This window comes from Tumidithrix helvetica PCC 7403 (assembly GCF_965232925.1).
Taxonomy (GTDB): Bacteria; Cyanobacteriota; Cyanobacteriia; order Pseudanabaenales; family Pseudanabaenaceae; genus Tumidithrix; species Tumidithrix helvetica.
In genome coordinates this window covers 1-57,671 of the sequence record NZ_CBDDRA010000002.1, presented here as the reverse complement: position 1 = coordinate 57,671, position 57,671 = coordinate 1, and the positions used below count along the sequence as shown (strand labels likewise).

Genomic DNA, 57,671 nt, shown 5'->3' with positions numbered 1-57,671 from the left:
ATCGCTTAATTCGTACGCTGGAAGATTTACAGAATGCTTTAGAAGCGACTAGACCGATCGCGATCGCGCGGGAATTGACCAAACTACACGAAGAATTTTGGCGAGGAACGCTGGCAGATGCGATCGCTTATTTCACCGAACGCCCACCCAAGGGCGAATTTACACTGGTCTTGGCAGGTTCGCCCCCACCAACAACTCCGATCTGGACAGAGGAAAAATTATTGTCGGAGTTACAGAGTTTATTAGATGAGGGAATATCGCGATCGGAAGCCAGCCGTCAACTAGCAGCTCTAACAAACCTTCCCCGCCGCCAAATTTATCAGCTAGCTTTGACGATTTGAATCGACCTCTTCCCCAGCATTTTTGGGAAGAATTTTCTTTGACAATCGCTAAACTATTTCGGATTCTTTTAAGATTGTCGCGATCGGCATCGATTTAGAAGCGAGTAATTTCGATCGTCCGTCGCGATCGCTGAAAACAGACATCAAATTCCTGAAAGAAGTTCGTTTGCCCAAGAATTAAGGGCACCTGAGAGATTTGTGCCCAAGCAAATGCTAAACGAACTGGCTCCAGACTTCCAATTTGAACACGCACAAATAAACCCCGCGCTTCAACTCTTGCAAGATTTCCAGCCAATGGCAAGCGGACAGTTTGTTCCTCCCAAATTGCACCCAATTGCACCCCGATTTCATGAGGTAATAAATTGACTGTAGAACCAGTATCTATCAGTGCAATCGCGGAGATAGAAAAGTCTGCATAACTCAGAGTGATGGGAATTTTGGGTAATGCTTCATCGTCAGAAAAGGGGAACTCGACTGTACTAGGCACGAGTGGATGCCTTTTGTTCATTCTGAATCATCTGCATCAGAATATTTGCAGCTTCCGTTGCGTCGTAGGGTGACCAAACTGGATACTCTGATGCAGAAAAGATAGCTTGTAGTTCAGCATCTGGGAGTTGTACGGCTAGGAGTTTGAAGAGTGACAATTTGTCTGGCTGACTCAGATTGTTTACTAAAGGAATTAACTCAGAGAGAGGCATAATTTAAACTCCCAGTCACGCGAGGATACATGTATTATAAGCGATCGGTGAGGCACGGTCTAACATCCTATTGGAGCGGACAATTTAGTAGGCTATCACTTGCCGCTCAATTCAACCGTTATGCGCCTAGATCGCCAGAGTGTAGTTGCTTCAGATAGACAACTTCTGGAGCGCAACGGTTCGGCATCGTGTTAGCCCTTCATGCGTTTAGGAATGGCTTGGGTGAAGGCTTCCGTGATTTCAGCTAAAGACAACTCAATCGCAGGTGTAATCCCGTCAATTTGAATTGAAATAGGCTCGTCGAAATTGCCCACCTGTCCAATTTTTTGCCAATTGCTGCCGAGTTCAGCCGCGAGATAGGCTTCCCATGCCTCGCGATCGCTGGCTCGAACCGATACGACAATACGGCTTGCACCTTCGCCAAACAAAAGCGCGATCGGTTGAATATCAGGAATATTCGCAAGTTGGATTTGGGCGGAGCGATTTCCCGCGATACAGGACTCCGCGATCGCTACTGCTAAACCACCTTCAGCACAGTCATGGGCAGAGCGAATCCATCCCTTGGCAATGCCTTCGCGACAGACCGACTGCACTTTCCGTTCCAAATCGTAATTTAGGGCAAGCGGTCTACCCATTACTTCACCCACAACCACCGCCAAATATTCGGAAGCGGCGAGACTGACTTGACTGGAACCAATCAGATAGATGAAATCGCCAGTGCCCAGCCAACCCTGACCGCAAACCTTACGCACATCTGAGACAATCCCGACCATTCCAATCACGGGTGTGGGATAAATCGGTTGGGAGTTCCCCTCCGCATCAATGGTTTCGTTATAGAGCGAGACATTTCCACCTGTAACAGGCGTACCGAGTTCGCGACATGCCTCGGCGATACCGCGACAGGCTTCATGGAGTTGCCAGTAACCCACACTATGTTCGGGGCTACCAAAGTTGAGATTGTCGGTCACAGCGATCGGTTCGGCTCCCACACAGGAGAGATTTCGCGCCGCCTCGGCTACAGCCAGTTTAGATCCTTCAAAGGGATCGAGATAGACATAGCGGGCATTACAATCTACGGTAGCAGCTACACCTTCCATGCCATCTTGAGGATTCCCCATTGAGAGGGGTGGAACTTCGCCCACGCCAAAATCTAAGCTTCTAATCCGAATCACGGCAGCATCGCCCTGATTGGGAAACATCACCGTATTGTTTTGCACCTGCTGATCGTATTGGCGATAGACCCATGCTTTGGAAGCGATCGCAGGACTATCCAAAAGTTTTAAGAGAATCTCGTTGAGGTTGCTGGTTTCTGCCAATTGAGCAGCGATCGCTGACTCTTGCCATTGCCATGCCTTGAGCGCATAGGTTGGCGTATCGGCAAGCTGACGATGATAGATCGGCGTGTTATCGGCGAGTGCCGTGGCGGGAATTTCGGCAGCAATCTCACCGCGCCACAGAATTCGCACGATCGGTTCTGCCAAAACTTCTCCTGCGACCACGGCATGTAAGCCCCAACGATGGAAGATCGCGATCAGTTCGGCTTCCCTTCCCTTACTGGCGACGAATAGCATCCGTTCTTGAGATTCAGATAGGAGGTACTCATAGGCACTCATGCCTGTTTCTCTCGCAGGAATTTTGTCTAAATCCAACTCAATACCCAAGCCCCCTTTGGCTGCCATCTCTGAGGTGGAACAGGTCAGCCCTGCGGCTCCCATATCTTGAGCGGCGACGACCGCACCCGTTTTAAAGGCTTCCAAACAGGCTTCGATCAGGGATTTTTCTAAAAAGGGATCGCCGACTTGGACGGCGGGACGGTCTTTCTGAGATTCATCTGATAATTCGGCACTGGCAAAGCTGGCTCCTTTCATGCCATCTCGTCCTGTGGTCGAGCCGACATAAAGCACGGGGTTGCCCACGCCTGATGCCCCAGACTTAACAATTTCTTTGGTTTCCATCAAGCCGATCGCCATCGCATTCACCAAGGGATTGCGATTGTAAGCGGCATCAAAATAGACCTCTCCCCCAATCGTCGGCACGCCCACACAGTTTCCATAGCCTGCGATCCCGCTGACGATGCCATTCACTCGACTGCGTACCCAAGCATCGGAGAGATCGCCAAATCGCAGGGAATTTAGCACGGCGATCGGTCTGGCGCCCATGGTAAAAATATCGCGCAAAATGCCGCCTACACCCGTGGCAGCGCCTTGAAAGGGTTCTACAGCGGAGGGACGGTTGTGGCTCTCGATCTTAAAACATACGGCTACACCATCTTTGATTTTTACTACCCCTGCGTTTTCGCCCGGACCTACCAAAATGCGATCGCCTGTGGTGGGAAATTGCTTTAACAGGGGGCGGGAATTTTTGTAGCAGCAATGCTCTGACCACATTACGCCAAACATACCTAATTCTGCTTTGTTTGGCTGCCGACCCAGGCGATCGCAGATCATGGCGTACTCATCTGGGGTCAAGCCTTCGGCTTTAATCTCTTGGGGTGAAAAATTATTGATCGTCATAATTGTTAACTATAGCCGATCGCAACAGATCGACGAAAACCTAAATTTTGGGTCTATTGATTTGAAGGTATAGAGCCAGAATGCTAGGTCTTTGAACGCAGAAAACCATACAAATTTATGGGATAATTCAACTCCAACTTTGCCGCACGCGCAACGCCATCACCGTCAATTGCTATAATGGCTCACGAATTTATGTCAATGCAGCGTGATGGTTCCCTTCCAATTTTCTTGATTTCTAGTCGGAGCGAAATTAAGAAAAAAGACCTTCTTCATAGCCAAAATTTATAGCCAAAATGACTACTACTGAACTTCACTCAAATTCCACCCAACAGCCTGCGGTTCATCATCAAATTGTTGTAGTTGGAGGAGGTTCGGCGGGGATCACCGTCACCGCTCAACTGCTGATTCAAGATCGATCGCTAGATATTGCCATTATTGAACCATCGGATCGCCATTATTACCAGCCCGCATGGACGTTAGTAGGGGCAGGCTGTTTCCAGTTTGAGGAAACGGTCAAGCCAGAAGCCGATTGCATTCCCAAGGGATCGACTTGGCTGCGGGATGCGGTTGCCAAATTTGAACCCGATGAAAATTACCTGATCGCTCAGGGTGGTCAAAAAGTTACCTATGACTACCTGATCGTCTGTCCTGGCATTCAGCTCGATTGGGATCGCATTTCAGGGTTAAAAGATGCGATCGGGAAAAATGGGGTCTGTAGTAACTATGTTCCTGGTGGAGCCACCTACACAAAGGAAGCGATCGACAATTTTCGGGGTGGTAATGCCGTGTTTACGTTTCCAGCAACGCCAATTAAATGTGCCGGCGCACCCCAAAAAGTGATGTATCTGGCGGACGATGTCTTCCGCCGCAATGGGGTGCGAGCGAAAACCCAGATTAGCTATTGCGTGGCAACTCCCAAAATTTTTGGCGTGCCCACATTTGTGCCTCCATTGATGCAGGTGGCGGAGCGGAAAGGTATCGATCTGAAGGTCTTACACAATCTCAAAGCTGTTAATGCCGCAGCAAAAGAAGCCATATTTGACGTCACGATCGATGGTTTGGTGAAAGAGGTGACTATACCCTACGATCTGCTCCATGTTGCTCCTCCGATGAGTGCTCCCGATTTCATTAAGTCCAGCAAATTATCAGTGGAAAGCCCATTGGGTTGGGTCGATGTGGATAAATATACGCTCCAGCACAATCGCTATGCTAATGTGTTCAGTTTGGGGGATGCCTCTTCGCTCCCTAATTCCAAAACGGCTGCTGCGATTCGACGACAAGCCCCAGTCCTCGTCCAAAACCTATTGGCACTGCTTAAAAAAGGATCGCTCGATGCCAAGTATAACGGTTATAGCTGTTGTCCGTTGATTACGGGTTATGGCAAAACGATCATGGCGGAGTTTGACTATGATGGCAATCCTTATCCCAGCTTCCCGCTCGATTGCACGCAAGAACGCTACAGCATGTGGTTCCTCAAGCGTAACGTGTTGCCTTGGGTCTATTGGAATCGGATGTTGAAGGGAGCCGACCATGAAGGCAATACCATTCGGAAGATTACAGGAATGGATTCCTAGTGAATGTGCCATCAATTAAAGTTTCAAGGTTGGCTGAGCGGAGTCGAAGCCAACCTTGGAACCTATCGGTATAATATTTTCGAGCAATTCCCTTAAGCAGGCTTGGAGGTTCGATGGCGTTTGAGTTTCCGCAATTCCATGAGCCCATACCCATCAACTCTTCGAGTTCTTGGACTGCCACATTCGATAGTTACGATCAACGCAATGACGATTGCTATTATTTGATAACCGTCCGAGAGGGAGAGCATCAGGTGTCTCAATTCATGACGGCGGTAGGTCTCTGGTGGGCGGATGACGATTGGAGCGATCTGAAATTCACCGATCGCCTGCGCGAAGCGTTAGCCATTGTGGCGGCAACAGGTCAATCGAATACCAACTATCGCGGTTTGCAGGGCAATTGAAATTGGGCATCAAAGCCGGTCGTCTCAAAGGATCGCTATAGTATCTGGGATATCACTCGTTCTTTGTAACTATCCATTGCGTAATGGGAGCAGATGGCTTCCAACTTAAAAAAGAACCGATCGCTTCGGTACGTTGAATCCCAATGCGAATTAATTCTCCACCATGCTGATGATGCCATTGCAACACTTTTTGTTCGCTCTCAAGCGTAACGGCATTGACCACAAGGCGACCGCCAACATGGAGCGCATCCCAACAGGTTTCAAATAGCCCTGCCACTGTTGCGCCGCCCCCAATAAAAATTACATCGGGCTGGGGTAACCCATCCAACGCAGCGGGCGCATCACCAGCCACAATCTTGAGCCCTGAAATCCCTAGCGCTGAGGCATTATCCGCAATATATTGCCGTCGAGTCGTGTTGCGTTCGATCGCGATCGCGCGACAACGGGGATGACTGCGCATCCATTCAATCGCAATCGAGCCGCATCCTGCCCCCACATCCCAGAGTAACTCACCAGGGATAGGCGCAAGACTCGACAGCGTAATCGCTCGGACTTCGCGTTTGGTTAGTTGACCGTCGTGGTGATAGGCGGCATCAGGTAAACCAGAGGTTTTAATCGCGGGTGGTTTAGAAATCAGCGCAGTGTCTGGATCGGGAATGCAGGCGATCGCGATCGTATTCAAATCAGAAACTTCTGTCGTACGCCACATCGCGGTTTTCTCATTGGCAAGACCTTCCATCCAACGCTCCTGCGTACCCCCCATGCGCTCTAGTACGGCAATCTGACTTTGCCCAAATCCTGCTTGGGTGAGAAACTCCGCGACGCGAGCGGGTGTGGTTTTATCTGCACTCAAAACCAAAATTCGAGCATGGGGATAAAGGGCGGAAGCCAAGATGGAGACGGGACGGTGGGTAAGGCTAAAGGTTTCTATATCAGAGAGCGACCATCCCAAACGCGCGCAGGCAAGACTAAAAGCAGACGGAGAGGGAACGATCGTGATCTCTGTAATCGGAATATGTCGCGAGAGCGTCACACCAACACCATGACACATAGGATCGCCGCTGGCGAGGACGCAAATCGCTTTTCCACGAAGGCTGAGAATTCTCTCAATCGTCAGATCTAGAGGTGATGCCCAAGCAATTTGTTCGCGAACATCGTTAGAGGGCAACATTGCGAGATGACGGGTTCCGCCCACCAAAATTTCAGCGGAATCGATCAGGGAGCGCCCGATCGCACTAATTCCCTCTAACCCATCTTCACCAATGCCCACCACTGACAACCATTTGTGCATTCTGCGCGTATCCTCAGTTCTTGTCCCCTCCCCTACGCAATCGCATGATAAACAAAGCGATTTTACGATTGCGTTTTTAACCAAGCAATCGCCAATTCAAGGATGAAATGCAACGCCTAGAGATCTTTGCGTAAAGGGACTCATAAGGATAATCTGATGATAATCACAACAATCAGGAAATCCTCATGAGCTTTGCCCATCTTACCACCCCAGAAAGAAGCAAAAGCGTCTACTTGAAGACGATATCCCCGAAGTAGGCTCATTCCAACTAATAGTCAACACCCAAAGCAATCATATCTTTGCTTGTTACTATGCCTTTGTGAAGTTAGAGTTGTTGCGGGTAAAAACTTGCCTGAATCACTTTGCGATTAAGGAAAAGTTATATTTGAATGCTATCAGAGCCAGTTTTGCTGAGCTTCAGAGACTTTTCGCTCCTTCCACGCAAGGTCAGTAAATAAATCCAGAGATTGACCAAGATAAAGGCAAGATCAACAAATAAGAGTCTAATCGCTGGATGTTTGGCGATCGCGCGTTCGATCTACTGAGAATATGTACAATGAAACAGGTTCTGTAAAATAGGTACAAGCCGTTTTTTGTCATTTCTCAAAGATCGCAATCAAAAAAATCTATGGTAGTCAAGCCCGAATGGTTACGAGTCAAAGCCCCACAATGGCAAAGGGTGGGTAGCGTTACAGAAACCTTGCGGGATCTAGGGCTCAATACAGTTTGCGAAGAGGCATCTTGTCCCAATATTGGCGAATGTTTTAGCATCGGTACGGCTACATTTTTGATCATGGGACCAGCTTGTACGCGGGCCTGCCCCTACTGCGATATTGACTTTGAGAAAAAGCCTCAACCCCTCGACTCGACTGAACCCGATCGCTTAGCGATCGCCGTACAACGGCTTGGGCTTAAACATGTCGTCATTACCTCAGTCAATCGAGACGATCTACCCGATGGTGGTGCATCGCAGTTTGTACGATGCATTGAGCAGATTCGTCAAGTGATGCCACAAACTACGATCGAAGTTCTAATTCCCGATCTGTGCGGTAATTGGTCAGCCTTGGCGGTGATTTTATCGGCACGTCCCGATGTGCTCAATCACAATACCGAAACTGTGCCGCGTCTCTATAAGCGCACGCGCCCTCAAGGGGAATACCAGCGTACTTTAGAATTATTTCGTCAGACCAGAGCGATCGCACCTTGGACCTATACCAAGTCAGGGCTGATGGTGGGCTTGGGTGAAACCAGCGCCGAAATTCTAGAAGTGATGCAGGATTTGCGCCAAGTTGATTGCGATATTCTCACGATCGGACAATATTTACAGCCCACCCAAAAACATTTGGGCGTGCAAGCGTTTATTCATCCCGACCAGTTCGAGCAGTGGCGCATAGAGGGCGAAAACATGGGATTTTTGCAGGTCGTGTCTTCTCCCCTGACGCGCAGTTCCTATCACGCCGAGCAAGTTCGAGAATTAATGGAATGTAATCCGCGATCGCCTCTGACTGCAAATCCTTAATTCTTCCCAAATGCCAAAATTTCACCTACAGTCAGGGCAAACCCAGAAACTACCGTTGATGTGATTTTCGTATCACCTTTATAAATCGTGTCTTCATACTGTCCGTTCACCCATAGACATAGAGTAATTTGATCCATTTCGGGATCGACGATCCAGTATTCGTTAATTCCCCTAGCGGCATACTCTGTGCGCTTGTAGCGGTAGTCGCGTTCGCGCAGCGTCACCTCTGGTGATTCGCGATTTTCTTGCCCTGAAGATACAACTTCAACGACTAAAACAGGCGGTGGCATATCCATTGAAACAAAGCTGCGACTTGCCCCCTGCAAAGCTATGGCTGATTCTTCGCTGAGTATCAGTAGATCTGGAATGCGACAAGTGACACTTTTGCCTAAAACTTCTACCTCGATGTTGTAAGCAATCAGCATGAGTGGAAGATACTTAGCAAACTCTAAAAGCAAAAACTTCGCAATATTCAGATTCCCAAAAGATTCTGTTGGCATTTTTACCAATTCTCCGTTTACAAGCTCATAGCGAGTGTCTGTGCCATCGTCATAGCTAAGATACTCTTCTACGGTCATGAGTTTAGATGGGCTAGCTGTCGCTAAAGTCATGATTGAGACCCTCTAGGTTGCATGGCAAAATTTTAGCATTTCGCAGGTTTTACCCTATAAATCCTAGCAATGTGATATTCCGAAGGCTCTACACTTACCAGTCTCTAAAGTCTCTGTCTCGATCGCGCGAAGAATAGGAAGGTTTGGCATCGGGGTCGCGACCAAAGGCAATCACGAGCGGGAATCTGAGCAAATCTACGGAAATAAATTCCTCAGCTTCATCGATGATAATTAGAGGCATGAGTTCCTCGGTAACGAGGCGATCGCCTTTGAGGGCTAGGGGATCGGGATCTTCAAATAGCACCACGCCTTTTTCGGGACCAAAGTTATCTCGGCTTAAGCCCAAGCAGTCTTGAAAACCGCGCCGCCATTCACCCAAGCGCTCTGGAGCCGTGGCAAGAATCAAAACGCGAATCTTTTCTCCATAGAGCGATCGCAACACAGAGACGGTGGCGGAAGCGACAAGAATATTTTGCAGCCGCGTTCCCATCGTGCGAATTGCGCCTCTACCTGCTTGGGCAAAAAACCAATTGGCAACGCGATCGGCATGGGAAGACTCAAAGGTGCGGCGGAGCTTCCAAGCGGGCCCGTAATAATCAGGCAGGGTACGATAGCGTTCCAGCAACTGTTCGATGCGATGTCTAAATTCACCGAAGCTCTGTTCTGATAGTTTAGGTGGCTCTTGGGGCTTTTTCTCCACAACCACAGCTTCAGGGGTTTTACTCGTAGGGGGAACCAGATCGAGTTTCTCGGCACTGGCGACCAAATCTTGCAAACTGCCCACGAGATAATCTTTAAAGCCCTGTACCCTGACGGCAATATCTTGAGACATGCCTGCATAGGTAGTCTTCATTTCATTTTGCAGGCGTTCTTGCTTTCTCTGTAAGACCGCGATCGAAGCTTGTAACTCCTGTTTGCGTTGCTCTAGCTCGCCTAGACTCTCTTGGCTGATACGGGCGATCGCTTGCTGCAATTCTGTAATCTGCCCTTCGAGAATCTGCTGTTTGGCTGCCTTGAGGCGATCGATTTCGGCATTAAGCGCGGCTGCTTCCTGTTGGAGGGTTTCTAAATGGTTTGACGGCATAACTTCTGAACTGATAACTTCCTGAGCTTCTGGGGTTGCAAGCGAAACATGCTCCGTTTGGACTTCTATTTCTGGAGTCTCTGCTGCTGGGATAAGATTTTCTGGAATTGCTTGATTATTCTCTACGACAAGCTCTGAAGAGGTTTCTGAATTGTGGAGATCGGGGGCATTTTCAGGTTCACCAGAATGCTCTGGGACAACTTCTGTTTTGACATCAGAATTTTCCTCCGTTGTGGGGCGATCGCCATTGGGAGTTGTATTTTCTTCTTGAGGGTTGTGATCGGAATCCATAGGTCAGCAATTATTCAGTCTTCAGTTGTCAGTTAATCGTTGTCAGTTGATAGTCGTCAGTTCCGAAATTAACGGCGAACCTTTCCAGTAAACCCAGAAGCTTTAAATTTGTCTAGCTTAAACGGAGGAACCTGATCGGAGGGCACGCTGAGCATAATTTTAAAGTCACTCTCACCCATGGGGACTTCGGCGATCGAGCCTAATCTACCGCGTTCGGGCATGACATCATTACCATTTGCGTCATAGACGCGCCCAAAAACATCAGCATTAAGCACGAGTTTGCCCGATGTATTCACTGCTTTGCCTGAAATCAAGTAGCAGTCGGCTGCCATGACACCACCACCCAGTACTAGATTTTTGGCTAACTCAGGGGGGCAGAGGTCGTAGGTTAGATCGGTCAGCTTAATTTGAATACCTGCCCAAGCTGGCGTTGCGATCGCAACCGTGAGGCAGCCAATCAGCACGCATAGAGACAGAGCTTTAAAGACTTGTTTGTAAATTTTTTGATATTTGCTTAAAAACATAATTTCAATGAGAATAGCTCTGACGATTGTACGATGATCCCATCGTGCTAAAATTCATCTTAGCTCTTGAAGGAGGTCTGTTTTTAAATGCAACTAGCTTTGCTATTGGCAACTTTGCCCGAAGCATACAGGATTTTCGATCCTTTAGTGGATGTTTTACCTGTTATCCCCATTTTCTTTCTGCTACTCGCTTTCGTTTGGCAAGCAGCGGTTGGATTCAAGTAAACTGGTCTGACGTAAACCTAGATTTAACCCTAGATTTAAAAAACCAAGTTTAAAACCTAAGTTCAAATAAAACCTTCAAATAAAAAATTTAGGGGCAGTTATTTATTTAATTGCCCCTTAAGTTTTGATCGGATATTTTTCGGCTTAAAGTCAGTTCGGGATAAGAAAACCTGAAGCGTCATACATCCCAAGGATCCCCCCCAGCCCCCCTTAAAAAAGGGGGGAGAACCCACTTGTCCCCCTTTTTTAAGGGGGATGCCCGATAGGGCAGGGGGATCAAACCCCTCGGTTCCAGCAAGTCGGCTTGCTTTGTTCCGAAATCCTTAACCCGAATTCACTTCAGCTTAATTTCTGGTCGATCGCTTTTTCAAAAAACGCTCCGTGCGGAAATCCAATCCCCATCTGTCGCAAATTCAACCGAATATGGAAAAAGTTGGCTACTGGCTTAATAAAGCACTGGTTTTTGATTTATTTTTAGTGTTTTTCTTTTTTGCTTGGTTCATGGTTGCCCTGATTGGGAATAGCTTTCATTTCAATTTAGGCTTAGACCTGTGGCAGCAGCTATGGCAGCCTGTAATTCAACCCGTGTTGGGAATTATGATGGCAGGTGCGATCGCTAGTGGCATCATTTCAAAGCTCAAAAGCCTTACCAAAACTGAGAATTAATCTGTAGTCTGCTGGCAGCAATCGTGTTTGACCTAAATTGCATCGCGTCCGCGATCGAACAATTTTCCTAGAAACGGATCGACATCGATCGTATTTCAGAAATTCGGACAGGATCAATTAATCATCTCGTTTAGAAAAGCTTTTCCCAGTGATTTCGGTTTGTTGAACGGCTGATTTACGAGCACTTTAGTGGTCTGAATTACTTTGATAAGTTGGGTGAAGTGCTACTTACAGCGTCAGTGAAAGATAGAGTAGTCGGAATCGGTGGGTTAAATCGAGATCCCTATTTCAGCGATCCTCATGTTGGGTTGCGATTATCATAGGGAAACATCGCCCGAAGTTAATTTATTAGCCCATGAACGATATCAAGTCAAAACAACGTGTCGCCGACCATGGAGAGGTCTTTACCCCGGCATGGATGGTTGAAGCGATGCTCGACTTGGTAAAAGACGAAACGGAGCGCATTGACTCCCGCTTTTTGGAGCCAGCCTGTGGAAGTGGCAATTTCTTGGTAAAGATCTTGCAGCGCAAGCTTGCTGCTGTAGAACTTAAGTATGGCAAGTCTGATTTCGAGCGGCGGCACTATGCGCTGCTGGGGCTAATGTGCATTTACGGTGTCGAGCTGCTGGCGGACAACATTGCTGAGTGTCGCGCCAATGTGCTGGAGATCTTTGCTGATTACCTGAATCTGGATGAGGCGGACGATTGCTACCGGGCGGCATTCTATGTGCTATCGCAGAACCTAATACATGGCGATGCTCTGACGATGCGTACTCAAGACGATCGAGCAATTACTTTTGCAGAGTGGGGCTACTTGGGTAAGGGCCGATTTCAGCGGCGTGACTTTCGCTTTGATAGTCTCACCCTTTCATCGACCTTTAGCGCGGAGGATTCGCTCTTTGCCCATCTAGGTAAGCATGAGATCTTTATGCCGATGAAGACCTACCCGCCGATGACGGTGAGCGATCTGGCTGCTGCTAAGCCGATCGATACCAAAGCAGGAGGGATAAGCCTGTGACAGAGTCCCCGTCGTTGTCGAGTCTGCTTAATGATGTCCGTGCCATTTTGCAAGAGGCGCGAGGGAAAGCCTATGCCGCCGCCAACACTGCTATGGTGGATGCCTACTGGCGCATCGGTCGTCGCATTGTTGAGGAGGAGCAGGGCGGAGCCGCCCGTGCTGAATACGGCAGCCAGCTCATCCACCACCTTGCCCGTGCCCTTGGGGAAGAATTTGGTCAGGGCATGTCTGTCGCCAACCTCAGGAATTTTAGGCAGTTCTACCTGACCTTCGCCGACGCGGGAAAACACTACGCGCTGCGTAGCGAATTGAGTTGGACTCACTGGCGGTTGATTATGCGGGTTGAAGATTCGCAGGCGCGTGACTACTACATTGAAGAAACTGCTCGACAGGGATGGAGTTCGCGGGTTTTGTCTAGAGCTATCGAGACCCGCAGCTACCAGCGACTTCTACAGGCTCCTGAATCTGACATTCCGGCTCACCAGAAGCCCAACCCGCTGCATTTACTCAAAGATCCCTACATTCTGGAATTTCTCGATCTGCCCGATCGCGGCGATTTTAGCGAGCGCCAGCTCGAAGATGCCCTTGTCACTCGCCTGCGTGATTTTCTAATGGAACTGGGCAAGGGGTTTTCCTTTGTCAGTCGCCAGTTTCGGGTCAGTACGGAGACCACCCACTTCTATATCGATCTTGTCTTCTATAATTACCTGCTCAAGTGCTTTGTCCTCATTGACCTGAAGATCAGGAAACTCACCCATGCTGACATCGGCCAGATGGATATGTATGTGAGGATGTTTGACGACCTCAAACGGGGCGAAGATGACAACCCCACGTTGGGTATCATCCTTTGTGCCGACAAGGACGAAACTCTCGTGCGTTACTCCGTTCTTAGCGAGAGTCAGCAGCTCTTCGCCTCGAAATACCGCCTTGTACTGCCCAGTGAGGAGGAGCTTCAGGCTGAATTGGAGCGGCGGCACATTCTCGATTGGTCGCAATCAGAAGGGGGGGAGACGCTATGAATACTCAGGTTGGTTTTGCGCTGCGGGGGCGGAACCCGGATGTGCTGACCTGCATTGCCAATCTCTCAAATGATGAGGTGTTTACGCCGCCGGAGTTTGCGAACCGGATGCTGGATACGGTAGCGGAGGCGTGGGCGGCGAATCATGGCGGTGCTAACCTGTGGGCAGACAAGACGGTGCGGTTTCTGGATCCTTGCACGAAGTCGGGGGTGTTTTTGCGGGAGATTACCAGCCGTCTGACGGAGGGGCTAAGGGCAGAAATTCCAGACCTTCAGGAGCGGGTGAATCACATTGTCACAAAGCAGGTGTTTGGCATTGGCATTACTCAGCTCACCAGTTTTCTGGCGCGGCGGAGTGTGTATTGCAGCAAGCACGCCAATGGGGAGCATTCCGTTGCCAAGGGGTTTGTTAGGGATGAGGGGAACATCTGGTTTGAGCGCACGGAGCATACGTGGAAAAATGGAAAGTGTGTGTATTGTGGGTCGAGTCAGGAGATCCTTGACCGGGGTGAAGGATTGGAAACCTATGCCTATGGGTTCATTCATTCTGACAACATAAAGACTCGGGTAGCCGAGATATTTGGAGACGATATGCAATTTGATGTGATTATTGGCAATCCACCGTATCAACTCAGCGATGGTGGCTTTGGAACCAGTGCAGCGCCCATCTATCAGCACTTTGTAGAGCAGGCTAAGGCGTTGGAGCCACGCTATCTGTTGATGATTATTCCTGCTCGTTGGTTTGCAGGTGGCAAGGGGTTAGATGAGTTCAGAGAATCAATGCTCTCCGATGATCGCCTGCGTTCCATCTATGACTTTCTCAGTGCCTCGGATGTCTTTCCGGGCGTGGGGCTTAAGGGTGGCGTTTGCTATTTTCTTTGGGATCGGAACAATCCTGGACTCTGCGAAGTTTCTACCCATTTCAAAGATTGGCCTGTATCCACAGCTACCCGCCCGCTTCTTGAAGAGGGTGCAGATGTATTTATCCGATTTAATGAGGGGCTATCCATCCTTAAGAAAGTTATGGCGGTCGAGACCGGGAATGCTGACTTGTTGTCGCTGCCTGAAAGCAAGCGTTTTGACCAATTGGTTAGTTCTAGAAAGCCGTTTGGGTTAGATACAACGTTCAAAGGCAAGGTTGCCAAGGGTGATGGTGACGTTTTGGTTTATCAGAACGGCGGTACGGGGTACATTTCCAGAAGCGAAGTATCGACTGGCGTTCACTTCATCGACAAGTGGAAGATTTTCATGGGCTACGCTGCCCCAGGAACAGGCAATAAAGATACCTATCCTCACAGAATCATCAGCACCCCATTTGTTGGAGAGCCGGGCAGTATCTCTTCAGAGACTTATCTTTGCGTTGGTTCGTTCGACTCAAGGAGCGAAGTGGAAAGTGCTTTGTCCTATCTCTCCTGTCGGCTAACTCGACTTCTAATTCTTCTGCACAAACCTTCCCAACACATCACGCGCAAGGTTTATACCTTTGTGCCAACTCAGGATTGGACTAGGAAGTGGACAGACGAGGATCTCTACGCAAAATATGGCATCTCAGCTAGTGAGATCGCCTTTATTGAGAAGGTTGTTCGTCCAATGGATCTCACAGGAGCCTCTGAAGATGACTAAGACGATCGAAGAAATCCTTACACCAAAGCCCGAAGCACGGCTGCGGGTTTATGCCTATTCCATTGACGATGAAGCGCACCAAGGACTTCTGAAGGTGGGGCAAACCACCCGGAATGTACAGCAGCGTGTTGCCGAGCAGCTCAAAACCGCCGCCATCAAAAACTACCGTATCGAACTAGATGAACCTGCCGATCGCACCGATGGCAGCAGTTTCACCGACCACGAAGTACGAGCCGCACTGGTTAAAAAGGGATTCGAGAACCCTGAACTCGAATGGATGCGCTGCACCGTTGCCGATGTGCAGACTGTCCTCACAGAACTGCGCACAGGCCAGCGGTTCACTGGCACCCACCACGCCACCTTTCCCATGCGCCGGGAACAGTCCGAAGCCGTCAACAAAACCCACGCCTACTTCCATGACCTCTGGAACGAGGACAGGCAAGCCGTCCCCCGCTTTTTGTGGAATGCCAAAATGCGCTTCGGCAAAACCTTCACCACCTACCAGCTTGCCAAAAAGCTCGGTGCCAAGCGAGTGCTCGTAGTTACATTCAAGCCTGCCGTCGAAGATGCATGGCAAACTGACCTAGAATCTCACGCAGACTTTGACGGGTGGCAGTACTTGTCCAAATCCTCCGGTGGCGATCCCACCCAGATCGATCGCCGCAATCCCGTCGTCTATTTCGGCTCCTTCCAAGACCTGCTCGGTCGTGATAGTAAGACAGGCAACATCAAGGTTAAAAACGAGTGGATTCATATAATCAACTGGGATCTCGTCGTCTTTGATGAGTACCACTTTGGCGCGTGGCGGGAAACCGCCAAGGAGCTGTTTGAGGGCGAAGAAGAAGCGATTTATCGGGAAGAGGCTCGACTTGATGATGATAAGCGTCTGAAGGAGAGAATCGCCGACTTGCAGGAGCCATTGGAAAATGAGGTAGAGTTTCTCCCCATCACCACCAAAGCCTACCTTTACCTGTCAGGCACACCGTTCCGGGCGCTGTCCACAGGCGAGTTTATCGAAGAGCAGATATTTAACTGGACTTATACCGACGAGCAGCGCGCTAAGGAAAACTTTGCGACCAACCATCCTGACCAGCGGAACCCCTACGCTGCCCTCCCCCAGATGCGACTGCTGACCTACCAGATGCCGGACGAATTGATTGCAATTGCCAGCGCCGGAGAGTTCGACGAGTTTGATCTCAATGCTTTTTTTGAGGCATCTGGGACTGGAAAAGTAGCACAGTTTAAGCACAAAAGCGACGTGCAAAAGTGGTTAGACATCATTCGCGGCGGGTACGCTCCTCAGTCCGTCGAAAATCTAAAGACCGGCACGCGGCCACCTTTTCCCTACTCCGATGTGCGTCTGCTGCCTTACCTACAGCATTCCTTCTGGTTCTTGCCCAATGTGGCTGCCTGCCACGCCATGTCCAACCTGCTAACAGAACGACAAAACACCTTTTGGCACGACTATCGGGCGATCGTTGCCGCTGGCACCTCAGCAGGCATCGGACTAGAGGCATTGCCCCCCGTGCGACAGGCGATCGGCAGCGGCTTCGAGACCAAAACCATTACTCTATCTTGCGGCAAGCTCACCACAGGCGTGACAGTGGCACAATGGTCATCCATTCTGATGCTACGCAACCTAAAATCACCAGAGACCTACTTTCAGGCCGCGTTTCGGGTGCAGTCGCCGTGGTCGATCAAGAACCCTAACGGCGACAACCCAAACGAAGAAGAGATCCTCAAGCCCATCTGTTTCGTGTTCGACTTTGCTCCCACCCGTGCCCTACGACAGCTCTCGGAGTATGGCATCGGCCTTGCGCCCGACGAGCCAAACCCGGAAAACGCGGTCAAAGATCTCGTATCTTTTCTGCCCGTGCTGGCCTATGACGGTGCCAACATGACCCAGATTGACGCGGGCGGCATTCTCGACATTGCGATGGCCGGAACCTCAGCCACCCTGCTAGCCCGCAAATGGGAGAGCGCCCTACTGGTGAACGTGGACAACGACACCCTACGCCGTATTCTGAATAACCCCGAAGCACTGGCCGCCGTAGAGCGCATTGAAGGTTGGCGCGCATTGGGCGACAACATCATTGAGACGATCATCAACAAGAGCGATAAGGTAAAAGGGCTCAAGAACAAGGCTAAGGAAACGGATCTCACGCCCAATGAGAAGAAAGAGCTTAGCGACGAGGAAAAAGAGTACAAGTCCAAGCGCAAGCAAATCCAGGAGAAACTGATCAAGTTCGCCACCCGCATCCCGGCGTTTATGTACCTAACCGACTTCCGGGAAAACACGCTACAGGATGTGATCACCAAGTTAGAGCCAGATTTGTTCCTGACCGTCACGGGCCTGACCGTAAAGGACTTCCATTTACTCGTGCAGCTCAAGGTATTCAATACCGAGCACATGAACCAGGCCGTGTTTGCATTCCGGCGATATGAAGATGCATCACTCCGCTACACGGGTATCGAAAGCCATCCAGAGTTGACCCATTATGGGCTGTACGATACCGTAGTAGCAAAGGAATGAGCATGGTAGAAGAAGCTAGTAATTTGTAAATGCTGGGCGTTTTTTATGGTAAATGTAGCTCTTGATGAGAAGCAGTTCGGGCTTACTCAGTTAGCGTGATGTAGCAACGCAGCCCAACACTGCGTTGGTGCGGACGGAACATAGTTTATTGGTCAGAGTTCAGACTTGTCTACCGTCGCACAACTTCACCGTTAGACCTACTCAGACAATCATCTAGCATAAAGCTCGTTCTTATGCATATAATGTATGCATGGAAGTTGAATGGGATCCGAACAAAGCAGCTACCAATCTGCAAAAGCATGGAGTGCGCTTTTCTGACGCAGAGTCAGTTTTGTTCGATCCGAATGCGCTTTCTTTTGAAGATACGACGGCTCAAGGAGAACAGCGGTTTATTGTGATTGGAATGGATCATCTCTGGCGCTTGCTAGTTGTGGTCTATACGGATCGAGGAAATCGTGTTCGCCTGATTTCAGCCCGTTCAGCGACCCGTTCTGAGAGGCAAAAGTATGAAAGCGGAATATGATTTTAGTCAAGCCAAGCGGGGTGCTGTTATTCCCCAAACAGGCAAAACTCGCATCACAATTTATATTGATGATGATGTGTTAGAAACCTTTCGAGAACGAGGTGATTCTGCTGGCAAAGGGTATCAAACTATGATGAATGAAGCTTTACGGCAGTATCTAGAAAAGGTTAAGCAGCCCCTAGATGAAGACACCCTACGCCGAGTTATTCAAGAGGAACTTCGTGCAGTGATGTGATTGAGTGTTTATTGGTCTTCCTGCATTGTCTAACCAGGGCGTGCAGCGGATGGCCTCAACACTCTAGCAGTGACTCGAAAATACTTGCCGCCGCACAACTTCACCGCTATACCAACAGCGATCGCACCGTTAAAGTTGTCTGTTTCAAGCAAAGATATAGGCAATCAAAAATAGTGGACTTCGTTAGTTGCTACTATTGCTACGTTTTATAGCTACAGTCATTAGGGTTAAGGGGCTTAAGCCCCTTGTTATTTCTAAGCTTTATTATGTCCTAACGATTAGGACTTACTTAATAACGCTACAGCAAACTCTCAAGCTAAGATATAGATTACTATTGGCTCCATTTGAGAGGTATAGCTATGGATCTATCCACAACCCTATTACAAGTCAAAGCACTAACCATTGACGATCGCATTTGGCTAGTTCAAGCTATCTGGGACAGCATCAGTGCAGAGCCAGGACAACTTGAGCTAACAGAGGCGCAGAGCCAAGAGTTATCACGCCGTCTTACTGACCACAAAATTAATCCTCAAGCAGTAGTCTCTTGGCACAATGTTAAAGCTCAGGCACTTGCTAGAGCAGGGATACATTAATGAGTTTGCCGATCGTATTTCGGGTTGAGGCACAGGCTGAATTTGACGAAGCATTTGATTGGTACGAGCAACAGCGAACAGGGCTTGGAGTTGACTTTCTCATGTGTGTTGCTGAGATATTGGAACACATTGAGTCATTGCCAGAAGCCTATGAGATTATTTACGAGGATGTTCGACGCGCAGTTGTTCGTAAGTTTCCATACCTAATTCTGTATAAGGTTGAACCCGATCGGGTTGTGGTACTGGCAGTGTTTCACAGTAAGCGCGACCCGCAGGTGTGGCAAGATCGGGTCTAACGTTATACCAAAAGCGATCGCACCGTTAAAGTTGTCTGTTTCGAGCAAAGATTAGGCAATCAGAAATGTTTTGCTTCGTTGCTTAGTTCCGAGAAGTTATTGGCGATTTCTTAAGTTTAACCCGCACAGCTTTTGAGCAATACGCCCAGTAATACGCCTACCCCACCAAACCGCACGATTTGCCAAAAGGGTTCGCGAAAACTATTCCAAGATAGCAACCGACTTTCTAGGTCTACCTCAACCAATTCGAGTTGTTCGTTAATTTTGTCGAGTTCTTGCTTGAGTTGTGCCTTCTGCTCTGAGGGTAAATTCTGCTTAATTTCTGCTTGCAGATCGGCTTGCTGCTGTTGGAGTGCTTGGCGATCGCGCTGTCCAGTCTTAACCTGCGACAATCTTTGCTTTACCTCTTGCAACAGTTGCTCGGCTTGCTGCAACTGCGCCTCTAATTCATCCCACTCTGACGGCTTACCTGCTGACACAAAAGAATAAAACGGTAAAATTAAGTAATCCCCTGCATTCTATAGCAGTTCAGTTGCCAATCCTAAAATACTCATACTGAGTTAACCTATGACCCTAACCCCAAACAAACCAACGGTCACATTACCCACAGAATCTACGCGCACCGTCGGAAAAGGAATGCGGGTGGCGGTGATGTTTATCTTGAGCGCGATCGTCTTAATTGGCATTTTAGGGGGACGGGTTGGTTATTTGCAGTTAATCGAAGGCGATCGCAACCGACAACTTGCTGAAAATAATCGAATAAGGCTAATTGCCAAGGCACCCGAACGCGGACGCATCTTCGATCGCAAAGGGAATATTATGGCGACGAGCCGACTTGCCCACGCAATTTATCTATGGCCGATCGCCCAACCCAAGGAAAAATGGCCAGCCACCATCGATCGCTTGGCAGAACTTATGGAAGTACCAGCCAATAAGATTGCCGAGAAACTCGAACAGGAAGGCTACAATTCACCCAGCTTAGTCCGCGTCGCCGCCGCAATTAGCCCCAAGTTGGTAACGAGACTATCCGAGCATAGCCGCGAACTGATCGGAGTCAAAGTCGATCCTGAGGCGGTGCGCTACTATCCCAACGGTGATGTTGCTGCCCATGTTCTTGGCTATACAGGCGAGCTCACCTCTGACGATTTAAAAAACCGCCGCGAGAAAGGCTATCGACCTGGGGATGTTATGGGTAAAGCTGGTGTAGAAGATGCTTTTGAGTCGATATTGCGCGGAGAGTGGGGCGGGCAACAGGTAGAAGTAGATGCCATGGGCAAGGTGTTGCGCGTCCTAGGACAAAAGACACCTAAACCGGGCAATGCGGTGCGCTTAACCATCGACCTCGATTTACAAAAAGCCGCAGAGGCAGCCTTGGGTGAGATCAAGGGTGCGATTATTGCCATGAATCCCAATAATGGCGAGATCTTGGCAATGGTCAGTCATCCCACCTTCGATCCAAATGTATTTTCGGGAAAAATTTCAGAAGCAACATGGGCGCGTTTGCAATCTACCGATCACCCCTTCGTCAATCGTGCTTTACAGGGATATCCTCCTGCTAGTACGTTTAAAGTGGTGACAATGACAGCTGGGCTAGAGTCTAAGGTGTTTTCACCCAACGATCTGTTGCCGACCTACGCCTATCTGGATGTGGGCGGCTTTCAGTTTTGGGATCACAACAAGGCAGGGTTTGGCACGATTGGTTTCTCTGAGGCAATGGCTTACAGTAGCAACACCTTTTTTGGACAGGTGGGTCGGCGTGTAGGTGAGAAATCTTTGGCGGAATGGGCGCGCAAGTATGGATTTGGAGCCCATACAGGTATAGAGCTTGCCAGTGAAGAGGCGGCTGGGCTCGTGCCTGACCCAGAATGGAAGCTGAAGACAATTAAGGAGCCTTGGTTTGAAGGCAACACGATCAATATGTCGATCGGACAAGGGGATGTGCAGGCAAATTTACTGCAAGTGGGGATGATGGTCTCTGTACCCGCGAATGGAGGGTATTTGATCAAACCGCATCTCTTGCTCGAAGATACAGCCTCCAAGGAATGGCGCAAGTCACTTAATCTAGCACCTAGCACCCTAGAAGCCTTGCGACAAGCTCTTCGTGCAGTCTTCCAGATTGGCACTGCCAATGCACTTAACTCAGAAGAGGTCGCCATGGCAGGTAAGTCGGGCACAGCCGAAGATCCTCCCCGTCCCAACCATGCATGGTTTACTTGTTTTGCGCCCTTTGAGAGCCCAGAAATTGTCGTTACTGCTTTTGCCGAAAATGCCGGCGGTGGTGGTAGTACGCTCGCAGGGCCGATCGCCGTGAAAGTCATCGAAGCCTACATGAAGATTAAGACGCAACCCAATACGCCCAATAACCCACCCGTTCCTACCTTGAATCAATAATGCCAATTGCAATTGAAACTGGTATGAGCTGGTCTTATTCGCAATAAATTCTTGACTTCATGAAGAAATGATTCGCTTCCAATTGTGATGAATTCTTGACGTAACTAGTTTTGCTGCGTTGAATCCCTATGGCATAAGCTCCTATTGAAGTGGGAAAATAGATATACTGGATTTCCGCAGATACAGGAGTTTCAACCACTGTGGTTACGCCAGCAAATCTACCCCTAATCGATCCAGTTGTGAATATGTCGAATCCCTCAACCCCATATGAGGCAAAAACCCGTGAAATTGCCCAGAAAATTTTAGAAGCTAGTAAAGGTTCCTTCTGGACAAAGCTTAAGGATGATTTGCGTCTAGACGACAAGCTGATGGCTTGGGCAATGGGAAATGAAGGGCTGCGGGTACAGATGTTTCGCCTGATTGACTGTTTGCCTGCCCTACGCAGCAAACCCGAAACCGCACGTCATATGCAGGAATATCTCGCCAGCGATGCGGTGGAAGTGCCTGCGCTCAAATCACTGCTTAACTTTAGTACCGATAATCCTAACTCCCCTACAGCGATCGTGGCGGCGACCACCCTCTCTGCTGCGGTTGAATCCCTCGCCCGGCGCTACATCAGCGGCGCTAACTTAGGGGAGGCGATCAAAAACATTGAAAAATTACGACGCGATCGCTTTTGCTTCACGATGGACTTACTCGGAGAAGCCGTGATTAGTGAAGTGGAAGCGCAGTCATACCTAGAACGCTATGTACAGATGATGACGGAGCTAACGGCTAAAGCCAAGTCTTGGCAGGTCATCGAGCAAATCGATCTAGCCGATGGCGAAATTCTACCGAGGGTTCAGGTTTCGGTAAAACTCAGTGCTTTCTATTCGCAATTCGATCCGCTCGATCCAGTTACCACGACCCAAAAGGTGAGCGAACCCGTTCGTACCTTACTTAGAAAAGCGAAGGAATTGGGCTGTGGTGTCCATTTTGATATGGAACAGTATGCCTATAAAAACCTCACCCTAGAAATTCTCAAGCAGGTTTTAACGGAACCCGAATTTTGCGATCGCACCGATGTCGGGATTACTTTGCAGGGCTATTTGCGCGATAGCGAACAGGATTTGTTAGGGCTGGTGGCATGGGCAAAAAAACGGGGTAAACCTGTGACCGTGCGCCTCGTCAAGGGAGCCTATTGGGATCAAGAAACGATCAAGGCATACCAACAGGGATGGGATCAACCTGTTTTTGCCCAGAAAAGCTCTACCGATGCCAACTACGAGCGCTTGATTGAAATTCTATTAGAGAATCATAACTATCTCTACGCCGCAGTGGGCAGTCATAATGTGCGTTCTCTCGCCAAAGCGATCGCGATCGCCCAGACCTTAAAGATTCCGCGCCGCAATTTTGAACTTCAAGCACTCTATGGCATGGGTGATAAATTTGCCAAAGCGATCGCCGATCTGGGCTATCGGGTGAGAATTTACTGTCCCTTTGGCGATCTAATTCCGGGCATGTCCTACCTGATTCGGCGCTTGTTAGAGAATACGGCAAACAGTTCGTTTTTGCGCCTAAGCGTGAATGAATCTCGTCCTATCGACGAACTGGTGGCGATTCCCACGATGGAAACCACGGATGGGAAATCCCGACATATTGCCTTCGATGGCTTTGTCAATGCTCCCGACGCTGACTATTCCCAAGATCGCGAGAGAACTGCGGCGGAAAAAGCCATCCAATCTGTTCTCCATCAGTTTGGTAAGACCTATTTCCCTGTCATCAATGGGGAATCCATCCCAACGGCATCCTTTGTGGAATCGCTCAACCCCTCTAACTTTAAGCAGGTGGTGGGTAAGATCGGACTGGCAAGCATTCCCCAAGCCGATCTAGCAGTTACAGCAGCGAAACAGGCATTCCCCGCATGGAAAAAGCTGTCTCCAAAATCTAGAGGGGATATTCTGCGTAAGGCTGCCGATCTAATGGAAGCACAACGGGCAGAACTGACGGCATGGATTGTCTGGGAAGTAGGCAAGCCCTTGCGTGAAGCCGATGCGGAAGTTTCAGAAGCGATCGATTTCTGTCGCTACTATGCCAAGGAAATGGAGCGAATTTCTCAACCCCATCAGCGCAATGTCCCCGGCGAAGATAACACCTATATCTATCAGCCCCGTGGTGTGGTGGTGGTGATTTCTCCTTGGAACTTTCCCTTTGCGATCGCTTTAGGCATGAGTGTTGCTGCTCTAGCCGCAGGCAATACCGTAATTCTTAAACCCGCCGAACAGTCCTCTGTGGTGGGGGCAAAAATCGTCGAAGTCCTGCAAGCCGCTGGAATGCCCAAAGGAGTATTTAACTATCTTCCCGGCATCGGTTCGGAAGTGGGAGCGCATTTGGTCAAACATCCCGACGTGCATTTGATTGCGTTTACAGGTTCGCAACAGGTGGGCTGTCAAATCTATGCCGATGCTGCGATTTTGCGCCCCGGTCAAAAGCATATGAAGCGCGTGATTGCTGAGATGGGTGGCAAAAACACGATCGTGATTGATGAAAGTAGCGACCTCGATCAAGCGGTTGTGGGTGTGATGAATTCTGCCTTTGGCTATGCTGGTCAGAAATGCTCTGCTTGTTCTAGAGTGGTCGTGCTATCGCCTGTCTATGACAACTTCCTACATCGACTGGTGGAAGCAACCCGTTCCCTCGTTGTGAATGAAGCCCATCTTCCCAATACCAAACTGGGTCCTGCGATCGATGCTGAGGCTCAAGCCAAGATTCGCAGCTACATTGCCAAAGGACATGAAACCGCCAAGGTGGCACTAGAGATGCCCGTTCCCGAGCATGGCTATTATGTCAGTCCCACGATTCTCTCAGAAGTCGAGCCTGAAAGTGCGATCGCCCAAGAGGAAATCTTTGGCCCCGTACTTGCCGTAATCAGAGCCGAGAGTTTCGAGCAGGCTCTCGCGATCGCCAACAACACCCCCTATGCCCTCACAGGCGGTCTCTATTCCCGCACGCCTTCCCACATCGATCGCGCCTATCGCGAATTTGAGGTCGGGAATCTCTATGTCAATCGCGGTATCACAGGGGCTTTGGTCGATCGCCAACCCTTTGGTGGCTTTAAGCTCAGCGGCATTGGTTCCAAAGCGGGTGGCCCCGACTATCTGCTCCAGTTCCTCGAACCTCGCGTCATTACCGAAAACACGCAACGTCAAGGCTTTGCGCCTTTGGATATGATTGAATAGAGTATCTGGAAGAAAAACAAAATTGCCGATCTAAGCATAAAATCATAAAGTGCAGTATCTATCAACACCTAAGCCAAGCCGAAAAAGTGGCCGACGGCTTCGATAATTTGTATAGCAGAAATGCACTGATGATGCGCTCTAAGGCTCTGATAGCCTTGCCAGCAAGGTTTGGTTTTCGTCGGGCTTGTCGCGAACGGCAATTTTAGCGAGGACTTCTACTTGTTCGAGGGCATCGGCTTTACCTTCATTATTAGTGAGATTTTATCAGCATCAATCGCTTCTTGCTTACGATCGCTGCATCTCACAATTTTTCAAACTCACAAAACAATTTTTTTACTTTTGTCGAAATTGCGATGCCTCGTTCGTCATAGAGGTATAAAGCATCAAAATATCTGTGCTTTAATCAAACCCCAAACGGATAGACTCCCATGAAATATGCAGTTCTAGTTTACGAGACCGAGCAAGACTTCCGCGATCGCGAAAAATACATGCCCGCATACAACGCCTACTCTCAAGCCCTATCCGAGACAGGAATAGCAGCGGGTGGCGCGGCACTTCATCCCAGTTCCACAGGCACAACGATACGCCTCCAAAATGGACAACGAAAAGTTCAAGATGGTCCCTATGCCGACACCAAAGAGCAACTAGGAGGATTTTTTGTGATCGATGTTCCCGATTTAGATACCGCATTAGACTGGGCCGCCCGTTGCCCTGCCGCCAGTAATTGCGCGGTTGAAGTACGTCCTTTACTACCCATGAATTAGGAATAGGAGAACGTTCTATGAAGCTCTATTACTTCCCACCCTCTCCCAACACCCGCAAAGTCCATGCCGTAGCCATTCATCTTCAGATGACCATCGATCTGAGATTAGTGGACTTAGAGAAACGCGAGCAATACAATCCCGAATTTATCCAGTTAAATCCCACTGGACGCACGCCCGTTCTGCAAGATGGCGACTTTATCCTTTGGGAATCTACAGCGATCGTGCAATACTTGGCTAGTCAAACTCCCAATTCTCTCTGGCCAGAAAATCCACAAATTCGGGCTGATATCATGCGCTGGCAGAGTTGGCAACTGGCTCATTGGTCTCAAGTCTGTCAGCCATTACAGTTCGAGAACTTTGTGAAGGCTTTGTTGCAACTGGACGAACCAAATCCGCAAGTAGTCCAGCAGGCAAGCGATCGCTTTCATAAAGAAGCGATCGCCTTGAATAATCATCTGGCAAATCGGGAATACCTAGTCAATAACACCTTGACCTTAGCCGACTTCTCCGTTGCCAGTGACTTGACCTATGCAGTGCCTGCACGATTTCCATTAGAAAACTATCCTCATATTCAGGCATGGTATGCGCGGATCGAGCAATTACCAGCTTGGCAACAAACCGCACCGAGGGGCTAAAAACAGATGGATGCACGTCGAGCGGCAGAATTAGCAGCACGCAACTCCTATGGAAGATTGGTTGCTTATCTGGCAGCGCGATCGCGGGATGTAGCTGCCGTCGAAGATGCCCTCGGCGATGCCTTCCTCACTGCCCTAAAAACTTGGGCAGAAAATGGAGTTCCAAAAAATCCTGAAGCTTGGCTGTTGGTGGCAGCGCGACATCGTCTGATTGATGCGGGAAGACGCAAGCAAGTTCGCGACAAAATTTTCGATACTTTCAAACTGAACGAGATAGAATCGCAAACAGAACCTTCTTTAGAAACAGCAACCTTTCCAGACGATCGCCTCAAGCTACTATTTATTTGCGCCCACCCAGCGATCGATTCCATAATTCATACACCTTTGATGCTGCAAACTGTTCTCGGTCTGAATGCTGCACAGATTGCATCGGCATTTCTAGTTGCTCCTACAACGATGAGTCAGCGATTGGTCAGGGCAAAAACAAAAATTCGCGATGCGGGTATTGCATTTGAATTGCCAGCGGCGAAAGAATTACCGATTCGATTAGCTGCCGTGTTAGAAGCGATCTATGCAGCTTACACCAATGCTTGGGAAACTGTGGATGGAGGCGATTCGCGTCATCGAGGACTGGCAGAGGAAGCGATCTGGCTAGCGCGCCTGTGCGTGCAGTTAATGCCCCAAGAACCCGAAGCACGCGGATTACTTGCCCTTATGCTCTACTGCGAAGCCCGACGCGATGCTCGTCGCACCGCTAGCGGTGCCTATATCCCGCTATTACAGCAAGATATCAAGCTTTGGTCGCAGCCTACGATCGCTGAAGCAGAAGCCGAACTATCTCAGGCAGCAACGTTTAAGCAGATGGGAAGATTCCAGCTTGAAGCCGCGATTCAATCGATCCATAGCCAACGTGCCGTGACGGAGCAAGTCAATTGGGAAGCCTTGGCATTGATATATGAAGGGTTGATTCAGCTTTCACCGACGCTAGGTGCATTGGTAAGTCATGCGGCAGCGATCGCCGAAGCAAAAGGACTCGAACAGGGATTCGCACGGCTCAATGCTCTGCCTACGGAAGCTGTAAAAAATTACCAACCCTATTGGGCGCTAAAGGCGCACTTACTCAAGCAGCTAGGATACAAATCTGAAGCTCGACAGGCTTATGCGCGCGCGATCGGTCTTACCGAAGATTCCGCAATTCGCGAGTTTCTTCTCCATCAGTCCTTGCCATTATGATTGCAGCACTTTTTTCCTGCACGCCTCTTTCTTGACGAGCTGAATGGAGTCAAAGCTGCTATGAAACTGGGATAAGTTGAATTGTTTGGCGATCGAAAAATTGCTGCTGAAACGCTAGTTCGTTTACCAACTTGATAAATTTCTGTGCTGATGACGATGCAGCTAGAGTTTGAGGAGGATTCGATATGGCAATCCGGCGGAACGCATCCCCGTTTTGGGAATCGCCTTCCATTTGATTCACAAACCAACCACAGCTTTCTAAGGCAGTTAGACCCTCTTGAAGAATTTTAGGATCGCGAATTCCCAACTTGGACTGCAAGCGATCGAGATCGATGACTTTACCCGTGCGATCGAGGTGTTTGGCAATACCCACTAAAATCCGCCATGCCTCACCGCCTCTCATATTTTCAGGTGGGGGATAGATTAGAGCTAGAGGCTGTTGCGATCGCGCGGCAATCTCGATCAGCGCGTGAATTTCTTGCCAGCTCGTCGGGCAGCGATCGCAAGCGATTACGCCATCAGGCAAGGGTGTGGACTTACCGCGCCAGTCTAGGATGGCGATATCTGAGGGGCTAGCTGATGCTGTGGGGATATCTTCGATGGACTTCGCAAGTTCCAATTCTGAAGTTACAATTTCTTGAGTATGAATATCGATGATTCTGACTTCGTAGGTCTTTTTAAAGGAATTATCGATCAGCTCGACGACGACATCACAAACCCCATCGGGAATCTCGTAGCTGTAATGCCCCCACCAATCGCCGCGAATTTCACCCGTTTCATCGACCAGAGAGAATTCGGACTTAATGTATTCAACCTTCTGACCTCGAATATTCTTGATATTGGCGTTAAATTTATCCTCAAAGTGGCAGTTTTGAATCAAAAGCTTAGGCGCAGGATTTCCCATGCCGTAGGGTTCGAGTAATTTTAGTTCGCGAAATAGCTGCTGCCCAAGATCGGCAATCTTTACGACGAGATCGATTTGCAGGCTGGATAGAATCCCCTTTCTGCCTGAAGTTCGATCTAGGGAAGTTGTGGAAAGATCGTACTGGCTCCAAAATCGCTGATTTAAGGCTTCCCGTAGCAAAGGCAAATTTTCGGCAGGCAAACTCAGTCCCGCTGCCAGTGGATGTCCACCAAAACTCAACAGTAAGTGCTCTTGCCCTTTAATTAGGTCATATAGATCGATGCCCGAAGGCGATCGCGCGCTGCCTTTAGCGATACTTTTGCCATCCTCATCCTCAATCGTACAGAGAATAACGGGTCTGCCATATTCACTGGCAACTTGACCTGCAACCAGTCCCAAAATTCCCACCGACCACTGCGGATCGTCCAGCACCAAAATTCCCATAGTGGAAAGATCGATTCGATCGAGTTTGGCTTTGACCTGAGCAAAGACTTTCTTTTGTAGTGCCTTGCGTTGGGTATTGGCGAGTTCCGCTAATTTGACCAATTCTTGACATCTTGCTTCATCCTTACTGGTCAGCAGCTCCACGCACTTACGCACATCTCCCCAAATCCGACTGACCGAATTGATGCGCGGCGCAATCCCAAAACTAATGTCCGTGGGGCGATCGCCTGCCTTTTTGCACTGCTCTAACAAAAACTTCACACCGAGCCGCGATTTTTGCTTGAGGACTTCGATGCCTCGTTGAGCCAAATAGCGACAGTCCCCCACCAATTGCACCAGATCGGCAACCAGACCGATCGCCACGAGGTCTAATAAATTCTCAAGAGGTTGCTGGGGCACATCAGGTAGGGTTTCGTAAAGTGCCTCGATCAGTTTATAGGCAACAGCTACACCTGAGAGGTGAAACAGAGGATGCTCGGGATCGAGATAACGAGGATTCACAATGGCAGTGACAGGAGGACGTTCAGCAGGCAGGGTATGGTGATCGGTAACAATGATGTCTATTCCTAGCGAGCTGGCGTAGAGGATTTCAGTTAGATTGGTGCTGCCCGTATCGCAGGTAACGATCAAGCCTTGTCCCTGTTCGCAAGATTCCGAGGAACGATCACTGCTTATACCTTCAAGAGAACTGTTATCAGAATCTGCATGAGAACCTTCATAGGAATTTTTATGGGAATTTTCTAGAAACCACTGCTTTAATGCATCGATCCCCTCTATGGATAAGCCGTGGGATGCTGTGAGGCGATCGGGAATGAAATAGCTCAATTGCTGCGATTGTGAGAAAAATTCACCCAATCCCTCCCATAACACCGATGTGGCGGTAATGCCATCAGCATCAAAATCTCCCCAGATCGCTACTTTCTCACCTGTTGCGTATGCTTGTTGAATTCTAGCGATCGCGGCTTGCATCTCTGCCCCAAAAGCAAAAGCACTGGTCGGGTGATAGGCCTCTGGCGATAAAAAAGCTTCCACTTGCTCTGGTTTTCTAATCCCGCGTTGCCACAAAAGTTGGGCAGCAAAATTCCCGATGCGATCGGCTAACCACACTGGAGGCTCACAAGTTGGAAGAATTTGCCAACAAATCATACAAATTTCAATCGCGATCGCTGGGGATTTGAATTCTTTGTAATAGTAGCTTAGTCAATCGCTCTTTGGGGAGAAAGGTTTGGGAGCGCAAAAAACTACTGGTGCATTTTAGGGAATTTACTCAGATAGAGGAATTTCAAAGACTGTGGCTAAGAGGTCAGAAGCATGAATAGATGGATAGTCGTTAAAGCCTAATTCCTTGATGCGAACAGTATTTTCCCGATCGATCGTGACTCTAGCATTGAGCTTTGACCTTAGCGATCGCCATTGTTCGACACTTAAATCATGAACTAGAGAAATCTGGGGTTCTTTTTCCAAATCGAGATCCTCTTGCAAGATCGTTTCCAATAAAAACTCTGTGAGAAAGTCATTAGCCGTTTCAAAATCAATGGCATTCACATCGATTAGGAGAGCCATTCTATCGCGTTGGGAATGATTAAGTATGCTCGCGATCGCAGGCTTTAGGGAAGCATGAACGGCTTCAAGTCCATCTTGCCAACTAGGAAAAACGATCGCGTTGATATCCAGCAATCCGAGCGAGTCAAGTGTTGCGGTAGCAAAAGACTCCAAGTTCTCTACCTTGATAGAATTTTCAGGATTAGGAAAGTTCTTATATTCTGGAGCTTCTGTCAAATCAGGGAAAGTGTAAAATCGATCCGTCAAGGATTGAGCAGAGATGCTAAGGTGACCAAACAAATGCTGAATTTGAGCTTTTTCCTCAGGGGTTCCGACTGGTAAAAATGTAACTTCTGAAAGTATCTGAAAAAGCCATTTAGATTTCAACATCACAAAGCTAGTAATTGATAAGACAGCCACTACACGATCGTTGAGATCTTCGATATAGGTTGGTACTAGTTGTAAGTAGGCTTGAAGAATCTGTAAAACAAACTGTTCAGGGGACTGATGTAATAAATCGCCCACAAATATTTTTTTTATGTAAACACCCCAATCGCCAGAATCATCAAATTTACGCATTGAGAAAAGAGGGGCAGGAATAAAAGCAAAACTTCCTATTAATGACAACTCAGCTAACATCAAATTATCAGTGCCTATAATTAGGTGGGCATGATTAACATGACGGACAACAGAAGTACGCATTAATCCATAGATGGGATAACAATAGTTCAATCCCCACAAAACATGTTGGAATCGAGGCATCTGCGTCATACCCTGTGTATCTAGATTTCCAGGAAAAACTACAATGGTTCGATCTTCTAAATCGATAAGATGAGTTTGAGGGTAACAAAGAACTATAGATGGATCTTGCATCATCACAGTTACACACTGTGAAAGAAATTGAGGATGATACAAATCGTGACCTGCTGCAAACATGAAATATTCACCTTCTGCATGATGTAATACCTGTGCAAAATTCTTAATCGATCCAATGTTACGATCGTTACGAAAATATCGGATACGAGGATCTCTTTGAGCGTATTCATAACAAATATTTTGAGTTTCATCCTCTGAAGCATTATCAGAAATAATTAATTCAAAATTTTTGTAGTCTTGAGCCAAAATACTATCTAAGGTTTTACGAAGAAATCGCTCTTCGTTATATATAGGCATACCGATAGTAATAAGAGGTTCTTGTGTTGTCATATCTCAAACATTATTTTTTAAGCTTGGGAAAAGGAATGAATTGAACCACTGATAATGGATAAAATTAAATACTTGGATTCACTCGATATTTCTGATATCAAACTAGATTTTAGCATTGAGCTTTCTTTTGCGCTCTCTATATCGCATGATTACTAATGAAAAGATTTATTGGTACATTTTTAGAAAATTTATTGCGACAGAGGAATTTCAAAGACTGTGGCTAAGAGGTCAGAAGCATGAATAGATCGATAGTCGTTAAAGCCTAATTCCTTGATGCGAATAGTATTTTCCCGATCGATAATGACTCTAGCATTGAGCTTTGACCTTAGCGATCGCCATTGTTCGATACTTAACCCATGAACTAAAGAAATCTGGGGCTCTTTTTCCAAATCGAGATCTTCTTGGAAGATCGTTTCCAATAAAAACTCTGTGAGAAAGTCATTAGCCGTTTCAAAATCAATGGCATGTACATCGATTAGGAGAGCCATTCTATCGCGTTGGGAATGATTAAGTATGCTCGCGATCGCAGGCTTTAGGGAAGCATAAACGGCTTCAAGTCCATCTTGCCAACTAGGAAAAACGATCGCGTTGAAATCCAGCGATCCGAGCGAGTCAAGTGTTGCGGTAGCAGAAGACTCCAAGTTCTCTACCTTGATGGAATTTTCAGGATTAGGAAAGTTCTTATATTCTGGAGCTTCTGTCAAATCAGGGAAAGTGTAAAATCGATCTGTCAAGGACTGAGCAGAGATCCTAAGGTGACTAAACAAATGCTGAATTTGAGCTTTTTCCTCAGCGCTTCCGACTGGTAAAAATGTAACTTCTGAAAGTCTTTGAAGAAGCCATTTAGATTTCAACATCACAAAGCTAGTAATTGATAAGACAGCCACTACACGATCGTTGAGATCTTCGATATAGGTTGGTACTAGTTGTAAGTAGGCTTGAAGAATCTGTAAAACAAGTTGCTCAGGTGACTGATGCAATACGTCGCCCACAAATATTTTTTTTATGTAAACACCCCAATCGCCAGAATCATCAAATTTACGCATCGAAAGCAGTGGCTCAGGAATAAAAGCAAAGCTTCCTATTAATGACAACTCGGCTAACATCAAATCATCAGGGCCTATAATTAGGCGGTCATGATTAACATGACGGACAACAGAAGTACGCATTAATCCATAGATGGGATAACAATAGTTCAATCCCCACAAAACATGTTGGAATCGAGACACCTGCGACATGCCTTGCGTATCTAAAGTCCCAAGGAAAAATCCAAGTACTCGATCTTGCAGATCGATCCAAGCAGTTTGAGGATAACAAAGAACTATAGATGAATCTTGCCGCATCACAGTTACGCACTGTGAAAGAAATTGAGGATGATATAAATCGTGACCTGCGGCAAACATGAAATATTCACCTTCTGCATGATGTAATACCTGTGCAAAGTTCTTAATCGATCCAATGTTACGATCGTTACGAAAATATCGAATACGAGGATCTCTTTGAGCGTATTCATAACAAATATTTTGAGTTTCATCCTCTGAAGCATTATCAGAAATAATCAATTCAAAATTTTTGTAGTCTTGAGCCAAAATACTATCTAAGGTTTTACGAAGAAATCGCTCTTCGTTATATATAGGCATACCGATAGTAATAAGAGGTTCTTGTGTTGTCATATCTCAAACATTATTTTTTAAGCTTGGGAAAAGGAATGAATACATTCGATGATTTCTAGCGGACAGCCCGCAATCATATTTTGTAATGCTGCAATGATGTCTGTTTTTTGCATAGTTTTGATAAGGGTAATACCATTTTCAAAAAGTGATGCAACGCATCTTTTTGAAAAGACCGCGCTCCGCGCGGAACACAAAACCCGATCTGTCGCAATTTCAAGAGAAATTGGTATAACTTCATTATTATCGTATGGGTGTCGATCGCCTTCGGTAAACTTAGATAAGGGCGATCGTGTGGACAAACTATGATGTTTCAAAATGCAGCACAACAGGCTTGTTACGAAAAGATAGCAGGCTGGGTTAAGGAGATCTATGCAGGAGCTACAACTCCCGCTCAAGATTTACCACTTTTTTTGCTGCGACAGGGCTCAACGGCAGCAGCGATCGAAGTGCTACCCTGGGGTGAAGCCGAAGCCATCATTAGCATCTGGTCTTATGTCGTTACCGATGTCGAGATCGACCCCGATCTGCTGCGATATTTATTAAAATTGAACGATCGCGCCCACTTTTGTGGATTTAGTATGGATGATGATGGCGATATTCGCATTCATGCCACCCTGTTAGGAACCTCCTGCGATCGCACCAATTTGAGCTTAGCTGTGAAAGAAGTTTTAGACTCAGGCGATCGCTATGATGATGAAATCGTGGCGCGATGGGGTGGTCGGCGCGTAATCGACCATCTTGGGAAATTGGCACTACGGAAACCCTTTATCCCTAATTTCTCGCAAGCAGATTTTTCTCCGCAAAATTCTCGACAAAATTTTGATATTTAGCTATGCGCTTACCCCTGCCTCAAACCCGCCACCTTCAACCCAATCACATTGCTGAGGTGGTTGCCACGGCCACCACAGAGTTTGTGGCGCAATGCCTAGAACCAGACGATTTGAGCTTTCCACTCATGCCCGCCTTTGGCAGTTGGGTAAAGTCGCCCCAGCAAGAAAATGAAGGCGCGATTACCTATGGTGTGGTCTACCACGCCACGACTGTACCGATTGACTCCGTCCATCGAGCGGTAGCGCTAGGACTATCGCTGAACGAGTTGAGAGAACAGCAACCCCAGATTTTTGCCATGCTCAAAACGGAGATCAAGGTCGTGCTTTTGGGTTTTGTCTCGGGGGGCAGGGTCTATCAACATCTCCCCGCACAACCTCCTCAGATTCATCAGGCGGTCTATGCCTGCGAGGCAGAGGAGATCGTGCGATTTTCGGAAGAACTCTATTTCCTGCGCACCCTAACGCAAATGTCTAGCGCCCCCGTCGATGAGTTGGTATCGGCGGTTTTACGGGATGTCTATCAGATTAGAAAATGCGATCGCCCTTGGTTGGTGGAGGCAGGACGCAAGTTGGGAATTTTACTCAAGGATGACTACGACAGACTAGGGGCAATTCTCAGCCAAGTTCACCCCTAAAACCTAGGGTTAAAAAGCGAACAATTCGCTAGAAATCAAATAAAGTCCTCCACACCCGATGCTCCAGGATAAAAATCATCATTCAGAATCTCAAGGAACCTATAGGGACAATCTTTGGGAAAGGTTTTGTAAGGTAAATCTGTCTCCCTTACAGCCAGATCTGTACCGCTCTTGTAGACTTTCGGTAAAGCTTCTTGCAGATAAGATTTTAGGCTGGGATTGTCTTCCAGTAGTTCCTGTAAATCTCGACGTTGCACGCGAATTGTTGCCAGCCAACTTCGGCTGCGACGCTCAGGTTGGTACTGCCATTTGAGCAAATGTCCGATCCAAATGCCCAAACGAGTTCTGAGTTCTTGCCGTTGCTGCTTTCCCAAGGATTCAATTTCCTCAATTAAATTTGACAGGTCTAGGGTCTGCCACTGCTGCTTTTGCAATAGTTCCACCTGTTCTTTTGTCCAAGCATAAAAGTCGGTTTCATAAAGGGAATCTTTCATGGTTTTGGCCGAGATAAATTCTACATATTCTTAAAGAATTGCTGTAGTTTGACTAAAAATGAGGTCTGCTTCCCTGTTTTTTTCATGAAAACGCGGTCTATATCATCGATGCTCGGGCGTTGCTCAGTTTCTAAGATCGTTTGCATACCAGACTCAGTTTGTTCGCAGACTTGCCAAGCTTGAGGGTAACAACGCCACAGAGCCCCTTGTTCTAAGGGCTGAATGAAATAGCAAACCTCAAAGGTATTGAGAAAGCGTTCTCGCATTTTACGCGCTGCCAAACCTACGCCAACTTCGCTATTTTCTAGGCGGGGATTGAACATGACAAAGGGGCGATCGCCTGCCAATTCCAATAATTTCTCCACCTGCGTCACTTCCACGGAGCTAGGCGCGACCAATAAAAAAGCTTTGTCTTCAGGACGAATGGCGGCGCGACCTTCATTCACGCCTCGCATGGAGACTTCCAAATCCGCCCAATCGCGTTTCGCCAGTGCTGCTGCCCCAGCATCGGCAAAGATGGCTTGCCATTCCTGTCCGAAGCGTTGGCTAAAGTTGGTGGCAATCTGATAGGCGATCGGGAGAGGCTTTAGCTCCGTAAAGCGCAGATCGAGCAGAATTCTTGTGAGTCCAGCATCTAATCCAGTATTTAAAGCGGCGATCGCTTGTGCGGTGGCATCTTCAAGACTTTCAGGTATTTGCAACATAAAGTGGGTTAAGAAGTTGTCAGTTATCGTTTTTTGATGGTTAGGGATATTGGATGCTCAAATCTAGGACGATCGCATGTCGCTGATGGCATTGCGGGTCATATTGGCGATCGCTTCGTCGGTGGCTTTGGGCAGGTGATAGTATTTGCCCCCTGCGGCAGCACTGAGTTCTTTGGCAAACCCCGTCGAGACAAATTTATTTTCGGTATCGATCACGAGTAAAGATAAACCTAGCGCCCGAATCTTTTTGGCAATATCCAGTAACTCCGCTTTAATATCTGGCTTTACTTCAGGATCGATGGTTTCACCCAGCGATCTCGCTAGGGGAATATTGCCCCTGCCATCGGTAATCGCCACGATCATTACCTGTCCGACATCCCCAGACTGTTGGGCATTGACACCGACCCGTACCGCTTGGGTGAGTCCATGCGCCAAGGGCGAACCGCCACCACAGGGCAATTGGTCTAGGCGTCTGCGCGCTGCTTCGATCGAACGGGTCGGAGGCAATAACACGTCGGCTTTTTCGCCGCGAAACGGAATCAGAGAAATCTGATCGCGATTTTGGTATGCCTCGGTGAGCAAGCGCAATACAGCGCCTTTGGCAGACTGCATGCGATTTAATGCCATCGAGCCGGACGCATCCACTAGAAATACGACCAATGCCCCCGCCTTACGGGCGAGGCGTTTAGCGCGAATATCGACATTCTCGACAATCACCTTGCGATCGGGGTTGCGGCTGCGTCTGGCTTTTTGATAGGGGGCGGCAGCACGGAGGGTGGCATCGACGGCAATGCGATCGCCTTTGCCTTGAGGTAGTACGGGCTTAATATAACGTCCCCGTTCTTGCGAAAAGATCAGGTTTCGTGCTCCAGATTTACCTTGACGCTTCACCATTTGGGCAAAGTACATCACGGAGGGGTCGAGAATTACGCCTTCAGGATCGAAGACAAATTCTTCGGGCAAACTCGGCGGATCGCTAGACTCTTCGGGCTCGTCTTGGTCTTCTCGATCTTCTTCGGAATTGCTTTCAGGCTCTTGCGTATCGGGGGGTGGCGGTGGCGGTGGCGGCGCTTGATCTTGGCGAATCGTCGATCGCGGCACAATCACCAGTTCTACGGCTTGGCGGAGGTCATCGGCATTCACCGTGGTTCTGCCATCAAGGGCAGCGGCAGCTTTGGCAACTTTTAGGGCAAATAATTCGGCGCGATGTCCTTGCACGCCTCCGCGTAGGGCTTCACTAACGAGATAGTTAATCTGGGCAGAGGTTGCCGTCACATCCTTGAGCCACTCGCGTGCCAGTACAATCTGCGTGCGCAGGTTATCAAGGTCTTCATCGTACTGTGCCAGAAAGTCGGTGGGCGAACTGGCATAGCCGATCGCCATATTTACCGCTTCCACCCGTTCGTCTAAAGACAGCACGCCATCGGCAGATAGGGTAATCGCAATGCGATCGAGCAGGTGTTCGCTGAGATTGCCCTCTTCGGGATTATAGGTAGCAATTAACAAAGGGCGGCAGGGATGTTGAAAGCTAATGCCTTCGCGCTCGATCTGGTTATAGCCTGATGTCAAAATCGTAAGCAGTAGGTTCGAGATTTGGTTGTCGAGCAAATTAATCTCATCGACATACAAAACGCCGCGATGGGCTTCTGCCAATAGCCCGGGCTGAAATACGGTTTGCCCTTGCTGCACGGACTTACTGACATCAACCGACCCCAGCAGTCGATCTTCGGTGATGCCCAAGGGAATTTGGACAAAGGGCGCGGGAATGACTTGGGTATCCACCTGTTCGGGGGACAAGCCTGCGGTGGCTTTGAGCAAGGCATCATCCCAATTCTCAGGCTTGGTCGGATCGCAATTACTAATAGAACCGATCGCAACTTCAATGGGTGGCAGCAGCGCGTGCAATCCTCTAGCTAAGACGGACTTGGCTGTGCCTCTGCGCCCAGCGATCGCCACACCTCCAATCGTCGGATCGATCGCAGCCAGAAGTAATGCTGTTTTAATCGCGTCCTGTCCGACCACTGCGGCAAGAGGGAATGCCAAAGGAGCGCCTAGAGAAGGTGTGAATGCTTGCACCATGTACTTACAAAGGAACCTATAAGGAAATCGAAAATATTTTTTACCTGCACACTAACCTACCATCAAGACATAGCGATTCGATCGCAGGTATGAAACTTAGACCTTATATAGATTCGCGAAGAACGAAAGTTCTTGACTCAAAGCGCGTGGGATCTGAAAATTACGAAAAGATGTTTAGATGCAACCCAATCCAAAAAGATCGATCTTTTAGCATGTTTTTAGGCAAGCCTATTGTGTGAGTCCTAATAAATGAAGAAAATCGCATTTTGTCAGAAGTTTAAAAAAGTTTAAGTTTTGTTTTGGAATTACTGTTACGGATTTCTTGTAAACTTACAGACACAAAGGTATAAACACGAATTAAAAATATTTAAACCTTCACAAATAGCCTAAAAATAAGCTGAATTTCACCGATATTTTCATTGCATCATTTAGCATTGATTAAGAAGTGTAAATATCAACTTTTGCAAACTAGCAGAATAATTTGGAGCGTGAGATAGCTTGGAAAGTCATAAGGAAAAGATTTTAGTTGTCGATGATGAGGCTAGCATTCGTCGCATCTTAGAAACACGGCTTTCAATGATTGGGTACGAAGTAGTAACCGCCGCAGATGGTGAGGAAGCTATTGAAACTTTTCGGAAGGAAGTCCCCGATCTAGTTGTGCTTGACGTCATGATGCCTAAGTTAGATGGCTATGGAGTTTGTCAAGAACTACGCAAAGAATCTGACGTGCCCATCATTATGCTGACTGCGCTTGGTGATGTTGCCGATCGGATTACGGGATTGGAATTGGGGGCAGATGATTATGTAGTCAAACCATTCTCACCCAAAGAACTAGAAGCTCGCATTCGTTCTGTATTGCGTCGATTCGATCGCAACGGGACTTCGGGCATTCCTAGTTCGGGCGTGATTCACATCAACAATATTAAGATCGACACCAACAAGCGTCAGGTCTATAAAGGCGATGAGCGCATTCGACTCACGGGAATGGAATTTAGTCTTTTAGAATTACTGGTCGGTAAATCAGGGGAGGCTTTTTCTCGCTCTGACATTCTGCAAGAGGTTTGGGGCTATACACCCGAGCGTCATGTCGATACGCGGGTGGTAGACGTGCATATCTCTCGCCTCCGCGCCAAACTTGAAGAAGATCCCAGCAATCCCGAACTGATCTTGACGGCACGCGGCACGGGCTATCTATTCCAAAGAATTGTAGAAGCTGGATCTGAGGCTTAGGGGTAGGAAACTAGATCTCTGCATCTCCCCCTGTTGCAAGGCAGGGGGATAAAACTCTTCGGTTCCAACAAGTTGGACTGCTTTGCTCCGAAGTCCTTAACCCGAATTCACGTTATACCAATTTCCTAAATATTTGCGACAGATCAGGTTTTAGATTCCGCGCTGAGCGCGTTTTTTTCAAAAAGATGCGTTGCATCATTTTTTGAAAATGGTATTAAAAAAGAGCGAACAAGCAAAAAAGGAGCAGTATAAACTGCTCCTTTTTTATCGGAATGGATGAATTTTCGTGAGAATTACTTAACCAGAATCTGATCAGATGGCTGAGTCAAGGCCGCAACGGGTTGCGTTATGGGAGCAGCCGACTGCAAAAAATTCGTACCTTCAACCGATTGGTTTGCTAAGGTGAATAAGGGATTGGAGGCAATTCCTGCCAAACTGGTAAAGACCAAAGTCAGGATGAGGACAACCTGCAAAGGACGCATCCCAATTGCCGACCATGCAGTACTCCCAGAGGTAATGTTAGGATAGTTTTTGACAGAATCAGACATTTCTTGTGGCTCTTTAACCACCATCATCTTGACCACACGAATGTAGTAGTAGATCGAGACCACACTCATGGTTAGCGCCAGAATGACTAGACCATAGGCTTGAGCTTGCCAGCCTGCCCAAAAAATATAGATTTTGCCAAAGAAACCTGCCAAGGGTGGAATCCCGCCTAAGGACAAGAGACATACGCTCAGGCAAAGCGTCAGCAGGGGATCTTTTTGATACAAACCGCTGTATTCCGTAATTTGGTCTGTGCCCGTGCGTAACGCAAACAGAATCACACAGGCAAAAGCACCCATGTTCATGAACAGGTAGAGCAACAGGTAAAAAACCATGCTGGAATAGCCAGCTTCTGTGCCGATCACCATCCCCAACATCACAAATCCAGCTTGCCCGATCGAAGAGTAAGCCAACATTCGTTTCATACTGGTTTGCGCGATCGCCACCACATTACCCAGCACCATGCTTAAGATCGTCAGCACCACAAACACGTAGTGCCACTGAGCCGTAACCAGCGGGAAGGCAGTCAGCATAAACCGTAGGGCAAGGGCAAACCCTGCAACTTTCGAGCCAATCGACAAAAAGGCAACCACAGGTGTAGGCGATCCCTCATACACATCGGGAGTCCATTGGTGGAAAGGCACTGCCGATAGTTTGAAGGAGATCCCTGCAATCACAAATACCATGGCAATAATCAGACTTAAGCCACTTTCGGCAATCTTTGCCGCGATCGCTTCCAAGGTCGTCTCACCGCCAGACAGTCCGTATAACAAAGACATGCCATAGAGAAAAATCGCCGAACTCGATGCACCCACAAGCAAATATTTCAGGGCAGCTTCATTTGAACGCGGATCGCGCTTGGTATAGCCCGACAAAAGATAGGAGGCAATACTCAGGGTTTCTAATGCAACAAAGATCATCACCATCTCGTCAGAGCCAGCGAGGAACATCCCCCCAACCGTAGCCGTAAGCAGGATCACAAGATACTCACCTACTACGACACCAGACTGTTGCAGATATCGCTCTGAGATCATGACGGTCAGCAAAGCCGAGGCTGCAATGATGGCGCGAAAGATAATACTGAGTTTGTCTCCGTTGAAGCTCCCAATAAAGGAAATCGGGTTGGTGATATTTGTCCATTGCCACACAAGTGCTACCACAGATCCCACTAGACCTGCGATCGCAATATAAGACAAAGACTTGGATGATTGGCGACCAGACGAGACAAGATCGACCACCAAAACTGCCACAAGCGTCACAATGACAATGAGTTCGGGCAGAATCACACCAGTGTTAAGCAGGGCATTGAGACTTGCTAAATCCATACTTTAATTACTTAGGTTGTTGCTAATTAAGAATTGTATCTGTGAATTGGGGTTAAAAGCTATTAGCGATTAGCGATTAGCCTTTAGCTTTTCGGGAAAGCCTTGTGACACAGGCAGTTTAGGACTGATTTAAAAAAGGTAATTGTTTATGGGTTATTTAGTTATCGGTTCGTGGGTTATCGGTAATTAGTATTTAGGTGATTGCCACTGACAACTGACAACTAACAAGCAGCTAATCATTAACAGCAAATAGCCTCTTGACAGCTTTTTCTGAATAACTGACAACCGATCGCCATAGATTTTGGTATGTTAGTGAAGGCAAAAGCAACAAATAGCCTACATTTGCTTTTCCTTAAAACTTTTAACCCAAATGACAGTCAGAGAAGTATTTCGCCGCACAAAAATCGTCGCCACCCTTGGCCCTGCTACTAGCAGTCCAGAAGTAATTCGAGAATTGATCGAAGCAGGTGCTAGCACATTTAGACTCAACTTTTCGCACGGGACTCACGCCGATCATCACCGTAGTGTTTGCATGATTCGACAGGTTTCCAGCGAGCTTAACCAACCCGTGGGGATTCTCCAAGATTTACAAGGTCCTAAGATTCGACTGGGTAAATTTACCGATGGCTCGATCTACCTCAACAAAGGCGATCGCTTTACGCTCACCAGCCGTAAAATCCCTGGTACGCAGGCAAGCAGCTCGATCACCTACGAAAATTTAGCGCGAGAAATACCACCCAACGCCACGATCATGCTGGATGACGGCAAGGTTGAAATGATCGTCGAAAGCGTAGATTTAGAAAACGAAGACCTAAATTGCCGCGTTGTGGTTGGCGGCGTACTGTCCAATAGCAAGGGGGTTAACTTTCCCAACGTACACCTTTCGGTCAAAGCCATGACTGAAAAGGATCGCGAAGATCTCCAGTTTGGGTTAGGCGAAGGCGTTGACTGGGTAGCCCTGAGTTTTGTCTGCAACCCCGAAGACATCTTAGAAATCAAGGAAATTATTGCCGCAACAGGTCGGCATGTCGGCGTGATCGCCAAGATTGAAAAACACGAAGCGATCGCGCGCATGGAGGAAATCCTCTCGGTGTGTGATGGGGTGATGGTCGCCAGAGGCGATTTGGGTGTAGAAGTCCCCGCCGAAGACGTGCCCCTACTACAAAAACAATTAATTCGTACTGCCAACCGATTGGGGATCCCTGTAATCACGGCAACCCAGATGCTTGACAGCATGGTGAGCAACCCTCGCCCCACCCGCGCTGAAATTTCCGACGTTGCCAATGCGATTATCGACGGCACGGATGCGGTCATGCTCTCCAATGAGACTGCGGTTGGAAAGTATCCCGTCCAAGCCGTAGAGACCATGGCTAGAATTGCGCTGCGCATTGAAAAAGAGCACAATCTCCATCCCGTAGAAAGTTCGGGGCGCTCTGTGCCAAACGCCATTAGCCAAGCGGTGGGTCGCATTGCCACCCAATTAGATGCCGCCGCGATCTTGACGCTAACCAAAACGGGTTCTACCGCCCGTAATGTCAGTAAGTTTCGTCCGCCCATCCCAATTTTGGCGGTGACGCCTCAAGTCGATGTCGCCCGTCAATTACAACTGGTTTGGGGCGTGCAGCCTTTGATGGTGTTGTCTCTGCCCTCAGCACGTCAAAATTTTGAAGCTGCCTTAAATCTCGCCCAAGAACGGAGACTCGTAGAAGCAGGCGATCTCGTCGTGATGACCGCAGGCACGCTGCAAGGTGTAGCAGGCTCGACGGATTTGATTAAGGTAGAGTTTGTCTCGTCGGTGGTGGGTAAAGGACTGAGTATCGGGCAAGGCATCGTTAATGGTCGAGCAAGAGTTGCTTTCCATTATTTGGATGTCAAGGACTTTAACGAAGGTGAGATTTTAGTGGTCGATCGCACCGATGCAGATTTCGTCGATATCATTCGCAAGGCAGCAGCCGTGGTGACCGAAGAATCTAGTCTTGAGTCTCATGCTGTCGTCATTGGTAGAAAGCTAGGGATTCCCATTATTGTTGGCGTCAAGAATGCCACCAGCAATATCCGCGATGGCGAGCCACTCAGTATCAATTTCCGCAAGGGTCTAATTTATACAGGTTCTAAATCTGACGAGATCGGTTAAGGACTGGAATCCCATTGCATTCACAAACAATTAAGGATCGCTATATAAATTCAGAGAAGAAGAAGCAATGACACAAAAACTTCTGTTTGTCTGCTTGGGGAATATTTGCCGATCGCCCTCTGCGGAAAACATCATGAATCATCTGGTTGAGAAAGCTGGGCTCAGCGATCGGATTACCTGCGACTCAGCGGGTACGGCGGGCTATCATGTCGGCGCGATGCCCGATCGGCGCATGAATGTGGCGGCACAAAAACGGGGCTTAACGCTGGTTGGCTCAGCGCGTCAGTTTGAACCGAGTGACTTGGTAAACTTCGACCTGATTTTGGCGATGGACAAGCATAACTACCGCGATATTTTGTCCCTCGACCCCAGTGGGAAATATGCCCACAAGGTCAAAATGATGTGTGACTATTGCCAAACCCACAGCGATCGCGAAGTTCCCGATCCTTACTATGGTGGAGTTTCAGGTTTCGATTACGCGATCGATTTACTCTTTGATGCCTGTGATGGTCTATTAAAATCCCTACCTCAAGCCTAATCTTGTAAATACATTGATCTCTATGGGATAAAAATTCCTATGGCTTCAGGCGATATCGCCTGAAGCATTCGCGTAGGTCTATCACGGGCTTGGCAAAACTTTTTGACGCAAATGTTTCGCATCTTGTACTTCTCAGGACAGAAAAACGGCAAAGTCATCGATCGATAGGCAAATAAGGGCTTATATTGGTAATTGCCTCTCTGTGGCGTGCGTGACTACCAACAATGTTTCTTGATCTATGATTGTTTTTGAGGAGGCGTCCTCTTCTTAGCACCAGTAAACCAGACAAGTATTTGGGAACTTAAGTTAGCTAAGTGTTCTGCCTCCACCTGGTTATTCCGGGTCAAAAACTGCGGTAAGACGGCGTTGCGGAGGGGTTTTAATTTTTTATATACGAATGACCACTTTCCCCATCACCTGCCGTTCTTCGATGTGACGAATTGCGGTTGGCACTTCGCTGAGGCTGTAGTGGCGATCGATAAAGGGTGTGATTTTTCCTGGTTCAATCAGATCCTTCAAAACTAACAGATCCGCCTGATTTGGTTTTGAAACCAAGCATTTTACTTGTCGGCGACTGAGTCTCGAAATCCAAGATCCGAAAAACAGCACTTGAAAAAGTCGAGCGGTAGAGCCTCCGACCAAGACGTAGGATCCCTGAGGAGGCAAGATTGGCAGATAGTCGAAAACTGAACGGTAGGCAGCTACGTCAAGTATTAGGTCATAATGCCGACCGTTTTTAGTCACATCTATTTGCGTGTAGTCAATTACATGGTCTGCACCAAGCGATCGCACCATCTCCATTTTTTTCGTGCTACAGATAGCAGTCACCTCCGCCCCAAATGCCTTGGCAATCTGTACCGCAAACGAACCCACACCACCAGATGCACCATTAATTAAGATCTTTTGTCCAGCCTGAATCTGCCCATAGTCTCGCAGTCCCTGTAAAGCGGCAAGGGCTGACACAGGAACAGTAGCCGCTTCCTCAAATGAGAGCGTGGTGGGTTTAAACGCCAAGACTGCTTCGGTGGCACAGACATACTCGGCAAATGCGCCGAAACCACATTCAGTTAGATCCCCAAAAACTTCATCGCCAATCTGAAACTGGGTGACATCTTTGCCAACTGCTTCGACCCGTCCTGCCACATCAGTACCGATGATCTTGATTTTGGGCTTCAGGATCCCGCCAAAAATGAAGCGGATCGGGAATGGAGTCCCACGCATCAGATGCCAGTCGCCAGCATGAACAGCGGCGGCGCGAACTCTTACCAGTACGCCATTGTCTGATACGACAGGCTTGTCAACTTCTTGCAAACTCAATACATCCGTTGAACCATACTCGGTCTGAACGATCGCACTCATTTTGTCATTGCTTTTGCGATCGCCTTGGACAGGAGCAAGGGTATTCGTTGTCATAGCTTTTTCTCCCATTTGGATGGAAATAACTTAGGTGCTAGCTACTCATAAGTTATGCTTACAGTGTAAGCATAACTTACGGCGTAAGTTTGTCAAGATAGTAAGCGGATAGATCCTTCTAAGGATAGATTGGCGCTATCAGCTATAGCGCAATTCAAGACAGGTGAGATGAATAAAACGAGCAACTTAGATACTTTGCCCCACTTTCCGTTGAGTCGAGAACGAATTTTACGTGCAGCGATGCGCTTCGCTGACGAATATGGGCTGGAGTCGCTCTCGATGCGAAAACTGGCTCAGGAGCTTGGCGTTCAGGCGATGTCGCTTTATAACCACGTTGCCAACAAAGACGACATGCTGGATGGGCTTGTGGACATTGTGGTTGGTGAGATCGAGGTGCCTGAGCTTGGCATTGATTGGAAGATAGCGATAGGGCGACGGGCAAACTCAGCTCACGAGGTTCTGTTACGTCATCCTTGGGCAGCAATGGAGCTGATGTCACGGCTCAATGTGGGACCAGCGATGTTGCGCTATATAGATGCGACCCTAGGCTGTTTGTATGAGGCGGGATTTTCATTAGAGATGGCCGATCGTGCGTGGAATGCGATCGATAGTCACATCTATGGGTTCACGCTTCAGGAGCTGAACTTTCCCATCAATGAGTCGGATTATTCGGAAGCAGCAGCGCATGGACTTTCGCTCATCCCCGCTGACAAATACCCCTATATGAACCAGCTCACACATTACGTTATGGAGGGTCGTTATAATGGTATTCATGATTTCGAGTTCGGGCTGGAATTGATTCTCAATGGACTCGATAGGTTTCGACACAACGCCTGATAATCGATTTGCGTCAGTATAGTTAAGTTCGCTTCTTAGCAATCAAAGTGAATGAATTCTTCTACATTGGACTTTGCGGAGGAGCTTTAAAACTGCGATCGATTAGATCTGAGATTCTTGACCAAAGCATCTGATGTAGCACCTTATTCTGTTTGCGATCGCTTTTGACCTCTAACACCTGCGTTCCCGATCGCTGCAAAGAATCTAAAACTGCCTGTTGAAAATGCTGCCAATCTTTAATTTCCACAAATTCGCCGCCATAGGCTGTGACAATCGGGGCGAAATCTAGTCCGTGGGGCGTGCCAAATAATTCTTCAAAGGGTGGCTCAAAATTCGCGATCGGCAATAGATCGAAAATGCCGCCACCATCGTTATTCAGCAAGATTACGGTCAGATTCACGTTGTATTTTTTTACCGCCATCAACCCATTGAGGTCGTGATAAAAAGCCAGATCGCCACAAATTAACAGCATCGGTTCCTCGCATCCCCATGCTGCCCCCAAGGCACTGGACAGCGTGCCATCAATGCCATTCGCACCACGATTTGCCAAGACTTTGATCGGTTGCTGACTGTGAAAAAAGGTATCTAGATCGCGGATCGGCGTGCTGCTGGCAATGTAAATATGCGTGTTGGCTGGTAACCACTTCCCCAGTTCGGCAAACACCTTGCCATCAAACAACTCATCGACCGAGGCGAGAAACTCGGCGATCGCAGCGCTCACGATACTTTCTGCACGTTCAAACCCCTGCCGCCATTTTTTGTTTTGGTCGCGATCTCGCCAACTGGGCAGGGTGTAGTTTTCGAGATAATCGGCAAGTTGATCGCAAAAGTTGATCGGGTTGGCGTAAATCGACTGGGTTAAGCCGTGGGTGGGGTCGTTATTCCCCGTCCCCACAATAATTTGCTGACACTGAATATGCTGCTCTAGCCAAAGCTGATAGCGCTTAGATGTGGGCATCGCCCCAAACCTGATCGCCAACTCGGGGGCATAGGTTTGGCAAAACTGCGGCGATCGCAAAAAGCTATCGTAATGCCCGATCGCACCCCGCCGATCTAACCCCGTGGACTCTGCCAACAAAGGATAGCCCGTTGCCTGCGACAATCTCCGCACTGCTTTAGCAAAACTCGCAGGAGCGTCATAGACACCCACAACGATTACACCTTGAGGATGGCTGGTAATTTGGTTGGCAAGGGTGGCGATCGCATCCGTACTCAAAATCATTCTGCCTGTGACCGTTTGCACATAGGCTTGACGTTGAGATGGGCTTGGGATTGGGCTTCGATCTGAAGTTTGCTCGGAACGCTCGACATTTTGTCTACCATGCCATGCCGTGGGATCGGAAACTTCTAAATCCTCGGGCAGATCGTCCGTCACCTTGACAGGGATTAAGGGATCGGCAAAGGCAAAATTGAGATGCACGGGTCCTGCCAAGGTATAGGCTTTACCCTCTGCCATACTCACCACGCGACCAACCAGCGATCGCAAATACCGCAGCCGCATTCCTGATATGGCGGGTGTCCCCACTTCAAAAAAATAACGGACGTGATTTCCATACAACTTAATCTGATCGATCGTTTGTCCTGCTCCGCAGTCTCTCAGTTCTGGTGGGCGATCGGCAGTTAAGATCACGAGGGGGATGCCGCTATAGTAAGCCTCCACGATCGCAGGGTAATAGTTTGCCGCTGCCGACCCAGAGGTACAGAGCAAAACCACAGGCTCAGATCGAACTTTTGCTAACCCAAGGGCAAAAAAACTACTCGATCTTTCATCAATGTGAATCAAAATCTCCAAACCTTCTACCTGCGATCGTAGGGCAGCAAACGCGATCGCCAAGGGCGTAGAGCGCGAACCCGGCGAAATGCAAATGGTACGAACGCCAGACCGATAGAGTTCTTCCGCTACGATACTTGCCCACAGGGTATTACGGTTTGCTGTGTTCATTTAGAGTGATAGATTGGGTTGGATGACGAATGAAATAACTTTTGCGTTGCTGGGGGTAAGAGTAATCTTAGCGACGATAGAATTGTGTAAACGTGAGTATGATTGTGGAAGTATCAACTGGCAAGTTGCGTCTAGCAAGTAGCCTAAAAAATACAGGTGAGAAGGAAGCCGATGGATGAGTTAAGTTCTGCTTTAGCCTTAGCAACCGATGATGAACTAGATCGGATTGCTGACATTCTATTTAGGCGAAAATTTAATCCCATTGACTATTTTGCCATGCCACCCGTCGCGCAGGTGCAAAGTCAGGAGCGATCGCAGTTAATTGCGGCAATTATCGAGCGGTTCAAATTTTTGGCGGCTGATGGCTTTACAGTCTTAAAGAGAAAAACGGCTCAAGTCAGCTATCGTCAGGTTTTGGAGCGTGTTTGTCAGCATCTAAAGGTTAAATACTCCGCCACTCAGACCGTAGCCGAGATCGAATCAGAGCTGTTTTTGTGCCTCATTAGTCGCTCTTGGCAACGCATGTCACCCTCAGAGCAAAATAGCCTCAATGCTTCGATGCAATCTGCCCTCACTGAGTCAGATTTGCAAAAGTCCCTGCCCCGCGACCTCCAACGCGACCCCATCAGTCTGGTGCTTAAAGGGGGCAGTGCCTTGGCAGTGACGACTGTGGTCAAGCCTGCGGTCATGCTCTTGATTGCAAGACAAATGGCTTGGCATTTTGCCACCTATCAAGTCGGTCGGGAGGCACTCAAAGCTGGAGGCACAGCGATCGCGACGCGATTGCAGGCATACCTATCTACTTACCTGGCAAAACGAGGCATGGTGGCAGCAGCCACCCAATACTCCGCCGCTCGTACTGCCTTTGCTCTGCTTACGCCAACTTTATGGGGATTGTTTTTTGCGGATTTGGGTTGGCGGGCGATCGCAACCAACTACAGTCGCATTATTCCCGTTATTTTCACCTTGGCGCAAATTCGCTTGCTGAGAGACTATTAAAGCAATTCATCCTATGCAAGCACTTGCCCCCTCGATCGATCGCTTAAAAGCCAATCCTGACCTCGTCACCCACGTGCAGAGCTATCTACAGCAGTTAGGGCTATATGACGCTGGCGTAGATGGGATCTTGGGGCAGTACACGCAATCAGCCCTATTTCAGTTTAGTGACGCTCTAAGTTTAGATATGGGTTTAGATCCAAAGCTAGGCATAGACTTCAACGATCGCTCCAATCCTGCCGTAAATAGTCTCCTGAGCATTCCTGAAGTCGTAGCGATCGTGCTCGATCTCGCTAGCAATTCCAATCGCATCTTTCAAAAATTCTCAAAAATTCAAGATGCTCTGTTACAGCAGAAATTCTTAACCGAAGAGCATCTTGCCATTTTAGATCGAGGCGTAAATGGCTCTACCGTCACGAATGACTCTGCGAGCTATAGCTTCCCTGCTTCTCCGTTTAAACAGGAGATCGGTCAATTTGCCAACCGCTTAGCTACTTTGCCCGCGATCGCCATCGCTTCCTACGGTCAAATTGCTATGTTGGCAAGCACAAACCTCCGCGTAAGATTCACACCCTATCCTAATTTGGGGGTAATTCCCCCGATCGATAACCTCAGCCTTAATTTTTTGCACCAAGATATCACTGAGGCTTGTGTCTGTATCGGTAGTTTGGTGGATGGGCATATCATGACCCGCTGGTTGGGCAAAAATATGCTCAAAAACGTAGAATTTTGGAGTTCTACCAAGATATTAGCAATTTTGCACTTGATCTCGAAAGCAAATCAAGTTGCCCCCAAGACCGCGATCGCCAGTTTGTTCGTTACCGATGCTCAAAAACAAAAAGGTTCGATCGCGATCGCAGAAGTCCTCCAAAGAATTGTTAGTTACGAGGAAGTTGGAGCCTTGACTTCCAATGCTTTGGCAGCCATGTGCAAGCAATTTGCCACGCCTTCCCAGCTCGATCGATGGGTACAGCAAGTGACAGGCAATCAAGCCCTAGAGTTTAAAGGGTTATATGGCGAACCGCCCTATATCAGTCAGCCCGTTTTGTTAGACCCAAATACCAAGCGTACAATTTTACCGCCCGCCACCGAAACCCATTTCAAAAATGGTGGGAGCAATACCCTATCCGCCTATGATCTCACCCGTTTTATCTCCCTACTAGGATGGCATCACGCTATCCCAGCCACAGCGCGTCTGCCTGGGGCCCAGTGGCATAGCCTCCAAACCCTCGTCCGTATTATGGGTATGGATACAGCCCGTTATGTCGATGCGGCGATCGCCACCCTAGGGTTACAAAATCAAATCAGCGCCCCTGTGGTGATCTCAAAAATGGGTTTTGGTCGTAGCCTCATTCGCGATCGGACTGAAGCCACCTACACCGCCTTCGTCCAATTTGCCGATCGGCTTACAAAAAATTCAAATGGGGGAAAGTTGCGATCTTTTTGTTTCACGCTACGCGCCGCCAAGCAACTCAACGATCCGATCCAAGAAGCTTTGGAAGTCGATGCCCGCATGGCAACAGCGGTAACAGAGATCGTTCGACGGGTGGTAACAGAAGAGCTGATTTAGTTCGTAATCTTGTTATACTTCATACTTCCTTTACAAATTGTCTAGTTAGACTGAGTAACACGCAGATGTCAATGAAACCACAATTATCAGACGTGGGGCTATGGTGGCGCTGGGTGTTATGCACGATCAGTGGCTTTCTGATCGGTAATGTGTTTGGCATTCCCGCCAGTCTCGTCGGTCTATATTTTTTAGGACCTACCCTACAGTCCTTTGGCTTTTGCCGCCAGAATATTCTAGCAACGGGCTGTATTATTTTCGGGGCGATCCTAATTGGGGCGATCGTTTTTGGGGCAGCGATTGGCTATTTGCAATGGTTTGTTGTGCGCAAACTCACTAAACGTTCGGGTTGGTGGATTCTGGCAAGCACAGTTGGATGGACGGTCGTGGCGATCGCTCTCGGTGAGCTGGCCTATATGCCCGTATCGGGCGTCATCGGTAATCTAGACGGCAGCTTTGAAGAGGTTTCCTTTTTAGTCCATCTGCCAGCATTGGCGATGGCTACCGTTTGGGTAGCTTTCTCAGGTTTACTACTAGGCATATTGCAATGGTTAATTTTGCGGCGATCGCTGCCTCGATCGATGTGGTGGATTGGGGTGAATGTTGGCCTGATGCTTGCCGCCGCGATCGCCGTGATTCCGATTTTAAGGGGTGAGACCCGTTTGCTTAGCTTATTGTTTTTCTTTATAGGCTTTTTGCCGATCTACGCGGTAGTGACTGGAGCAGCGATCGTCAAAATTCGGCAGGGTTCCTAAGAAACGGTTTTGAGCAGATTGGTGTAGACTAGAAAAGCTGAAAAAATACACACACACTTGGGGATTCGGGTGTTTTATCGGCAAGTAGTGGTTAGTCATTAGCATTTAGCGCCAAACAGCTAACAGCCAAGAACGAACAGCAAACTGCCAAAAATACGCCCAAGTGCCAGGATAAACCCGAACACAAGGAGAAAATCATATATGCCAGTTGTTTCCCTAGCCCAGTTGCTAGAGTCAGGAGTTCACTTTGGGCACCAAACGCGTCGTTGGAACCCCAAAATGGAACCATACATTTTCACCGAACGCAATGGTGTTCACATCATTGACTTGGTGCAAACCGCCCAGTATATGGATGAAGCGTATAACTACATGCGCCAAGCTTCCGAACAGGGCAAAAAGGTATTGTTCGTCGGTACAAAGCGTCAAGCCGCTGGGATCGTTGCCCAAGAAGCTCTACGCTGCGGTAGCTACTACATCAACCAACGCTGGTTGGGGGGTATGCTCACCAACTGGACGACCATCAAAACTCGCGTCGAGCGCTTAAAAGATCTAGAACGTCGCGACGAAAGCGGTGCTTTAGATCGCCTTCCCAAAAAAGAAGCTTCCGTTTTGCGCCGTGAAATGGAAAAGCTCCAAAAATATCTGGGCGGGATCAAGACCATGCGCAAGCCCCCAGACATTGTGGTGATTATCGACCAAAAGCGCGAGTATAACGCCGTTCAAGAATGCCAAAAGCTACGAATTCCTATTGTGGCTATGTTAGACACCAACTGCGATCCTGACACTGTGGATATCGCTATTCCTGCGAATGATGATGCCATCCGTTCGATCAAACTGATCGTGGGCAAACTGGCTGATGCAATTTACGAAGGTCGTCACGGTCAAGTTGATGAAGTTGACTATGATGCCTACGATGTTCCAGAAGATGCAGAGATCGCGGCTGAGGAAGAAATTGTTGCTGAAGAAGAGAGCGAAGTTGAAGCCTAAAGCGTTGATGCGTTTATCGTACATCTAGCTTTTCCGTTTCATCGATCGATTCGATAGTTTCAATAGTATTTAGAGCGTTCGGGGATTAAATCCCCGAACGCTCTTTTTTGTTATCTTCAATCTAGAGTAACGAATTCTCTTCACTATCAGAACCTTGATTGCTAGCTTCTTTTTCTTCGCGATCGCGGCTGAGTTGATTGATCAGAGATAGAACTTTTACGCCTCTCTCAAACGAACGATCTTCTTCAAACACAATTTCTGGTGTGCGCCGTAACGATAATCTTTGCCCAATTTCTCGTCGCACATAGCCTGTGGATGCCAATAGTCCTTCCATGGTTTCGGCTCTGGCTTCGTCCGTACCGTAAATACTCACAAAAATCTTGGCATGTTGGAGATCGCCTGAGACAATCACATCGGTCACGCTTGCCATGCCTACGCCCACGCGATCGTCTTTAATTTCTTGCAGCAGCATGCTCCCAACCTCTCGCTTGATTAGTTCTGCAACGCGTGCAACTCGCCGACTAGTAGCCATAAAATCTCAACCTCAAAACCTAGAACGTATATTTATCAATACTTAGCGCGATACCACTGCTAGCAATATGGCAAAAAGATGGATGTTCGTATCTCTGATTACAGTTTACTCTGATATCAAAGCTATAGTTCTAACAAGCATTTATACTCATTATTTCCATATTTGCAAGAGCGAATGCTTACGTAAAACGTACCTATGATGTGTTAGGAGGACTTATGATTCAAGCTCCAGAGCCCCTTATTCGTTCTATTGAAAAGCTATATATGGATATCACCGAGCCTTTAGATCCCTATGTTGCCTTGGCTTTGACCAACTTGAGCGTAAAAGTTGCAGAGATGGCATATTTAATGGGTCATCAAGATGGCAACAGCAGCCAATCGCCGAATTGTGATTGCCCACCTGGCGTGTGTCTTGGTCTTGGTAAAGCATTTTAAGTTTGCGATCGCTTCTTAACTTTAAGGCTTAACTTTAAGAACAAAGCATTCGGACATCATTCTTCGTAATCCCTGAGAGCTTGTAGGTCTCGAATGCTTCGTTCTTCACTAAATTGCATCCAATCCCAGCATGGCACGTAAAACTAGAGATACCCCAATAAAGCCGCTCACAAGCGCAATGATGAGCACGATCGCCGTAAGTGGTCGTTTTAACAAAGGCACAATGGGCTGAATCACGATCGAAAGCACTCCCGCTGTAATTAAAGCCAAGAATTTAGGGTAGCGGAGGAGGTTGTTAAAAAAGTTTTTCATGTTTTATCTAGTTTTTATCTAGGGGCTAAATCTCTAGTCTGAATATTTTAGGGAGTAAATCCCTTGTGTGATAGATGGGGATTTTAGATGAGAGGCTATGTAAATTAAAGTTCAATCCCAAACTCTAATTTTAGTAGGACTTAGGTAGTAGAATTCCACAAACTTTAAGACTAAAACTTTAAACGAAAAGCTCACCCTAGGGAAAATTGAGCTTTTTGGAATTTTTTCGTAATTCCTCAGCGACCTTGAAGATGAGCCTTGAAATAAATTTCTTCGCGATCGAGCGATCGACCAAATCCTAAACAGATCCTACCAGACCCTTTTAGGAGATTTCTAACCATAGATTTGAGAATTCGTCATCTTTACCTCGCATAAATCTGATATTAAAACGATCTAAACATACCAAAGCGATCGCAGTTGGTACCAAAACCCACGAAAATTAAAAATTTCTATTGTTTGGTGTCAAGCTTGGGTGAGAATATAGCTAGGTATAAACTCAGGTAAAAGACAATTATGGCTGCGGCAACCCAAACTTTAGAACAACTCTGCATAAACACAATTCGCTTTTTATCCATAGACGCAGTAGAAAAAGCAAAGTCTGGTCATCCAGGATTGCCTATGGGTGCGGCTCCAATGGCTTTTGTGCTATTCGACCAATTTCTTAAGTTCAATCCCAAAAGTCCTAAATGGGTTGACCGCGATCGCTTTGTGCTGTCGGCAGGTCACGGTTGCATGTTGCAATATTCCCTATTGCACCTGACTGGTTACGATAGCGTACCCCTAGATCAAATTAAGCAATTTCGCCAATGGGGCAGTAAAACCCCTGGGCATCCAGAAAACTTTGAAACCGAAGGCGTAGAAGTCACCACAGGGCCTTTGGGGCAAGGTGTGGGCAACGCGGTAGGGTTAGCGATCGCGGAAGCGCATTTAGCCGCACGTTTTAACAAACCAGGTCATAATATCGTCGATCACTATACCTATGTGATTTTAGGTGATGGCTGCAACATGGAAGGGATTGCATCGGAAGCAGCCTCTCTGGGCGGTCACCTGAAACTAGGTAAGCTGATCATGCTCTATGACAGCAACAGTATCTCCATTGACGGCAGCACCGATCTTGCTTTTACCGAAGATGTCGGTAAGCGCTATGAAGCTTACGGTTGGCACGTTCAATATGTTGCTGACGGCAACGAAGATTTAGACAGCATTGCCAAGGCGATCGAAGAAGCCAAGAAAGTTACCGATAAGCCTAGCTTACTTGTTGTCACCACCACCATTGGTTATGGTTCGCCCAAAAAAGCTGGTACTGCTGGCGTGCATGGGGCAGCCCTCGGTACGGATGAAGTCGCCGCTACCCGTGCCAACTTGGGTTGGACCTACGATCCCTTTGTCGTACCTGAAGATGCTCTCAAGCGCTTTAGAAAAGCGATCGACAAGGGTGCTACTGCCGAAGCAGAATGGAACGAACGCTTTGCTGCTTACGAAAAGGCCTATCCTACTGAAGCTGCTGAATTTAAGCGGATTATGGCTGGGGAATTACCAGATGGTTGGCAAAAGGCGCTCGAACCTGTCACCCAAAAAGAAACCTCTACCCGTCTATTGTCCGAAGCATGTTTGAATGCTCTTTCCCCTGTCCTACCTGAGTTTCTCGGAGGTTCGGCTGACTTGGCTCACTCCAATATGACCTATGTCAAGGGTGTTCCTGACTTCCAAGCGGGCTCTTACGAAGGTCGTAACTTCCGCTTTGGCGTGCGCGAGCATGGCATGGGCGCAATTATGAATGGGATGGCGTTACATGGTGGATTGATTCCCTACGGTGCTACCTTCTTGGTGTTTGCTGACTACATGCGTGGTGCTATTCGCCTGTCGGCATTGTCACAAGTTGGTGCGATCTACATCATGACCCATGACTCGATCATGCTAGGTGAAGATGGTCCTACCCACCAACCTGTGGAAACCTTAGCTTCTCTTCGCGTAATCCCAGATTTGTTGGTATTGCGTCCTGCGGATGCCAAAGAAACCGTGGGTGCCTATGAAGTCGCGATCGCCAACCGCAAACGTCCTTCTCTCTTGGCATTCACCCGTCAGAATGTTAAAAACCTTCCTGGTACATCGGTTGAAGGTGTGGCGAAAGGTGGCTATGTGGTCGTCGATGCTGCAAATCCCGAACTCATCATTATTGCTACAGGTTCCGAGCTAGAGTTGGCAACCAAAGCAGCCGCAACCCTCGCATCAGAAGGTAAAGCTGTTCGCGTCGTCTCACTTCCTTGCTGGGAACTGTTTGAAGAGCAAACCCAAGAATATAAGGATTCCGTTCTTCCTCCATCCGTGAAGAAGCGTGTTTCCGTAGAATCTGGTTCGACGATGGGCTGGCATAAGTATGTCGGTACTGAAGGAGCCGTGATCGGAATTGATACCTATGGCGCTTCTGCACCAGGTCCTATTTGCTACGAGAAGTTTGGCTTTACCGTCGATAACGTGATTGCCACCAGCCGCAAAGTGCTTGGCTAATCGTTCTCTGTTGAGAATCTAGATTAAAAATTGAGGAGCTAGGAACGCAGTACTTCTGCTAAATTCCTAGCTCCTTTTCGCAATTATGCCTTAAGTTCCAAACTGCGCCATAGATACCACGAAGCGATCGAGCAATAGGGTTGCCATTTTTGAGCGAGGACTTCTATTTGTTTTTTATTGGGTAGCTCGTCCAAGCCATACACTTTTTTGATACCCATGCGAATGCCTAAATCATCCACAGGCATGACATTCAAGCGATGCATCCGAAAGATTAATAGCATCTGTACTGTCCAACGTCCCACGCCTTTGACCTCGGTCAGGGTCTTGACGATCGCTTCATCATCCATTTTCTCTAGTTCTGCGAGACTCGGTAATCCATCGATTACTTTTTGAGATAAATCCTTGAGATATCCAATCTTTTGTCGCGAAATTCCTACCACTCTTAAAGCATCATCGTCAGTATTCAGAATATCTGTGGCAGTGGGATGTAAGCGATCGGGATAAAGTTGTAGAAATCTTTGATGAATAGTCGCTGCGGCTTTACCAGACAGTTGCTGATAGAGAATCGATCGCACCAATCCAGATAAGACATCTCCTTCCACTCTCTCTTCACCTAAACGACATGCTCCGACTTGAGCAATAATCTCGGCAAGTATGGGGTCTGACTTCTGTAAAAAATCTACGGCTTCAACATGTTGCATATCATTCGACGGGGCTATCTCAGCAGAGCAAATTGTGACGGCACTACGACCTATAGAATAATCAAGGCAACTATAAAACCATCCAACGTCATAAAAGGAGTTAAACTTGCACTCAATAGTCTGTCCTAAAAATTCAGTATACTAAATACTCATATGTCAAGATTCAGATAAAAGATGATGTGCAGCAAAAAGAAAATATGCGTGATTACAATCTTGGCTTTATAAGTAACGACGACATTTATAACCACGTTCAAGAAACTGTTCAAAAATACAGATTCAATATTAATTTAACGAAATTCAGTGAAAACCTAATAGATCCCATCAAATTGACGTTGGGAGCATCTCAATTAGGTAATAAGTAGAAATACTTAGCAAAGCAGAGTGGGATAATAGATCAAAGTTAAGCCCTATAAAACAATGAGTCCAGAAGACAAAGAAAGACTAGAAGCCTGTACAAGAGAGATCGCTGAAATCTTGTATCGGAATGCGGAAACCAAAGATGCAGAGCAGTTGAAAACGCTAGAAGGGATAGAAATAGCAGTAAGAGAGCAGATGTTGGAAAATGTAAGTCCAAACGTAGGAATT

General features: G+C 47.9%; 52 protein-coding genes, 1 other RNA gene and 2 pseudogenes (1 of these 55 running past the window's edge). 35 read left to right on the top strand and 20 right to left on the bottom strand.

The window, feature by feature from the left end; all coding sequences use genetic code 11:
- Window positions 1-341 carry the 3' portion of a 16S rRNA (cytidine(1402)-2'-O)-methyltransferase gene (gene rsmI, locus ACP2WE_RS02085; protein WP_425214217.1) on the top strand. It extends 505 nt beyond the left edge of the window, so 341 of the gene's 846 nt are visible here — the last part of the coding sequence; the start codon falls outside the window, past its left edge; the stop codon is at window positions 339-341.
- Between the two features lie 94 nt (window positions 342-435).
- Here the strand turns inward: rsmI and ACP2WE_RS02080 are convergent, their stop codons facing one another.
- From ACP2WE_RS02080 to purL, 3 genes are all read right to left on the bottom strand, one after another.
- A complete protein-coding gene (locus ACP2WE_RS02080; protein ID WP_425213943.1) occupies window positions 436-828 on the bottom strand; it encodes a pepsin/retropepsin-like aspartic protease family protein in 393 nt (130 codons plus the stop codon).
- Complete coding sequence (locus tag ACP2WE_RS02075; protein ID WP_425213942.1) at window positions 821-1,039, bottom strand: hypothetical protein; 219 nt, start codon at window positions 1,037-1,039, stop codon at window positions 821-823. The genes ACP2WE_RS02080 and ACP2WE_RS02075 overlap by 8 nt, the downstream gene beginning before the upstream one ends.
- 191 nt (window positions 1,040-1,230) lie before the next feature.
- Window positions 1,231-3,552: a phosphoribosylformylglycinamidine synthase subunit PurL gene (gene purL / locus ACP2WE_RS02070; RefSeq protein WP_425213941.1), complete on the bottom strand. Its 2,322-nt coding sequence runs from the start codon at window positions 3,550-3,552 to the stop codon at window positions 1,231-1,233.
- Window positions 3,553-3,845: 293 nt separating this feature from the next.
- Between purL and ACP2WE_RS02065 the strand changes: the two genes are divergently transcribed.
- Window positions 3,846-5,126 (top strand): NAD(P)/FAD-dependent oxidoreductase, encoded by a 1,281-nt coding sequence (locus tag ACP2WE_RS02065; RefSeq protein WP_425213940.1) that lies wholly within the window; start codon window positions 3,846-3,848, stop codon window positions 5,124-5,126.
- Between the two features lie 113 nt (window positions 5,127-5,239).
- The gene (locus ACP2WE_RS02060) at window positions 5,240-5,527 is read left to right on the top strand and encodes a hypothetical protein (RefSeq protein ID WP_425213939.1); all 288 of its coding nucleotides are present in this window, start codon (window positions 5,240-5,242) and stop codon (window positions 5,525-5,527) included.
- Window positions 5,528-5,579: 52 nt separating this feature from the next.
- Here ACP2WE_RS02060 and cbiE read toward each other — a convergent pair whose 3' ends face one another.
- Window positions 5,580-6,818, bottom strand: a complete 1,239-nt coding sequence (gene cbiE / locus ACP2WE_RS02055) for a precorrin-6y C5,15-methyltransferase (decarboxylating) subunit CbiE (RefSeq protein ID WP_425213938.1) — start codon at window positions 6,816-6,818, stop codon at window positions 5,580-5,582.
- A gap of 274 nt (window positions 6,819-7,092) precedes the next feature.
- Here cbiE and ACP2WE_RS02050 point away from each other — a divergent pair.
- Both ACP2WE_RS02050 and lipA read left to right on the top strand, forming a co-directional pair.
- A pseudogene (locus tag ACP2WE_RS02050) lies at window positions 7,093-7,272 on the top strand (IS701 family transposase); the annotation flags it as partial.
- A 144-nt stretch (window positions 7,273-7,416) separates the two neighbouring features.
- Window positions 7,417-8,337: a lipoyl synthase gene (gene lipA, locus ACP2WE_RS02045; protein ID WP_425214216.1), complete on the top strand. Its 921-nt coding sequence runs from the start codon at window positions 7,417-7,419 to the stop codon at window positions 8,335-8,337.
- On the opposite strand, the gene ACP2WE_RS02040 is transcribed toward lipA, so the two are convergent.
- From ACP2WE_RS02040 to ACP2WE_RS02030, 3 genes are all read right to left on the bottom strand, one after another.
- Window positions 8,334-8,948: a Uma2 family endonuclease gene (locus ACP2WE_RS02040; RefSeq protein ID WP_425213937.1), complete on the bottom strand. Its 615-nt coding sequence runs from the start codon at window positions 8,946-8,948 to the stop codon at window positions 8,334-8,336. The two genes, lipA and ACP2WE_RS02040, sit on opposite strands and share 4 nt — an antisense overlap.
- A gap of 94 nt (window positions 8,949-9,042) precedes the next feature.
- Window positions 9,043-10,323 (bottom strand): DUF3086 domain-containing protein, encoded by a 1,281-nt coding sequence (locus ACP2WE_RS02035; RefSeq protein ID WP_425213936.1) that lies wholly within the window; start codon window positions 10,321-10,323, stop codon window positions 9,043-9,045.
- Between the two features lie 68 nt (window positions 10,324-10,391).
- Window positions 10,392-10,847, bottom strand: coding sequence for a hypothetical protein (locus tag ACP2WE_RS02030; RefSeq protein WP_425213935.1), 456 nt, complete (start codon window positions 10,845-10,847; stop codon window positions 10,392-10,394).
- 87 nt (window positions 10,848-10,934) lie between these two features.
- On the opposite strand from ACP2WE_RS02030, the gene ACP2WE_RS02025 reads away from it, so the two are divergent.
- From ACP2WE_RS02025 to ACP2WE_RS01980, 10 genes are all read left to right on the top strand, one after another.
- A complete protein-coding gene (locus ACP2WE_RS02025; RefSeq protein WP_425213934.1) occupies window positions 10,935-11,072 on the top strand; it encodes a photosystem II reaction center protein K in 138 nt (45 codons plus the stop codon).
- A gap of 351 nt (window positions 11,073-11,423) precedes the next feature.
- Window positions 11,424-11,738, top strand: coding sequence for a DUF8620 family protein (locus ACP2WE_RS02020; protein ID WP_503473939.1), 315 nt, complete (start codon window positions 11,424-11,426; stop codon window positions 11,736-11,738).
- 355 nt (window positions 11,739-12,093) lie between these two features.
- On the top strand, window positions 12,094-12,756 hold the full coding sequence (locus ACP2WE_RS02015; protein ID WP_425213932.1) for an N-6 DNA methylase: 663 nt from the start codon (window positions 12,094-12,096) through the stop codon (window positions 12,754-12,756).
- Window positions 12,753-13,775, top strand: a complete 1,023-nt coding sequence (locus ACP2WE_RS02010; protein ID WP_425213931.1) for a PDDEXK nuclease domain-containing protein — start codon at window positions 12,753-12,755, stop codon at window positions 13,773-13,775. The genes ACP2WE_RS02015 and ACP2WE_RS02010 overlap by 4 nt, the downstream gene beginning before the upstream one ends.
- The gene (locus ACP2WE_RS02005) at window positions 13,772-15,397 is read left to right on the top strand and encodes an Eco57I restriction-modification methylase domain-containing protein (protein ID WP_425213930.1); all 1,626 of its coding nucleotides are present in this window, start codon (window positions 13,772-13,774) and stop codon (window positions 15,395-15,397) included. Before ACP2WE_RS02010 ends, ACP2WE_RS02005 begins: the two co-directional genes overlap by 4 nt.
- Window positions 15,390-17,930, top strand: a complete 2,541-nt coding sequence (locus tag ACP2WE_RS02000; protein WP_425213929.1) for a DEAD/DEAH box helicase family protein — start codon at window positions 15,390-15,392, stop codon at window positions 17,928-17,930. The genes ACP2WE_RS02005 and ACP2WE_RS02000 overlap by 8 nt, the downstream gene beginning before the upstream one ends.
- A 250-nt stretch (window positions 17,931-18,180) precedes the next feature.
- Window positions 18,181-18,453, top strand: coding sequence for a BrnT family toxin (locus tag ACP2WE_RS01995; protein ID WP_425213928.1), 273 nt, complete (start codon window positions 18,181-18,183; stop codon window positions 18,451-18,453).
- Window positions 18,437-18,688 (top strand): BrnA antitoxin family protein, encoded by a 252-nt coding sequence (locus ACP2WE_RS01990; protein ID WP_425213927.1) that lies wholly within the window; start codon window positions 18,437-18,439, stop codon window positions 18,686-18,688. Before ACP2WE_RS01995 ends, ACP2WE_RS01990 begins: the two co-directional genes overlap by 17 nt.
- A gap of 359 nt (window positions 18,689-19,047) precedes the next feature.
- The gene (locus ACP2WE_RS01985) at window positions 19,048-19,281 is read left to right on the top strand and encodes an addiction module protein (RefSeq protein WP_330486228.1); all 234 of its coding nucleotides are present in this window, start codon (window positions 19,048-19,050) and stop codon (window positions 19,279-19,281) included.
- The gene (locus ACP2WE_RS01980) at window positions 19,281-19,577 is read left to right on the top strand and encodes a type II toxin-antitoxin system RelE/ParE family toxin (protein WP_425213926.1); all 297 of its coding nucleotides are present in this window, start codon (window positions 19,281-19,283) and stop codon (window positions 19,575-19,577) included. The genes ACP2WE_RS01985 and ACP2WE_RS01980 overlap by 1 nt, the downstream gene beginning before the upstream one ends.
- A gap of 116 nt (window positions 19,578-19,693) precedes the next feature.
- Here the strand turns inward: ACP2WE_RS01980 and ACP2WE_RS01975 are convergent, their stop codons facing one another.
- Complete coding sequence (locus ACP2WE_RS01975; RefSeq protein ID WP_425213925.1) at window positions 19,694-20,056, bottom strand: sll0565 family protein; 363 nt, start codon at window positions 20,054-20,056, stop codon at window positions 19,694-19,696.
- An 88-nt stretch (window positions 20,057-20,144) separates the two neighbouring features.
- On the opposite strand from ACP2WE_RS01975, the gene mrdA reads away from it, so the two are divergent.
- The 5 genes from mrdA to ACP2WE_RS01950 all read left to right on the top strand — a co-directional run bounded on the left by mrdA (window position 20,145) and on the right by ACP2WE_RS01950 (window position 27,818).
- On the top strand, window positions 20,145-21,968 hold the full coding sequence (gene mrdA, locus ACP2WE_RS01970) for a penicillin-binding protein 2 (protein ID WP_425213924.1): 1,824 nt from the start codon (window positions 20,145-20,147) through the stop codon (window positions 21,966-21,968).
- Between the two features lie 245 nt (window positions 21,969-22,213).
- Window positions 22,214-25,186, top strand: a complete 2,973-nt coding sequence (gene pruA / locus ACP2WE_RS01965; RefSeq protein ID WP_425214215.1) for an L-glutamate gamma-semialdehyde dehydrogenase — start codon at window positions 22,214-22,216, stop codon at window positions 25,184-25,186.
- Between the two features lie 428 nt (window positions 25,187-25,614).
- Window positions 25,615-25,950, top strand: coding sequence for a YciI family protein (locus ACP2WE_RS01960; protein ID WP_425213923.1), 336 nt, complete (start codon window positions 25,615-25,617; stop codon window positions 25,948-25,950).
- Window positions 25,951-25,967: 17 nt separating this feature from the next.
- Complete coding sequence (locus ACP2WE_RS01955; protein WP_425213922.1) at window positions 25,968-26,585, top strand: glutathione S-transferase family protein; 618 nt, start codon at window positions 25,968-25,970, stop codon at window positions 26,583-26,585.
- Window positions 26,586-26,591: 6 nt separating this feature from the next.
- A complete protein-coding gene (locus ACP2WE_RS01950; RefSeq protein WP_425213921.1) occupies window positions 26,592-27,818 on the top strand; it encodes an RNA polymerase sigma factor in 1,227 nt (408 codons plus the stop codon).
- Window positions 27,819-27,876: 58 nt separating this feature from the next.
- On the opposite strand, the gene ACP2WE_RS01945 is transcribed toward ACP2WE_RS01950, so the two are convergent.
- The 3 genes from ACP2WE_RS01945 to ACP2WE_RS01935 all read right to left on the bottom strand — a co-directional run bounded on the left by ACP2WE_RS01945 (window position 27,877) and on the right by ACP2WE_RS01935 (window position 33,587).
- Complete coding sequence (locus ACP2WE_RS01945; RefSeq protein ID WP_425213920.1) at window positions 27,877-30,312, bottom strand: single-stranded-DNA-specific exonuclease RecJ; 2,436 nt, start codon at window positions 30,310-30,312, stop codon at window positions 27,877-27,879.
- 117 nt (window positions 30,313-30,429) lie between these two features.
- Window positions 30,430-31,914: a glycosyltransferase family 2 protein gene (locus ACP2WE_RS01940; RefSeq protein ID WP_425213919.1), complete on the bottom strand. Its 1,485-nt coding sequence runs from the start codon at window positions 31,912-31,914 to the stop codon at window positions 30,430-30,432.
- Between the two features lie 188 nt (window positions 31,915-32,102).
- The gene (locus ACP2WE_RS01935; protein ID WP_425213918.1) at window positions 32,103-33,587 is read right to left on the bottom strand and encodes a glycosyltransferase family 2 protein; all 1,485 of its coding nucleotides are present in this window, start codon (window positions 33,585-33,587) and stop codon (window positions 32,103-32,105) included.
- A 302-nt stretch (window positions 33,588-33,889) separates the two neighbouring features.
- Between ACP2WE_RS01935 and ACP2WE_RS01930 the strand changes: the two genes are divergently transcribed.
- Together ACP2WE_RS01930 and ACP2WE_RS01925 are read left to right on the top strand one after the other, a co-directional pair.
- Window positions 33,890-34,417, top strand: coding sequence for a T3SS (YopN, CesT) and YbjN peptide-binding chaperone 1 (locus ACP2WE_RS01930; protein ID WP_425213917.1), 528 nt, complete (start codon window positions 33,890-33,892; stop codon window positions 34,415-34,417).
- Between the two features lie 2 nt (window positions 34,418-34,419).
- Window positions 34,420-35,052 (top strand): HAS-barrel domain-containing protein, encoded by a 633-nt coding sequence (locus ACP2WE_RS01925; RefSeq protein ID WP_425213916.1) that lies wholly within the window; start codon window positions 34,420-34,422, stop codon window positions 35,050-35,052.
- Window positions 35,053-35,087: 35 nt separating this feature from the next.
- Here ACP2WE_RS01925 and ACP2WE_RS01920 read toward each other — a convergent pair whose 3' ends face one another.
- From ACP2WE_RS01920 to bchD, 3 genes are all read right to left on the bottom strand, one after another.
- Window positions 35,088-35,546: a DUF29 domain-containing protein gene (locus tag ACP2WE_RS01920; RefSeq protein WP_425213915.1), complete on the bottom strand. Its 459-nt coding sequence runs from the start codon at window positions 35,544-35,546 to the stop codon at window positions 35,088-35,090.
- A gap of 20 nt (window positions 35,547-35,566) precedes the next feature.
- Window positions 35,567-36,250, bottom strand: a complete 684-nt coding sequence (locus ACP2WE_RS01915) for a DUF1995 family protein (protein WP_425213914.1) — start codon at window positions 36,248-36,250, stop codon at window positions 35,567-35,569.
- 63 nt (window positions 36,251-36,313) lie between these two features.
- On the bottom strand, window positions 36,314-38,329 hold the full coding sequence (gene bchD, locus ACP2WE_RS01910) for a magnesium chelatase ATPase subunit D (protein ID WP_425213913.1): 2,016 nt from the start codon (window positions 38,327-38,329) through the stop codon (window positions 36,314-36,316).
- Window positions 38,330-38,827: 498 nt separating this feature from the next.
- On the opposite strand from bchD, the gene rpaB reads away from it, so the two are divergent.
- Complete coding sequence (gene rpaB / locus ACP2WE_RS01905) at window positions 38,828-39,559, top strand: response regulator transcription factor RpaB (protein WP_425213912.1); 732 nt, start codon at window positions 38,828-38,830, stop codon at window positions 39,557-39,559.
- Between the two features lie 293 nt (window positions 39,560-39,852).
- Here rpaB and ACP2WE_RS01900 read toward each other — a convergent pair whose 3' ends face one another.
- The gene (locus tag ACP2WE_RS01900) at window positions 39,853-41,430 is read right to left on the bottom strand and encodes an NAD(P)H-quinone oxidoreductase subunit N (protein WP_425213911.1); all 1,578 of its coding nucleotides are present in this window, start codon (window positions 41,428-41,430) and stop codon (window positions 39,853-39,855) included.
- A 370-nt stretch (window positions 41,431-41,800) separates the two neighbouring features.
- Between ACP2WE_RS01900 and pyk the strand changes: the two genes are divergently transcribed.
- The 3 genes from pyk to ssrS all read left to right on the top strand — a co-directional run bounded on the left by pyk (window position 41,801) and on the right by ssrS (window position 44,481).
- Entirely contained in the window at window positions 41,801-43,564 is a 1,764-nt protein-coding gene (pyk, locus tag ACP2WE_RS01895; RefSeq protein WP_425213910.1) for a pyruvate kinase, read from the top strand.
- 67 nt (window positions 43,565-43,631) lie between these two features.
- Window positions 43,632-44,102, top strand: coding sequence for a low molecular weight protein-tyrosine-phosphatase (locus ACP2WE_RS01890; RefSeq protein WP_425213909.1), 471 nt, complete (start codon window positions 43,632-43,634; stop codon window positions 44,100-44,102).
- 194 nt (window positions 44,103-44,296) lie between these two features.
- A non-coding RNA gene (gene ssrS, locus ACP2WE_RS01885) (6S RNA) lies at window positions 44,297-44,481 on the top strand.
- Between the two features lie 8 nt (window positions 44,482-44,489).
- Here the strand turns inward: ssrS and ACP2WE_RS01880 are convergent.
- Window positions 44,490-45,461: an NAD(P)-dependent alcohol dehydrogenase gene (locus ACP2WE_RS01880; RefSeq protein ID WP_425214214.1), complete on the bottom strand. Its 972-nt coding sequence runs from the start codon at window positions 45,459-45,461 to the stop codon at window positions 44,490-44,492.
- Window positions 45,462-45,683: 222 nt separating this feature from the next.
- On the opposite strand from ACP2WE_RS01880, the gene ACP2WE_RS01875 reads away from it, so the two are divergent.
- Window positions 45,684-46,352 carry a TetR/AcrR family transcriptional regulator gene (locus ACP2WE_RS01875; RefSeq protein WP_425213908.1) on the top strand — a complete coding sequence of 223 codons (669 nt, stop codon included), beginning with the start codon at window positions 45,684-45,686 and terminating at the stop codon, window positions 46,350-46,352.
- Window positions 46,353-46,413: 61 nt separating this feature from the next.
- On the opposite strand, the gene menD is transcribed toward ACP2WE_RS01875, so the two are convergent.
- Window positions 46,414-48,294: a 2-succinyl-5-enolpyruvyl-6-hydroxy-3-cyclohexene-1-carboxylic-acid synthase gene (gene menD, locus ACP2WE_RS01870; RefSeq protein ID WP_425213907.1), complete on the bottom strand. Its 1,881-nt coding sequence runs from the start codon at window positions 48,292-48,294 to the stop codon at window positions 46,414-46,416.
- A 171-nt stretch (window positions 48,295-48,465) separates the two neighbouring features.
- On the opposite strand from menD, the gene ACP2WE_RS01865 reads away from it, so the two are divergent.
- The 4 genes from ACP2WE_RS01865 (at window position 48,466) to rpsB (ending at window position 52,599) form a co-directional block, all read left to right on the top strand.
- Window positions 48,466-49,293, top strand: coding sequence for a YaaW family protein (locus tag ACP2WE_RS01865; protein ID WP_425213906.1), 828 nt, complete (start codon window positions 48,466-48,468; stop codon window positions 49,291-49,293).
- A gap of 13 nt (window positions 49,294-49,306) precedes the next feature.
- On the top strand, window positions 49,307-50,860 hold the full coding sequence (locus tag ACP2WE_RS01860; RefSeq protein WP_425213905.1) for a peptidoglycan-binding domain-containing protein: 1,554 nt from the start codon (window positions 49,307-49,309) through the stop codon (window positions 50,858-50,860).
- Window positions 50,861-50,931: 71 nt separating this feature from the next.
- Window positions 50,932-51,612, top strand: coding sequence for a hypothetical protein (locus ACP2WE_RS01855; RefSeq protein ID WP_425213904.1), 681 nt, complete (start codon window positions 50,932-50,934; stop codon window positions 51,610-51,612).
- 201 nt (window positions 51,613-51,813) lie between these two features.
- Window positions 51,814-52,599, top strand: a complete 786-nt coding sequence (gene rpsB / locus ACP2WE_RS01850) for a 30S ribosomal protein S2 (RefSeq protein WP_425213903.1) — start codon at window positions 51,814-51,816, stop codon at window positions 52,597-52,599.
- A 121-nt stretch (window positions 52,600-52,720) separates the two neighbouring features.
- On the opposite strand, the gene rbfA is transcribed toward rpsB, so the two are convergent.
- Window positions 52,721-53,131: a 30S ribosome-binding factor RbfA gene (gene rbfA, locus ACP2WE_RS01845; protein WP_425213902.1), complete on the bottom strand. Its 411-nt coding sequence runs from the start codon at window positions 53,129-53,131 to the stop codon at window positions 52,721-52,723.
- 215 nt (window positions 53,132-53,346) lie between these two features.
- Between rbfA and ACP2WE_RS01840 the strand changes: the two genes are divergently transcribed.
- Entirely contained in the window at window positions 53,347-53,565 is a 219-nt protein-coding gene (locus ACP2WE_RS01840) for a hypothetical protein (protein WP_330482293.1), read from the top strand.
- Window positions 53,566-53,673: 108 nt separating this feature from the next.
- Here ACP2WE_RS01840 and ACP2WE_RS01835 read toward each other — a convergent pair whose 3' ends face one another.
- A complete protein-coding gene (locus ACP2WE_RS01835) occupies window positions 53,674-53,877 on the bottom strand; it encodes a DUF751 family protein (protein ID WP_425213901.1) in 204 nt (67 codons plus the stop codon).
- A gap of 513 nt (window positions 53,878-54,390) precedes the next feature.
- Between ACP2WE_RS01835 and tkt the strand changes: the two genes are divergently transcribed.
- Window positions 54,391-56,385 carry a transketolase gene (tkt, locus tag ACP2WE_RS01830; RefSeq protein ID WP_425213900.1) on the top strand — a complete coding sequence of 665 codons (1,995 nt, stop codon included), beginning with the start codon at window positions 54,391-54,393 and terminating at the stop codon, window positions 56,383-56,385.
- 83 nt (window positions 56,386-56,468) lie between these two features.
- On the opposite strand, the gene ACP2WE_RS01825 is transcribed toward tkt, so the two are convergent.
- Window positions 56,469-57,086 (bottom strand): DNA-3-methyladenine glycosylase family protein, encoded by a 618-nt coding sequence (locus ACP2WE_RS01825; protein ID WP_425213899.1) that lies wholly within the window; start codon window positions 57,084-57,086, stop codon window positions 56,469-56,471.
- A gap of 197 nt (window positions 57,087-57,283) precedes the next feature.
- On the opposite strand from ACP2WE_RS01825, the gene ACP2WE_RS01820 reads away from it, so the two are divergent.
- Window positions 57,284-57,448: an Eco47II family restriction endonuclease gene (locus ACP2WE_RS01820; RefSeq protein ID WP_425214213.1), complete on the top strand. Its 165-nt coding sequence runs from the start codon at window positions 57,284-57,286 to the stop codon at window positions 57,446-57,448.
- 55 nt (window positions 57,449-57,503) lie between these two features.
- Window positions 57,504-57,671: pseudogene (locus ACP2WE_RS01815) on the top strand (ISKra4 family transposase); the annotation flags it as partial.

Bases quoted from the DNA above. Each gene is read 5' to 3' on its own strand.
- ACP2WE_RS02075 (WP_425213942.1), bottom strand. From the start codon at position 1,039: ATGCCTCTCTCTGAGTTAATTCCTTTAGTAAACAATCTGAGTCAGCCA.
- purL (WP_425213941.1), bottom strand. From the start codon at position 3,552: ATGACGATCAATAATTTTTCACCCCAAGAGATTAAAGCCGAAGGCTTG.
- ACP2WE_RS02065 (WP_425213940.1), top strand. From the start codon at position 3,846: ATGACTACTACTGAACTTCACTCAAATTCCACCCAACAGCCTGCGGTT.
- ACP2WE_RS02060 (WP_425213939.1), top strand. From the start codon at position 5,240: ATGGCGTTTGAGTTTCCGCAATTCCATGAGCCCATACCCATCAACTCT.
- cbiE (WP_425213938.1), bottom strand. From the start codon at position 6,818: ATGCACAAATGGTTGTCAGTGGTGGGCATTGGTGAAGATGGGTTAGAG.
- ACP2WE_RS02040 (WP_425213937.1), bottom strand. From the start codon at position 8,948: ATGACTTTAGCGACAGCTAGCCCATCTAAACTCATGACCGTAGAAGAG.
- ACP2WE_RS02035 (WP_425213936.1), bottom strand. From the start codon at position 10,323: ATGGATTCCGATCACAACCCTCAAGAAGAAAATACAACTCCCAATGGC.
- ACP2WE_RS02030 (WP_425213935.1), bottom strand. From the start codon at position 10,847: ATGTTTTTAAGCAAATATCAAAAAATTTACAAACAAGTCTTTAAAGCT.
- ACP2WE_RS02025 (WP_425213934.1), top strand. From the start codon at position 10,935: ATGCAACTAGCTTTGCTATTGGCAACTTTGCCCGAAGCATACAGGATT.
- ACP2WE_RS02015 (WP_425213932.1), top strand. From the start codon at position 12,094: ATGAACGATATCAAGTCAAAACAACGTGTCGCCGACCATGGAGAGGTC.
- ACP2WE_RS02005 (WP_425213930.1), top strand. From the start codon at position 13,772: ATGAATACTCAGGTTGGTTTTGCGCTGCGGGGGCGGAACCCGGATGTG.
- ACP2WE_RS02000 (WP_425213929.1), top strand. From the start codon at position 15,390: ATGACTAAGACGATCGAAGAAATCCTTACACCAAAGCCCGAAGCACGG.
- ACP2WE_RS01995 (WP_425213928.1), top strand. From the start codon at position 18,181: ATGGAAGTTGAATGGGATCCGAACAAAGCAGCTACCAATCTGCAAAAG.
- ACP2WE_RS01990 (WP_425213927.1), top strand. From the start codon at position 18,437: ATGAAAGCGGAATATGATTTTAGTCAAGCCAAGCGGGGTGCTGTTATT.
- ACP2WE_RS01985 (WP_330486228.1), top strand. From the start codon at position 19,048: ATGGATCTATCCACAACCCTATTACAAGTCAAAGCACTAACCATTGAC.
- ACP2WE_RS01980 (WP_425213926.1), top strand. From the start codon at position 19,281: ATGAGTTTGCCGATCGTATTTCGGGTTGAGGCACAGGCTGAATTTGAC.
- mrdA (WP_425213924.1), top strand. From the start codon at position 20,145: ATGACCCTAACCCCAAACAAACCAACGGTCACATTACCCACAGAATCT.
- pruA (WP_425214215.1), top strand. From the start codon at position 22,214: ATGTCGAATCCCTCAACCCCATATGAGGCAAAAACCCGTGAAATTGCC.
- ACP2WE_RS01960 (WP_425213923.1), top strand. From the start codon at position 25,615: ATGAAATATGCAGTTCTAGTTTACGAGACCGAGCAAGACTTCCGCGAT.
- ACP2WE_RS01955 (WP_425213922.1), top strand. From the start codon at position 25,968: ATGAAGCTCTATTACTTCCCACCCTCTCCCAACACCCGCAAAGTCCAT.
- ACP2WE_RS01950 (WP_425213921.1), top strand. From the start codon at position 26,592: ATGGATGCACGTCGAGCGGCAGAATTAGCAGCACGCAACTCCTATGGA.
- ACP2WE_RS01945 (WP_425213920.1), bottom strand. From the start codon at position 30,312: ATGATTTGTTGGCAAATTCTTCCAACTTGTGAGCCTCCAGTGTGGTTA.
- ACP2WE_RS01940 (WP_425213919.1), bottom strand. From the start codon at position 31,914: ATGACAACACAAGAACCTCTTATTACTATCGGTATGCCTATATATAAC.
- ACP2WE_RS01935 (WP_425213918.1), bottom strand. From the start codon at position 33,587: ATGACAACACAAGAACCTCTTATTACTATCGGTATGCCTATATATAAC.
- ACP2WE_RS01930 (WP_425213917.1), top strand. From the start codon at position 33,890: ATGATGTTTCAAAATGCAGCACAACAGGCTTGTTACGAAAAGATAGCA.
- ACP2WE_RS01925 (WP_425213916.1), top strand. From the start codon at position 34,420: ATGCGCTTACCCCTGCCTCAAACCCGCCACCTTCAACCCAATCACATT.
- ACP2WE_RS01920 (WP_425213915.1), bottom strand. From the start codon at position 35,546: ATGAAAGATTCCCTTTATGAAACCGACTTTTATGCTTGGACAAAAGAA.
- ACP2WE_RS01915 (WP_425213914.1), bottom strand. From the start codon at position 36,250: ATGTTGCAAATACCTGAAAGTCTTGAAGATGCCACCGCACAAGCGATC.
- bchD (WP_425213913.1), bottom strand. From the start codon at position 38,329: ATGGTGCAAGCATTCACACCTTCTCTAGGCGCTCCTTTGGCATTCCCT.
- ACP2WE_RS01900 (WP_425213911.1), bottom strand. From the start codon at position 41,430: ATGGATTTAGCAAGTCTCAATGCCCTGCTTAACACTGGTGTGATTCTG.
- pyk (WP_425213910.1), top strand. From the start codon at position 41,801: ATGACAGTCAGAGAAGTATTTCGCCGCACAAAAATCGTCGCCACCCTT.
- ACP2WE_RS01890 (WP_425213909.1), top strand. From the start codon at position 43,632: ATGACACAAAAACTTCTGTTTGTCTGCTTGGGGAATATTTGCCGATCG.
- ACP2WE_RS01880 (WP_425214214.1), bottom strand. From the start codon at position 45,461: ATGAGTGCGATCGTTCAGACCGAGTATGGTTCAACGGATGTATTGAGT.
- ACP2WE_RS01875 (WP_425213908.1), top strand. From the start codon at position 45,684: ATGAATAAAACGAGCAACTTAGATACTTTGCCCCACTTTCCGTTGAGT.
- menD (WP_425213907.1), bottom strand. From the start codon at position 48,294: ATGAACACAGCAAACCGTAATACCCTGTGGGCAAGTATCGTAGCGGAA.
- ACP2WE_RS01865 (WP_425213906.1), top strand. From the start codon at position 48,466: ATGGATGAGTTAAGTTCTGCTTTAGCCTTAGCAACCGATGATGAACTA.
- ACP2WE_RS01860 (WP_425213905.1), top strand. From the start codon at position 49,307: ATGCAAGCACTTGCCCCCTCGATCGATCGCTTAAAAGCCAATCCTGAC.
- ACP2WE_RS01855 (WP_425213904.1), top strand. From the start codon at position 50,932: ATGAAACCACAATTATCAGACGTGGGGCTATGGTGGCGCTGGGTGTTA.
- rpsB (WP_425213903.1), top strand. From the start codon at position 51,814: ATGCCAGTTGTTTCCCTAGCCCAGTTGCTAGAGTCAGGAGTTCACTTT.
- rbfA (WP_425213902.1), bottom strand. From the start codon at position 53,131: ATGGCTACTAGTCGGCGAGTTGCACGCGTTGCAGAACTAATCAAGCGA.
- ACP2WE_RS01840 (WP_330482293.1), top strand. From the start codon at position 53,347: ATGATTCAAGCTCCAGAGCCCCTTATTCGTTCTATTGAAAAGCTATAT.
- ACP2WE_RS01835 (WP_425213901.1), bottom strand. From the start codon at position 53,877: ATGAAAAACTTTTTTAACAACCTCCTCCGCTACCCTAAATTCTTGGCT.
- tkt (WP_425213900.1), top strand. From the start codon at position 54,391: ATGGCTGCGGCAACCCAAACTTTAGAACAACTCTGCATAAACACAATT.
- ACP2WE_RS01825 (WP_425213899.1), bottom strand. From the start codon at position 57,086: ATGCAACATGTTGAAGCCGTAGATTTTTTACAGAAGTCAGACCCCATA.
- ACP2WE_RS01820 (WP_425214213.1), top strand. From the start codon at position 57,284: ATGCGTGATTACAATCTTGGCTTTATAAGTAACGACGACATTTATAAC.